A 57169-nucleotide genomic window follows, 5' to 3' on the forward strand; every position below is an offset into this window, starting at 1 on the left:
TTTTTGGCACGCTGTTGAGTTCTCAAGGAACGGACGCTTCCTTTGTACTCACCCGAGAGACTCTCTCAGGCTTTCCTCCGGGCGCTTCCCTTCGGCCTTACGTTTCCGACTCTATCAGGGTTTTCCCGGCCTCCTGCACCACCGTTCCGCACACATGCGGAAGATGATCCAGAGATAGGATCTGACAAGCTGGGTGCTGCTCGATAAGCGCGCTTGATCGCGTTGCTCACCCTTAAGCAGGAGTACGACTGTACACGGGGCCGCGGATGCGCTGCAAATCGACTACGCTAGTGGTCTAGACCACGGATCGGGTGCTCTCGTGCGGAACCGGTACTTCATATGACATACCCTGCTGCACAGTGCGCCGACCCGGACAAGCAGTGACGGCCCATATACATCTCCACCCCTGGGAGGCTTCCCATGACCACCGTGACGTCCCCTCTAGTAGGACGCGCCATCGGACTGGCTGCCGTGCCGGACCCGGTCTTCTCCGGGGCCATGGTCGGCCCGGGCACGGCGATCGACCCGGTACGTGAGCCTTCCGAGGCCGTCGCACCCGTGGACGGAGTCATCGTCTCCCTCCACCCGCACGCCTTCGTCGTGGTCGACTCCGAGGGACATGGGGTGCTCACCCATCTCGGGATCGACACCGTGCAGCTCAACGGCGAGGGCTTCGAGCTTCTGGTGAACAAGGGCGACACCGTGACGCGCGGGCAGGGCATCGTGCGCTGGAACCCGGCCGCGGTCGAGGAGGCCGGAAAGTCCCCGGTGTGCCCCGTCGTCGCGCTGGAGGCCACGGCCGACGCACTCGGCGAGCTCCGTGAAGACGGCGATGTCAAAGCCGGCGACGTTCTCTTTTCCTGGCAGTAGCGCTGACGCCGTCGTACCGACGGCACGCAGGGACAACCACCGCGGCGGCGGGACCCGCCGCACTATCGGAGACGGGTGAGATGGAGACAACGCTGCGAGGCGTCGGCGTGAGTCACGGTGTGGCGATCGGCGAGGTTCGGCACATGGGAACGGCGGTCCTCGAACCGCCCGCCAAGCAGATCCCGGCGGAGGAGGCGGAGCGCGAACAGGGGCGCGCCCGCAAGGCCGTGGAAGCTGTGGCAGCCGATCTGATGGCGCGCGGCAATCTGGCGGGGGGTGAAGCCCAGGCGGTGCTCGAGGCACAGGCCATGATGGCCCAGGACCCCGAGCTGATGGTCGACGTGGACCGGCGCATCGCCGTCGGCAGCACGGCCGAGCGTGCCGTGTACGACGCTTTCGCCGCCTACCGTGAGTTGCTCGCCGGAGCCGGCGAGTACCTCGCCGGTCGTGTGGCCGACCTCGACGATGTACGGAATCGTATCGTCGCCCGTCTGCTGGGCGTTCCGATGCCCGGTGTCCCGGACAGTGACGAGCCCTACGTGCTGGTGGCCCGGGACCTGGCGCCCGCCGACACCGCGCTGCTGGACCCGACGCTCGTGCTCGGTTTCGTGACCGAGGAGGGCGGGCCGACGAGCCACAGCGCCATCCTGGCGCGTGCGCTCGGTGTGCCGGCCGTCGTGGCCCTGCCGGGTGCCGGTGAGCTCGCCGAGGGAACGGTGATCGCCGTCGACGGCAGCACCGGCGACATCTTCGTGAACCCGAGCGAGGAGAAGAAAGCCCAGCTCGAGGCCGCGGCCGCCGAGCGCAGGGCGGCGCTGTCCGCCTCGACCGGCCCGGGTGCCACCGCCGACGGCCACAAGGTGCCGCTGCTGGCGAACATCGGAGGGCCCGCCGATGTGCCGGCAGCCGTGGAAGCCGGTGCGGAAGGCGTCGGACTCTTCCGTACCGAGTTCCTCTTCCTCGACGACAGCAAGAGCGCGCCGTCCGAGGAGAAGCAGGTCGAGGCCTATCGGAAGGTGCTCGAGGCGTTCCCCGAGGGACGAGTCGTCGTGCGCGTGCTGGACGCGGGCGCCGACAAGCCGTTGGACTTCCTCACCCCGGCCGACGAGCCCAACCCGGCTCTGGGCGTGCGTGGACTTCGCACCCTGCTGGACCACCCCGACGTCCTGCGGACCCAGCTGACGGCGCTGGCGAAGGCGGCTGAGGGGCTGCCCGTCTACCTCGAGGTCATGGCGCCGATGGTGGCGGACCGCGCCGACGCGAAGGCGTTCGCGGACGCCTGTCGCGAGGCGGGACTGCGGGCGAAGTTCGGTGCGATGGTGGAGATCCCGTCAGCCGCTCTGCGGGCTCGTTCGATCCTGCAAGAGGTGGAGTTCCTTTCGCTGGGCACGAACGACCTCGCGCAGTACACGTTCGCTGCCGACCGGCAGGTGGGTGCGGTGTCCCGGCTGCAGGATCCGTGGCAGCCCGCGCTGCTGGACCTCGTGGCCCTGTCCGCCGAGGCGGCACGGGCCGAGGGCAAGAGCTGCGGTGTGTGTGGTGAGGCCGCGTCCGATCCGCTGCTCGCGTGTGTGCTGACGGGTCTGGGAGTCACCTCTCTTTCCATGGGGGCTGCGTCGATTCCCTATGTGCGGACCGCGCTGGCGAAGTACACGATGGCGCAGTGCGAGCGTGCCGCGGCTGCCGCGCGTGCGGCGGACAGTGCCGACGAGGCGCGCACCGCGGCGCAGGCCGTGCTTTCCGGCGAGTAGCCGGTTCCGGCCGGCGACCGGTCGGTGAATCAGGGGCGCTCCGCCTTCGGGTGGAGCGCCCCTGCTGTGTCTGAGCGTCCGGGCGTTCTCTTTCGTCTCTTTCGGTCAGTGACGGTGGCCCGGCGTCTTCCCCTCCCGGCCGAGGTCCGGTGGGAAGCAGTAGTCCACGTTGGACTCGGGTGAGATGAGGTCGCCGGACTCCACGTCGGTGCAGTAGGCGTCGAAGACCTCGCCGGCTGTCAGGGGTTCGAGGCCGTCGCCGCGCAGGCGCCACCCGTAGATCCGGTCGGAGGTGTCGTGGGCCGTGGTGCGCATGACCAGGCCGCCGGGGCTCTGGGTGGCGAGGCCGAGGGCGAGGACGGTGGTGAACTCGAGTGCCTCGGCCTCGTCGAGTTGGGTGGCGCCGTCGGCCTCGTCGTCCGCGTGGAGGACGGCGACCAGTGTTTCGGGTGTGCCGGTCACGCTGCACACGAGGTGCCGGTCGCCGGGTGGCGCCGTGTCGAGGATGCGGGCGACGAGGTCCGACGCGCGGGTGAAGGCGGCGCGGCCGATGTCCTCGCCACAGGTCGCGCAGGCGCCGAGGCGGGCGAGCAGGGTCGCCGCGTACTCCCAGGTCGCCTGGCGTACGGCTTCGTCGACGAGGGCGGGGAGGAGGTCGGCGAGGGCCTGGCCCTCGTAGGGGATGGTGGGGCCCGTGGTGGCGAGTTCGGCCGTGAAGCGGGTGCGGTTGGCGGGGATGTCCGGGTCGAGTCCCCTGCCGGTGCAGTAATCGGCGTATTCCCGTGGGTCGAAGAGGGCCACGGTGGTGTGGGTGCCCTGCATGGCGCGTGTCCTCAGGAGGTCTTCGACCTGCTGGAGGTAGACGGCGTGATCGTCGAACGTGAAGGTGCGGTAGCGCCGCATGGCACGGAAGTCGTGTTCGTCGGTGAGCAGGCCGATGGTGCCGGCGATTTCACGGCGCAGGACACGTCGCATGGTCCGGTGGTCGGTGTGTGCCATGTTTCCCCCTGTGTGCGCAGTCGATCGATGCTCACTCACAGTAACCGGCGGCACTGACAACGGGTCCTGCCCGATCAGGTCGAGGGCCCGATGACGATCGCGGTGGTGACGCGAGGGGCGCGGGGGGGCGCGCGATATCGGCCGGCCTCGGACTTCGTGGTGGTACCGGGTGAGTCCGAGGCCACCTGCGGCGGCTCAGGCCCGCTTGCGGGCGAGGTCCTCGTAGAAGTGCAGGAGGTCGAGGTTGTCGATGGAGCCCGGGTTGACCGCCTTCTCCAGTGCGGTGCCCTGGAGGAGGCGTTTGACCGGGACCTCGATACGTTTGCCGGTGAGGGTGTGCGGGACTCCTGGTACCTCGATGACCTCGTCGGGGACATGGCGCGGCGAGAGCTGTTCGCGGATGGCCTGTTTGATGCGGCCGAGGAGGGCCTCGTCGAGTGCGACTCCCGGGGCGAGGTGCACGAAGAGGGGCATCCAGTAGCCGCCGTCGGGCTGCTCGATGCCGATGACCAGGGATTCCTTGATCTCGGGGAGCCGTTCGACGACCTCGTAGATGTCGGCGGAGCCCATGCGTACGCCCTGGCGGTTGAGCGTGGAGTCGGAGCGGCCGTGGATGACGACGGAACCGCGTGAGGTGACGGTGATCCAGTCGCCGTGGCGCCACACGCCTGGGTAGGTGTCGAAGTAGCTCTCGTGGTAGCGGCTGCCGTCGGGGTCGTTCCAGAACCGGACCGGCATGGACGGCATGGGGTTGGTGACGACGAGTTCGCCGACCTCGTCGGTCAACGGGTGACCGTTCGCGTCCCAGGACTGCAGGTCGGTGCCGAGGCCGGGCGCCTGGAGTTCGCCGGTATGGACCGGGAGTGTCGGGACGGCGCCTGCGAAGCAGGAGCACACGTCCGTGCCGCCGCTGACGGAGGCGATCCACAGGTTGTCGCGAACCTCGTCGTGCAGCCAGCGGAAGCCGTCGGGCGGGAGCGGGGATCCCGTGGTGGCGACGCACTGGACCTTGGAGAGGTCGAAGTCGCGGGCCGGGTGCACCTCCGCTTTGCGGCAGGCCATGACGTACGCGGCCGACGTGCCGTACAGGGTGGCGCCTGTGCGCTCGGCGATCCGCCACTGTGCGCCGGTGTCGGGATAGCCGGGGCTGCCGTCGTAGAGGACGATCGTCGTGCCGGTCAGCAGGCCGGAGACGAGGAAGTTCCACATCATCCAGCCGGTCGAGGTGTACCAGAAGAAGCGATCTTCGGGGCCCAGGTCGCAGTGCAGTCCGAGCTGCTTGAGGTGCTCGACCAGGATGCCGCCCTGAGACTGGACGATCGCCTTGGGCAGACCGGTCGTACCGGAGGAGTAGAGCACCCACAGGGGGTGGTCGAAGGGAACCTGTTCGAAGACGGGTGCCTCGTCCGCGGCCGTCAGGGCCGACCACTCCAGGGCCCCCTGGGGCGGCTCCGTGCCCAGCAGGGGGATGTGGACGACGGCGCGCAGGGTGGGCAGTTCGGCGCGGAGTTCGGCGACGACGTCACGGCGATCGTGCTCCTTGCCGCCGTAGCGGTAACCGTCGACCGTGAACAGGACGACGGGTTCGACCTGCTGGAAGCGGTCGAGGACGCTGCGGGCGCCGAAGTCGGGGGCGCAGGAGGTCCAGACGCCCCCCACGGCGGCCGTCGCGAGGAGGGCTACGACGGCCTGCGGGATGTTCGGGAGGTAGCCGCTGACCCGGTCACCCGGGCGGACGCCCAGGGCGCGCAGTTCACCGGCCAGCGAACCGACCTGGCGGCGCAGCTCGGACCAGGTCACCGGGCTCGGTTCATGGGTCTCGTCGACGTACAGCAGGGCCGGTTCGGCCGGGCGGGTGGCGGCCGCGCGCAGCGCGTGCTCGGCGTAGTTCAGCGTCGCTCCGGGGAACCACTGGGCGCCGGGCATGGAGCGGTCGCCCAGCACGCGCGCGTAGGGCGTCGAGAACCGTACGTCGAACCACTCCGTGACGGCTTTCCAGAACGTCTCCAGCTCGTCCACGGACCAGCGGTGCAGTGCCGGATATCCGCCGTCGGACGGGGCTCCGTGCTGGTCGGCGGCCCAGGCCTGGAACTTCGTGACCTGGGCCTGGGCGATGCGCTGCGGATCGGGCCGCCAGAGCGGCTCGGGGTTCACGGTCGGCATGGGGCGGCTCCCGGGCTGTACGCGTCGTGTGCGTCGCCCGCGCACGAGCTGGGGTGGTGCGCGTGACGCGGCTGACACGGACGATGCCATGTGATCGACTTCTGCACCAGGGTGGGCTCCCCACAGTCCGTCTCGTGAAGATGTGGCCTCACCACGGGTGAACGGCAGTTGAACGACCCGCGCGCGTCGCGCGGTCAGTGACAGGGTGAACAGCATGGACGGTCGTGACCTGGTGCGTTCGATGAAGGCGGTCGGTTCCGCGGGAGCTGCCCAGGGATTGCGGACGGTGCGGGCCGCTTGGCGCAGGAACCGTGCCGACGCCGCCGCCTTGCCGGTGCGGGGTCCCGAGCGCGCGCGGGTGCCTGGTCCTGTGCAGGAGGTGGAGCCGGGGCCCGGCGGTGGGACGCTCCGGTTCAGTCGCTCCGAGCTGAGGATCCGCGTCGCCGTGAACGGCGCGGTGTTCTGGGGCTGGGACGGTGCCGAGCCCGAGCCGTCGTACGCGCTGGCCGGTCGCTGTCCGGAGCCGGATCCCCGAGCGGTGCTGGAGCCCGACAAGGACGGCGGGTGGCGCGTCGTCGCCGAGCGGGTGACGGTCGTGGTGTCACGGCACGGCGCCATCAAGGTGTGCACGCCCGGGGGCGTGATGCTGCGGCGTGAGCTGCCGCCCCGGTGGTGGGAGCCGGAGGAGGGCGGCCAGGCGCGCTGGATGCAGCGTTCGGAGGTGGCGGCGGACGCGCGCTTCTTCGGCCTCGGCGGGCGGGCGTCCGGGCCGCGGCTGCGCGACGGGACGTACCGGCTGTGGAACACGGATCCCGGGCGCGCCTTCGGCCGTGGGGACGATCCGCTCCCTCTCACGATGCCGGTGCAGTTGGTCGTGGCCGACGCGGCCACTCACCTGGTGTTCCACGACACCTCCTGGGACGGCACCGTCACGCTGCGGGAGGGCGAGGAGGGGGCCGGCTCCGGGCACGACCGGTCGGGGGCGTGCGAGGTGCGGATGGACGGAGGTCCGTTGCGCTGCTGGGTGGTGGTGGGCACCCCCGCGCGCGTGCTGCTCGCCTGGGTATCGCTCACCGGGGCGCCTGCGCTGCCGCCCGCGTGGGCGCTCGGTCATCAGCTCGCGGGCCGGGGCCTCGGAAGCGAGGACGAGGTGCGCCGGACCGTGGCGGGCCATCAGGAGCACGGTCTGCCGCTCGACGCCGTTCACCTCGGCATCGACCACTGCGCCGAGCACCAGGTGTTCACCGTCGATCAGGAGCGCTTCCCGAAACCGGCGGTGCTCTCCGAGGAACTGCGGCGGGACGGGATCCGCCTGGTGTCGGCCGTGGGCCCGGCGGTCAAGGCCGTGCCGGGCAACGCCGTGTACGACGGCGGGGTGGCCGAGGACGCGTTCGTACGGGACGCGTCGGGGCGGCTCGTCAAGGGAGTCGCCAGGCCCGGGGAGGCCGTTTTCCCGGACTTCACCCACGCGCGCGTGAGGCAGTGGTGGGGAGGTCTCTACGCGGAACGGATCGCGCAGGGGTTCGCCGGCTTCTGGCACGACATGAACGAGCCGACGGTGTTCGCCGCCTTCGGGGAGCCGACGTTGCCCCGGTCGGCCCGGCACGCCCTGGAGGGACGCGGGGGTGACCATCGCGAGGCCCACAACGTGTACGGCCTGTGCATGGCCTCGGCAGCCTACGAGGGGTTGCGGGAACTGGTTCCGGACCAGCGGCCCTTCGTCGTCTCGCGGTCAGGCTGGGCCGGCGTGCAGCGCTACGGCGGCATCTGGTCGGGGGACGTCACCCCGGGCTGGCCGGGACTGCGGGCGTCGCTGTCCCTGGTGCTGGGGCTCGGGCTGTGCGGAGTGCCGTATGCGGGTTCCGACGTGGGCGGCTTCGACGGCGGCCCGTCGCCCGAGCTGTATCTGCGCCGGCTCCAGCTGGGCGCGTACCTGCCGCTGTTCCGCACGCGCGCGAGCGTGCGGGCCGGGCACCGGGAGCCGTGGGACTTCGGTGCCGAGGTGTTGGAGCACGCGCGTGTGGCGCTCGTCGAGCGTCGGCGGCTGCTGCCGTACTTCGTGACGCTGGCGCATCTGGCCCGGCGTACGGGGGCCCCTTATGTGCGTCCGGTGTGGTGGGGGGCGCACGGCAACCGGGCGTTGCGGGACTGCGAGGACGCCTTCCTGCTGGGTGACTGCCTCCTGGTGGCTCCGGTGCTCGCCCCCGGCGGCGACCGGCGAGCGGTGCAGTTGCCGCGGGGGCGCTGGTACGACACGGCGACGGGGCGGGCGTACCAGGGGCCGGGGCAGGTGCTCGTGGATGCCCCGCTGTCGCGTGTCCCGGTGCTCGCGCGCGCGGGTGCCGTCATACCGGTGCGCGGAGACGACGGGCGGCTGGAGTTGGAGGTGTGGGCGCCGGTGCGGGGGCGGACGGGTGGCGGCGTGGTGGTGCGGGACGCGGGCGACGGCTGGAAGGAGCCGGAGGTCGAGCGGTACGTCGCCCGCTGGGAGGGGCCGCGGGTCGTCGTCGAGCGGGAGGGTGAGGACGGCGTGCACGTGCCGTCCCACCGGGTGCGGGTGCGCGGGCTCGACGAGCGGTGAGCTCAGATGTAGCGGCCCTCGAAGAACGCCCGCACGGCGAGCGTGTGCAGGGGGAAGGCGAGCTCCTCCGGCCGGTGGAGAAGGTGCCAGCCCTCGGTCTCGTCCGTGGGGGCGGTCGCCGGGAGGCGGTCCGCGGGGCGCTCCGGCAGCAGCCCGAACAGCAGGAGGTGGCCGTCGGGAGAGCTCATGGCGTCGGCGAGCCGCACCTCGCGGGCCGCCGCGTCGATGCCGGTCTCTTCGCCGAGTTCACGCACGACGGCCTGGCGCCAGTCCTCGCGGTCGTCTATGTAGCCGCCGGGCAGCGCGATGCCCCCGCGCGCGGGGGCGATGGTTCGGGTGATGACGACCAGGGCGGTGCCCTTGGTGTCGTACACGGGCTGGAGCGCGACGGCGACCGGCAGCGGGTTGCGGTAGGCCACGGTGGCGCAGGCCGGACAGGTGCGGGGCCAGCCGGTGACGCCCTCCCCGTAGGGCGCTCCGCAGCTCGAACAGTGGGAGTCGCGCGCGGAGTTCGAAGTGGAGTGCAGAGTTTCGGACACGCGGCGGAGCGTATCCGATCTTGGGGAGGGCGTCGTACCGAGGCGGCTCAGTACGCCCGGGCGAGAGACCTGGCGGACACGGGGAAGTCGAAGTAGGTGTCGGGGTAGGGCTCGGGCTTGAAGGTGTAGTGCCACCATTCCTCGGCGAGGTTCACGAAGCCGAGCTCTTCCAGGCTGCTCGTCAGGAGCGTCCGGTTGGCGCGCTGCTGCCCTTGGACACGCGGGTCCAGGGTGTGGGCCAAGGTGTCGAAGCAGTCGAATCCGGTGCCCATGTCGACCGAGTTGTCGGGGAAGCGCCGCTGCTGCGGCGCGTAGCACGGCACAAGGGGTTCACCGGGCACGTAGGGCCTGGTCGGGGTGGCGGGGAGCCTCACGATGGTCACGTCCATGGTCGACCCGCGGCTGTGTCCGGACTTCTCGGCGATGTAGCCGTCCTCGAACAGACGGGTCTTGTCGACGTTCGGGTAGAACTCCCCCTTCGTCGTCTCGTCGTTCAGGTCCTCGGCCCAGCGGACGAAGTGGTTCACGGCGCGCTGGGGGCGGTAGCAGTCGTACACCTTGAGTGTGTATCCCTGGCTGAGCAGGCTCTTCTGGGCCTTGTGCAGGGCCTCGGCGGCCGGCCGGGTGAGGATGCAGATCGGCTGCCGGTAGCCGTCGATGCGTTCGCCGACGAAGTTGTGCGGGGTGAAGTAGCGCATCTCCTGGAGGATCGTCGGGTCCACGGTTCTCAGGGCCACGAAGTCCGCGGGGGCCACGGGGCCGGCGGCCGACCGCGCGGTCGTGGAGGCGGCGGTCACGGTCAGCAGGGCGACGAGCACGGCGACGACAGCGCGTACCGCGCCGGAAAGTCGTGTCATGTCTCCTGCCCTGCCCATTTCACCACGCCCGTGACACACTTCTGACGTTCCGTCAGACATGCTGTCGGGAGGGGTCTTGGCACGCACACGCACACCCGTGGTCACGGGATGGTTCGTCGGGGACGGGGAGGACTTCAGGCTGCTCGGCACGCGCTGCTCGGCTTGCGGGTCGGTCTTCTTCCCGCGTGAGGACACGCACTGCCGCAACCCGGGCTGCCGGGGCGGCCATCTGGAGGAGTTCCCGCTTTCACGGCGGGGGCGTGTGTGGTCGTACACGGACAGCCGGTACCGTCCGCCATCACCCTATGTGACCGATCCGGAACTTCCATGGGAGCCGTACGCGTTGATCGCTGTGGAGCTGGAGTCCGAGCGGATCGTGGTGCTGGGACAGGCGGTTCCCGGGGTCACCGTCGCCGATCTGACGGTGGGCATGGAGGTGGAGGTCGTCCCGGGCGTGCTCGACGAGGACGCGGATACGACGTGGACGACCTGGCGATGGCGGCCGACGGGGGTGGCGTGATGACGGCGGAGGTGGCGGTGCTCGGCGCCGGGATGCATCCGTGGGGCAAGTGGGGGCACGGCTTCGTCGAGTACGGCGTGAAGGCGGCGCGCGCGGCCCTCGCGGACGCCGGTGTGGACTGGCGGGACGTCGAATCGATCGTGGGCGCGGACACGGTGCGTGGCGGCTATCCGGGATATGTGGCCGGGGCGACGTTCGCCAAGGCCCTGGGGTGGCAGGGCGCCCGCGTCGCGAGCGTGTACGCGGCCTGCGCGTCGGGCGCTCAGGCGATCAACACGGCCCGGGCCCAGATCCTCGCGGGTCTGGCGGACGTGGTGCTCGTGGTGGGGGCCGACGCCGCCCCCAAGGGCTTCTTCCGGCCGGCGGGCGGGGATCGGCCGGACGACCCGGACTGGCTGCGGTTCCGGGTGCTCGGCGCGACCAACCCGACGTACTTCGGGCTGTACGCGCGCAGGCGCATGGCGGTGCACGGGGACACGCCGGAGGACTTCGCGCAGGTCAAGGTGAAGAACTCCGCTATGGGCGCGCTGAATCCGAACGCGCGCTACCGGAAGCGGGTCAGCGCGGAGGAGGTCGCCGCCTCCGCGGTGGTCGCCGATCCGCTGCGGTTGCTGGACATCTGCGCGACGTCGGACGGCGGGGCGGCCCTGGTGCTGTCCAGCATGGAGTTCGCCCGTCGGCACGGGGCGGCGGAGCCGGTACGGATCAGGGCGGTGTCCACCGTGACGCCCCGGTATCCCAGCACGGTGCTGGATCTGCCGGACATCGCGACCGATTCCGCGGCGGGGGCCGAGCCGGCCGGTGAACCCTTCCGGGCTTCGATCGCCCGCGCCGCCTATGAAGAGGCGGGCATCGGGCCCGAGGACCTGTCCCTGGCCGAGGTCTACGACCTGTCCACCGCACTGGAGTTGCAGTGGTACGAGGATCTGGGGCTGTGCGGCGAAGGCGAGGCCGCCAAGTTGCTGCGGGAGGGCGTGACGGCGCCGGGCGGCCGTATACCGGTGAACCCGAGCGGTGGACTCGCCTCCTTCGGCGAGGCGGTGCCCGCGCAGGCGATCGCCCAGGTCTGCGAGGTCACCTGGCAGTTGCGGGGGCAGGCGGGCGATCGTCAGATCCCGGACGCGCGCGTGGCCGTCACGGCGAACCAGGGGCTGTTCGGGCATGGTTCGGCGGTGGTCGCGGTGCGGTGAGGAGGACGGCTACGTCTCCGCCTCACCGCACCGCTCGGCCCGACTCACCCTCCGTGTTCACCCCGGAAACCTGTGTGAACGTCTCATGAACTGGGCCTGGGCGCCCGCCCGCAGCGCAATCATGCTGCCGTGCACTCCTGGACGGACACTCTCCGCTTCGCCTTCCAGCCGGTGGTCAACCTGACCACCGGAGGGGTCGCGGGGCTGGAGATACTCGCCCGCCCGGAGGCCGGAGACATCTTGGCGCAGGCTCGCCGGGATCCCGAACTCGACGGCCGACTGGCCGTGGCGGCGGTACGCGCGGCGGCCCGCAAGGAGACCTTGCTGCCCCTGCATGTGAACGTGTTCGCCGGCACTCTGGCCGATCTCGGTGGGCTCACCGCGCTGCACGACGCCGTGCGCGAGGCGGGGCGGTTGCCGTGGGAAGTCACGCTCGACGTGGTTCCGCCCTTCACGCACGTTCCTCAGCCCGCGCTCCTGGCGGCCGTGGCGGCACTCCGCGAACAGGGCTTCCGCGTCGGCGCGGACGGGGTCGGGGACGGGGACGCACCGCTGCGGCTGCTCGTCGACATCGCGCCGGACCTGGTCAAACTCGACGCCTCGCTCCTGACCCGGCCCGCGGCGGTGAGGGCGATGCGGACGCTGTGCGACGAGTTGGGGGCGCTGCTGGTCGTCGAGGGCGTCGAGACCGAACTCCAGTGTGCGGCCGCGATGTCGGCCGGGGCGCAGCTGGCCCAGGGCACGCTCTTCGCGCCGCCGAGCCGGGTGCCCGCCGCCGACGTGTACGTTCCGCCGCTCGGTCCCGGCGTCCTGCCGGCGCTCCGGTCGGGGCCGTCGGTGCGGGAGTTCGTCCGGCCGGCCGCGCTGCTGCCCGCGACCGCCTCCGCCGGGCAGGTGCGGGCGCTGCTGACGGGCGCGCCGGACGTGTCCGGGGTGCTGCTCGTGGACCGCACCGGGGTCCCCGTCCGGTCGGTGCACCGGTCGCGCTTCCTGCTGTCGATGTCAGGGCGCTACGGCCATGCCCTGTACGCGGACCGTCCCGCGGCCAAGCTCGGGTATCCGCCGCGGACGGTCGGCGTGGACGCGACGGCGTGGGAGGTTCTGGACGTGGTCGCGGTCGGCGACCCTGACCGTACCTCCGACGATGTGGCGGTCGTCGACCGCGGCGGGCGCTGCGTGGGCGTCGTCCGGCTCGCGGACCTCGTACGGGCGTTGGCCGAGAGCCGGGTCGAGGAGGCGGCCGGCCTCAACCCGCTGACACGGCTGCCCGGTTCGGACACGATCACCGGGGAGGTGGACCGGAGGATCGCCGAGGGGTGGGCGTTCGCGCTGAGCTGGCTGGACATCGACCACTTCAAACAGGTCAATGACGGGGCCGGGTTCGCTGCGGGTGACGAGCTGATCCGGTCGGTGGGCCGGGCACTCCGGATGACGGCGTCGGGGAACGCGCGCGTGGGCCACATCGGCGGGGACGACTTCCTGGTGCTGGCCGATCCGGAGAGCCTCGAGCCACTGGTCTCCACCGTGCTGGACGTTCCGTGGTCGGCGGGCGGGCACCCGGTCACGCTGTCGCTGGCCACGGTCCTGTGCCGGCCGGGCAGTGTGACTGACCACCGCCAGGCGGCGGCGTGTCTGGCGCCCCTGAAGAAGGCCGCGAAGTCATTGCGAGGGGCGAGCTGGGTCGTTGGGCACGCGGGTCTGGCCGGATACCAGATCCGGCGAGGGGCTCAGCCGATGACACCAGCGGGAACGGGGGCGGAGACGGGGATGGGCTGACCTGACGTCGGCGGCCGGACAGGCGGCCGAACCGGGGTGGTCGGTACCGGACGACATCCCGCTGTCGGGCTCGGCGATGTCCGCCGGTCCTCCCGGGGCCCGGGCCGAGGTCAGGCAGCGGGGAGGGGGCGAGCCGGGGGCGCTGGGCCGACGGTCGACGCCCCGCACGCCGGGTCGCGCGGCCGCCCCAGGCGTCCCCAACCGTTGCCGTCGGCCTCCTTGACGCTCCCTGGGCGCCGGTGAACACTTCCCGGTGTCAGCCGACATCGCCGTACATTCTCGGCGTGTCCAGGCACGCGCCATGCGTGCTCCCGAGGGAAGGCCCACTCCCCCGAGGGCGATTCGGCCAGGACGGCACGCTCGTCACGGACGCCGGGCGGGGCACGGGATCTCCCTGCCCCGGCCGCAGCAGCCACGGGAACAGCACCCTGCACGGAGCACCGGGGTCGATCCGCCCCCGGGCCGGGCCCAGGAGCCGCCATGAGCAACGGAGACATATTCGTCGGCGAGGTCATCGGTGCCGCGATCCTCATCCTGTCCGGCGCGGGAGCCCGCGCTGCTGTCACCAACCCGGCACGCGACCTCGGGCCCCGCATCGTGCGCTCCTTCCTGCCCATCCCGGACAAGGGCACCTCGGACTGGGGTGACGCCTGGATCCCGGTCGCCGGTCCGCTGGTCGGCGGGGCGCTCGCGGGCCTCCTCCACCACGCGGCCTTCTGAGCAGAGGTCCCACCGCCGCCGCAGTCATCCACGCAGCCTTCTGAACCAGCCCAAGGGGTAGCCATGACGGACAACGCCGAGAAGTACGTCGCCGCGATCGACCAGGGCACCACCTCCAGCCGCTGCATCGTCTTCGACCGGAACGGCGCGATCGTCGCCGTCGACCAGCGCGAGCACCGCCAGATCTTCCCCAAGCCCGGCTGGGTGGAGCACGATGCCACGGAGATCTGGTCCAAGGTGCAGGCGGTGGTCGCCGGGGCGATCGCCAGGGCCGGGCTGCGCGCCGACCAGATCAGCGCCCTCGGGATCACCAACCAGCGCGAGACGACCGTGCTGTGGGACCGCGCCACCGGCAAGCCGGTGCACAACGCGATCGTGTGGCAGGACACCCGCACCGCGGCACTCTGCGGCCGGCTGGGGGGATCCGACGGGCAGGACCGTTTCCGTGAGCAGACCGGGCTGCCGCTGGCCAGCTACTTCTCCGGGCCCAAGGCGGCCTGGCTGCTCGACAACGTGCCGGGCCTCAGGGCGCGCGCCGAGCGCGGTGAGATCGCCTTCGGCACGATCGACTCCTGGCTCGTCTGGAACCTCACCGGCGGCACCGACGGCGGCGTGCACGTCACCGACGTCACCAACGCCGGGCGCACCATGCTGATGAACCTGGAGACCCTGCAGTGGGACGCCTCCATCCTGTCCGCGATGGGCGTGCCCGAGGCCATGCTGCCGGAGATCAGATCCTCCGCCGAGGTGTACGGCACGGCCGTGGGCCAGCTCGGCGGCGTGCCGGTCGCCTCGGCGCTGGGCGACCAGCAGGCAGCGGTGTTCGGCCAGGCCTGCTACGAGGTGGGCACGGCGAAGAACACGTACGGGACGGGAAGCTTCCTGCTGCTCAACACGGGCAACCGGCCGGTGCCGTCGAAGAGCGGGCTGTTGACGACGATGGGCTACAAGATCGGCAGTGAGGCGCCCGTCTACTGTCTGGAGGGTTCGATCGCCATAACGGGTGCGCTCGTGCAGTGGTTCCGGGACCAGCTCGGCATCATCCGTACGGCTGACGAGATCGAGAGCCTGGCGGCGAGCGTCGACGACAACGGCGGCGCCTACATCGTCCCCGCCTTCTCGGGACTGTTCGCGCCGTACTGGCGCTCCGACGCGCGGGGTGTCGTCACCGGCCTCACGCGCTACGTCACGAAGGGGCATCTCGCGCGTGCGGTGCTCGAGGCGACGAGCTGGCAGACGCGCGAGGTCGTGGACGCCATGTTCCAGGACTCCGGGGTGCAGATCACGGCCCTGAAGGTGGACGGGGGCATGACCAAGAACAACCTGCTCATGCAGCATCAGGCGGACGTGCTCGGCGTGCCCGTGATCCGGCCCCGGGTCTCCGAGACGACCTGCCTGGGCGCGGCGTACGCCGCGGGGCTCGCCGTGGGCGTGTGGAACGACCTCGACGAGCTCAAGGCGCACTGGCGGAAGGACGCCGAGTGGACTCCGGCCATGGAGGCGTCGGTGCGTGACCGCGAGTACCACAACTGGCGCAAGGCCGTGGAGAAGAGTTTCGGTTGGCTGGAGGACGGCGAGGGCTAGTACGCGCGCGTGCGTCCCCTTGGGCCACGGCCCGTACCCCGGTCGGCGGGGGTGCGGGCCGTGCGGCCGTGCGGGTGTCTCAGGTGGTGATCGCCTGGCGGCGTTCGGCCCCGAAGTCCATCGCGTGCTGCACGACGCCGACCAGAACGTCCCTCACCGATCTTCGGTCGCGGGCGTCGCACAGCACCACGGGGATGCCGTCGTCGAGGTCCAGGGCACCGCGGACGTCCTCCTCCGGGTAACGGGCGGAGCCCTCGAAGCAGTTGACGGCGATGAGGAAGGGGATGGAGCGCCGTTCGAAGTAGTCGACGGCGGCGAAGCAGTCCTCGAGCCGGCGGGTGTCGGCGAGCACGACGGCGCCGAGCGCGCCCTCGGAGAGCTCGTCCCACATGAACCAGAACCGCTCCTGGCCGGGCGTCCCGAAGAGGTAGAGCACCAGGTCCTCGCGCAGGGTGATGCGCCCGAAGTCCATGGCGACGGTGGTGGTGTGCTTGGCCTCGACGCCGGTCGTGTCGTCGACCGGGCGGCCCGCCTCGGTGAGGTACTCCTCGGTACGAAGCGGCTTGATCTCGCTGACCGCCCCGACGAGGGTGGTCTTGCCCACGCCGAAGCCGCCGGCCACCAGGATCTTGAGCGTGACGGGCTCGACCGGGGGCTTGCCGCGCTCAGAACGCCCGAAGATCATCGATCATTTCTCCTGCTCGATGGCTTGACTCGATCCACCCGCAACCGGTCACGTCCTCTCCTCGCTTCCGCGCTGCTCACAGCGCTCGGAGGCCGTTGATCACGTCGCGCAGAATACTCTCGTCCGGCAGTTCGGCAGGAGGCACCGGCCGGTTCACGTGGACGAACTCCGCGTCCACGAGGTCGCCGACGAGGACCCGAACCACGCCGATGGGCAGATCGAGTTCGGCGGCGAGTTCGGCGACCGACTGCGGTGCTTCCCGGCACAGACCGACGATGTCCACGTGCTCCGGGGACAGCGACGGATCCGCGTCCGCGTCCTCGGCGTGGGGCTCGGCGACGACCAGCGCGATCAGATCGAGACGGTGCTGGACCGCACTGGTGGTGCGGCCCCGCGTCATGGCGTACGGACGGACGACCGGTCCGGCCTCGTCGTCGAACCAGTGACTTCTTCCCTGACCGTCTGTGCTCATGCCATCCCACTACCCGCCCGAGGGCAGATCGGTGCGCGGGGTGGTGCCCAGATGTACGCCGACCCGCTTGACGAGGAGCGTCATCTCGTACGCCACGAGCCCCACGTCCGAGTCGGCGTCCGAGAGGACGGCGAGGCAACTGCCGTCACCCGCGGCCGTGACGAACAGGAAGGCGTCGTCGAGTTCGACGACGGTCTGGCGGACGCTGCCGGCCTCGAAGTGACGGCCGACGCCCTTGGCGAGGCTGTGGAATCCGGAGGCGACGGCGGCCAGGTGCTCGCCGTCCTCCCGGGACAGGCCCTTGGACACCCCCGTCGGGAGACCGTCGCCGGAGAGGACGACCGCCTTGCGGATGCCGGCGACGCGGTCGACGAGTTCGTCGAGGAGCCAGTTCAGCTCGCCGTTGTTGGTGGTGGTGCTGTGGCCGGTCGCCTTCGGTGCGGTCATCGACCGTCCCCCTTTTTCGTTCCTTGTGGTGCTGCGCCGCTGTGGGCATCGTCGCCCGCGGCGTTCTCTACGCGGCCGCGCTGCCAGCCGCGCTGGAGCGAGGCCATACGGCTGCGTACCTCGTCGGCGTCCCGGTCCGCGGGGTCGGTTCGGTCCTCGGTGCGCGGGGCCGGGCCCTGCCGCAGTTGTGGGGCCAGGTTCGCCTGCCGTACGCGTCGGGGCAGCGCACCCGTCCCTGAGCCGCCGCCGTCCGTCCCGCCGGACGCGGTGTCCGCGCGCTCGGGCGTGCCGCCGGGGCCGCCGGGCCGGGCCGTGGCCTGCCGCGTGCGCTGTGGAAGGGCGGGAGGCCGGGTCGGCTCCTGTGCGCCGTTGCCGGTCCGTTCGGGCGTGCCAGCGCTGCGGGGGATCTGCGCCGTCATGCCGCGGCGGCGCGAGGGCAGCGGTGCCGGGCCGTCGTTCTCCACCCGGCGGGGGCCGGGCCTGGCCGGGGGCTCGGTGTCCGTCTCGGCGCGCCGGGGCCGCTGTTCCGGGACCGGGCGACCGTGCGAGCTGACCAGCTTGGGCATCCGGCGGCCGGGCGTCAGGGGTACGGGACCGGCCGGGTCGCCGACGAGGGGCTCATGGGGGTCGCCGGGGCTGTCGGGCAGCTTGTGGTGCTGGTCGACGGTGTGCGCCGCCGGTTCGTCGTCGGTGCGGGTGAGGGAGCGCCGCGGGCGGAACAGGCCACCGTGGTCGTCGTCCTCGTCCAGGGCGGCCGGGAAGTCACCGAGGGCGTCCAGGCCGACGGGGGCCTCCAGTTCGACCGGACCGTCGAGCATCGAGGCGGGCACGGGAAGCTGCATCGAGGCCGGCGAGAGGGCGGTCCTGCCGGTCTCCGCGGAGTCGGCCTCCTTCGGGGGCCGGGGGCGGTCGAGCCGGAAGCCGATGCCGTTGGTGTCGGGGACGTCGTCGGTCAGCAGCGCGTCGGGGATGAAGACGATGGCCGTCGTCCCCCCGTACGGCGAGGGCTGCAAGGAGACGCGGACGTTCTGCCGCTGGGCGAGCCGGCTGACCACGAACAGCCCGAGGCGGTCGGTGTCGGACAGCTCGAATTCCGGTGTCTCGGCGAGCCGGAGGTTGGCCTCCAGGAGCGCCTCGGGTGCCATGCCGAGGCCGCGGTCGTGGATCTCGAGGGTGAAGCCGTTGGCGACCCGGTCGCCGAACACCTGGACCGCGGTGTGCGGCGGGGAGAACACCGTGGCGTTCTCCAGGAGTTCGGCCACCAGGTGGGTGAGGTCGGCGACGGCCGGACCGGTGGCGGCGATGCGCGGCAGCCGTCGGACCTCGATGCGTTCGTAGTCCTCGACCTCGGCGACCGCGGCGCGCACGATGTCCATGAGCTGCACGGGCCTGCGCCACTGCCGGGAAGGGGCGGCGCCCGAGAGGATCACCAGGCCCTCGGCGTGCCGGCGCATGCGGGTGGTGAGGTGGTCGAGGCGGAAGAGGTCGGCGAGTTCCTCGGTGTCCTCGGTGCGGCGCTCCATCGTGTCGAGCAGGGTCAGCTGCTTGTGCAGCAGTACCTGGCTGCGGCGGGCGAGGTTGACGAAGACCTCGGAGACCCCGGACCGCAGTTCGGCCTGTTTGACGGCGGCCTCGACCGCGGCGCGCTGGAGGGTGTTGAGGGCCTGGCCGACCTCGCCCATCTCGTTCTTGTCGTACTCCAGCCGCGGGACCTCGGTCTCCACGTCGACCTGTTCGCCCGCGGACAGGCGGCGCATCACACTGGGCAGCCGCACGCCGGACGCCTCGTGCGCCTCCAGCCGGAGCTGGCCCAGGTCGCGTATGAGACCGCGGCCGATACGTACGGACAGGACGAGGGAGACCAGCAGGGCGACCAGCCCGAAGACGCCGGCGACGACCGCCTTGACGATGACCTCGATCGCGACCGGGCGGACACGGTCCTGGTAACGGTCGTTGGCCTGCTCGTCCAGGGTGCCGAGTTCGTCGAGGACGTTTCCGGCCGCGGTGTCCCAGTTCTTGGCGCTGACGCCCCGGGGCATGTCGCCGGGCGTGGTGCCGACGACGGCCTGCTCGACGGTGCGCAACGGGGCGGTGGTGGCGTTCTTCCAGAAGCTCTCGTAGCGCTCGCGCTCCGCGGTGGGCAGCTGGGCGAGGCTGACTTCGTAGATCACCTCCCGCTGGGCCTCGAGGTCGGAGACGTCACGGATCTCCTCGTGGCTGAGCCGGCCCACGACCAGGGCGGAGCCGAGCAGGGCGTCCTCCTGGGAGAGGAGTTCGCGGGCTCGGGCGACGCTGACGAGCGCTCGGTACTGCTTGTCCATCTCCACGCTGTCGACGACGTCCAGCTTGGCCAGCAGGGCGTAGCAGGGGTCGATCAGCTGGGTGTAGAGGGCGAGGGCCTGCGCCCGGGTGACGGTGCCCTCCTCGACGCTGCGGCGCAGCGAGTCGACGCCGTCGAAGGCGTCGAGCACCGCGGTCAGGCCTTCCCCGTCGTCCTGGTCCAGGACGTCGCGCACGTCGGGATCCTGGGCGTTCCTGCGGATCTCGGCGAGTGCCTCGTCGGTGGCGGTCCGGGTGCGGCGCAGCGCGGACAGCGCGTCGGAGGCACGGGGGTCGGCGAGGTAGACGAGGGTCTGACGGCGTTCCTGCTGAACGACGCGGACGGTGTCCTCGATCGGATAGCCGACCTTCTCGACGAGGGACGACACCGTGAAGAGGCGGCCCGCCTCGCGTCCCGTGAGTACCGTGGCGAAGCCCCAGACGGCGGTCAGGGACACCAGCGGCACGAGAAGCAGCGCCACGATCTTCCGGCGGATCGACTTCCCGCGAAAGCGCATGGCCTCCCCCAGCTCGAACCCCCACCGGCAGGGGGTACGCGTGTGCGTCAACAAACGGCGCGAGCCTACTACCGACGCACAGTGATCTCGAAGAGCTGTCCGGAAGCTGAACTTCCGCCCCGAGGGCGAGACATGGCGTGTTGTCCGGTAATTACGGGAGATTGTCCCCCCGGATCCGATCCTCCGGACCCGGCCGGATCCGGTCGGCTGTGCACCCGAGTTGGCCAGAATTTTTCGCAACTCGGGAATCTTCAGGGCACGTCGTTCGTCCTACTCATTGGGAATTGGGGGCGGAATCGGCCACACGAGCCGTTTGCCGCACCCGGGCGGCGTAAAACAGCGCAAGCCGGGCAGCCACTGGGGAGCCGGGTCTTCGACTCGGAGGCGAGCGGTCTGCTGGCGGTGGGGAGTGACACAGTGATGGGCACGGCGGAGCGGCGTGAGGCGCCCGAGGAGAGCGGGGCAGTGGGCAGTACGGCACTGCGGGATCCCGAGGCGCCGGATCGCGACATTCCGGCGAACGAGCAGGTGAGAGCGGAGCGGCGCGACAATCCGACGGACAGGCGTGGGTCGACCGGTCGTGGTGTCCCCGCGGCCGCAGAGGGTCGCGACACGGCGCCCGAGGTCCGGCGGACCGACAGGGGCGACACCCGCGGCGGTTCCACCACGGCACGAGCGCGAGCGGTCTACCGCCCGTTGTGGGTGGAGGTGCCCGCGCGGCGGCGTCGGATGCCCGACCCGGTGCGTACGGCGGCGGTGCGTGCGGTGCTGATCATCGCCGTGACGCTGATACAGGCGATGGTCGCCTTCCTGTGCACCCTGGCCGGATCCTGGCTGGCGTTCCCGATGGTGATCAGCAGTGTGGTCAGCACGGTGCTGGCCACCTGGGGTGCCCTGGACGTCTGGGTGACCCGGCAGGTGTGGAACCAGCGCAACGGCGTGGTGTCGACGCCGAGCAGCACCGCGCGGTCACTGCGGCGTGAGCGCCGCCGCACGCGCCGGCAGGCTCAGGCCATTGAGCGCGCGCAGGAACGGATACGCAGGCAGGGTGGCGCCGGGCAGCTGTCCCACTCCTGAGGCGGTCTGCGTGGCACTGACCAGGGGAGCCGTGACAGTTTCCCTGGTCAGGCCGCGCCCGTTCACAGAGTGAGCGCAGGTCTTCGAGGCGTGTGAACGGACTCGACCGGCGATGATCTCGCGGACGTAACGCGCTGGTGGTGTGCTGGTCTCCCACGAGCACCAGGAGTCCGCCGATGACGACAGCCGAGCATCCGCCAGGCCCTCAGCGGGACGACGCCGAGCTCGCCGAGTTCGGCTACAGGCCCGAACTCAAGCGAACCCTGGGCAACTTCCACACCTTCGCCGCGGGCATCAGCTACATCTCGATCCTGACCGGCACTTTCCAGCTGTTCTACTTCGGCTACGGCAGCGGTGGCCCCGCCTACTGGTGGTCCTGGCCGATGGTGTTCGTCGGCCAGTTCACGGTCGCGCTGTGCTTCGCGGAGCTCGCCGCCCGCTATCCGGTCGCCGGGTCCGTCTACAACTGGTCGAAGAAGATCGGCAATCCGCATCTGGGCTGGCTGGCCGGCTGGATGATGCTGACCGCCTCGATCGTGTCGATCGCGGCCGTGGCGCTGGCCTACCAGTTGACGCTGCCGCAGATCTCCTCGGCCTTCCAGTTCGTGGGTGACGGCACCGGCAAGTACGACGTGGCGACCAACGCGGTCGTCCTGGCCACCGTGTTGATCCTGTTCACCACGTTGGTCAATGCGTTCGGCGTCAAGCTGATGGCGACGATCAACACGGCCGGTGTGTTCATCGAGCTGATCGCCACCGTCGTACTGATCGTCCTGTTCGCCGTCCACATCACCCGCGGCCCCCAGGTGATCATGGAGACCAACGGCACGGGAGCGGGTTACGGGACCGGGTATCTCGGCGCGTTCCTCGTGGCCTCGCTGGCCTCGGCATATGTCATGTACGGCTTCGACACGGCCGCGTCGCTCGGAGAAGAGTCCATCGACCCGTCCCGCAACGCGCCCCGCGCGATCATCCGGGCGATCATCGCCTCCTTCGTCCTCGGCGGACTGATCCTGCTGCTCGCGCTGATGAGCGTCTCCAGACTGAAGGGCGAGAAGCTGTCCACGGACGGTCTTCAGTACGTCGTGCTCGACGTACTCGGTCCGACGGCAGGCAAGGCGATGCTGTGGTGTGTGCTGATCGCCGTCACGGTGTGCGCCCTGGCCGTGCACACGGCGGCGATCCGGCTGGCGTTCGCGATGGCCCGCGACAACAACCTGCCCTGGTCCTCGCGGCTGGCCAAGTGCCACCCGCGCTTCCGGACCCCGGTGCTGCCGACCGTGATCATCGGTGTGCTGGCGCTGTCGATCCTCGTGGTCAACATCCGCCAGCCGCAGATCTTCACCGTCGTCACCAGCATCGGCATCATCATGATCTACCTCGCCTACCTGGGCGTGACCGGCCCGATGCTGGTGGCGCGGCTGCGCGGCAAGTGGCAGCCGGCGAGCGACGGGAAGTTCTCGCTCGGCCGCTGGGGGCTGCTCGTCAACATCGTCGCGGGGGTGTGGGGCTCGGCGATGACGATCAACCTGATCTGGCCGCGCGCCTCGGTCTACAACGCGGCGGCGCCCTTCCACTGGTACCTCCAGTGGGGCGCCGCCCTGTTCGTGGCCGTGATCGCGGGCGGTGGCTTCGCCTACTACTGGTTCGTGCAGCGGCATCGGACCGGTGTGCTCGAGGACCACCGCCTGGCGGACAGCTGATCAACCGGCGTTCGGCGCAGGCCGCTTGTACATCCGGGTCGCCGTGATCTCGCTGCGCACCTGCGCCCCTTCGCCTCCTCCGGCCGGGCTCTGCTGCGGCAGACCCGGGCGGAGGTGTTCCTCGACGCTGATGTACTTCAGGCCCGCCCGCAGGTCGGCGTCGTTGCGCAGCCGGATGACCAGCGGGAACTCCGCCAGCGCCGTCGTGTCGAACAGCCCTGTGGTGTAGAGGAGCTGCACACCGAGGGCGTCCGAGACCGCGCGCTGGAGTTCCAGCAGATAGGTCGCGTTGGCGCGCCCGATGGGGTTGTCGAGGAACAGCGTGCCGGCGTACCGGTGCTTGTCCCGGCCCCGGTCGTTGCTCCTGAGCGCCGCCATCGTGCAGTACAGGGCGATGGCCGCGGTGAGCAGCTGACCGCCGGAGAACACGTCGCCCATCTGACCGACCGGGACCCGCTCGGCCCGCAGTACGGCGTCCGGCTTGAGGATCTCGACGGCTACGCCCTTGGGCTGGAGGGCCGCGCCGACCCCGCGCAGCAGCAGTGACATGCCGTCGCGCCGCAGGTCGGAGTTCTTCTTCACGGCGGCCCGGGTCGCCTCGTCGATGACCTCGCCGAGCCGCTCGGTGAGGGTGCTCTGGTCGGGCTCCTCGAAGCGGATGCGCAGGAACTCCTGGCCGGACCACTCGCCGAGCCCCTCGGGCAGCCGGGAGAGCCGCTGGGCCGAGCGCAGGGTGGCGAGCGCGGACTCGACGAGCCCGCGCAGCCGGTCCACGATCGAGTCCCTGTTGCGCTCCAGCTGCTCCAGCTCGTCCGTCAGGACCCGCAGTCGGGGCGCGAAGGCGTTCGCCCACTTCTGCGCGTGCTCGGGCAGCGCGGAGGCGGGCAGCTCGCGGATCTGCTGGCGGGCCGGGGTGCGGACCTGCTCGTAGCGCGTGGAGTTGGCGTGCCGGACGAGGATGTCGCTGGCCTCGCGGACGGCGGACTCGGCGGCGGACAGGTCGGCGGCACAGCCGCGCAGGGAGCGGCGGGTCTCGGCGGCCGACTGGCGGGCCTCCTCCGTGGTGCCCGGGTAGGGCTCCGACTCCTCCTGGTCCTCGTCCGGGGTGTGTTCACGCAGCAGATCCCGGAGCATCGCGGCGATCTCGTCGAAGCCCCCGGCCGCGTCCTCGGCGGCACGGTGGGCGGCCAGGAGTTCGGCGTGGGCCGCGCGTGCCTGGTTCAACGCCTCGGTGCGGGCGCCGAGTTCGGTCGTCGCGGTGCGCAGCAGCGCCTGGGCGTGCTCGGCGTCGCGCGGCTGGAGCTCCTCGGGCAGGTCGGTGTGGGCCTCGCCGTCCTCGGGGGCGTACCGCTCGGCCTCGCCGCGCAGCCGCCCGAGCTGCTCGCTCGCGGTGGACACACGGGTCTCCAGGAGCTGCACCAGTTCCTCCGCGCGCGCGGCGGCGGCCTGCCGGGACGGCCCGTCGGAGCCGTCGGGCGACTGGAGCAACTGCTCCGCGCGCGTGCGGACCTTGTTGCTGAGCCGGTCCAGCTCGGCGCGGGCCGCGCTCTCGTCGCTCTCCCCGCGGGCCTGCTCGGCCCGCAGGTCCGCGCCGACGCCGACCTTCTCGTACAGCTGGGACGCCGCCCGGTAGGCCTCGCGGAGCGCCGGCAGGGACGTCCTGGACGCGTCTGCCTCGGCGTCCGGTACGTCGTCGGGGGCGCCGGCGATCTCGGCGCGTTCGGCGCGCAGCGCACGCGCGGTGCGGCGGGCGTCGTCGGCGGCGCGCTGCGCGCCGCGCCGGTCCTCGTCGGCGGCTCGGGCGCGCTCCAGGCAGGTCTGGGCGCGGGCCTCCGACTCGGCTGCCTCGTCGGCGAGTTCACGCACCTTGACCTGCCAGCCGGCGCGCTCACGCAGCCGGAAGGCGAGGCCGGCCAGGGCGTCGGCGGCCCGCCTGGCCTTCTGCGCGGCCTCCTGGCGCTCGTCGCGCACCTGGGCCGCCTCGGCGGCGATCTCGTCGGCCTCCGCGCGCACGGTCCGCGCCTCGGACAGCTCGGCCTCGCACTCCTCGGCGAACGCGCGCGCCTCACCGGCGGATCCGGCCAGCTCGGTGAGCCGTCCGGCGGGACAGCCGCTACGCCAGGAGGCCAGCCGGGCGGACAACTCCCGGTCCTTGCCGAGCCGCGCCGCGAGCCGGCGGATGTCCTCGTCCCGCTCGGTCGCCCGCGCGCGCAGCGCCTGCCGTTCCTCGTCGGCGGCCTGCTCGTCGTGCATGGCCGGGTTCGGCGGGACGAGGAAGACGTCACCGCTCAGCGCGTCGGCCGCCGGGGTCGGCGCCAGCAGGGCGGCTGCCGTACCGACGGCCACGGCCGAGCGGGGCAGCAGGGCGGCGTCACCGAGCGCCTTGCGCGCGCGGGCGTGCGAGGCGGGGTCGGTGATGATCACGCCGTCGACCAGTTCGGGCCGGGCGGCGAGCACGCGCGCGTGGTCGGCGGGGTCGACGGCCTGCGCGAGGTAGCGCCAGCCGGGCAGGGCGGGGATGCCGTGCTCGCCGAGGAACTCGACCGTGGCCAGCACGTCCGGGCCGGCCGGCAGCAGTCCCCCGTCGCCGAGCGCGCCGAGGATGCGGGAGTCGTCGGCGGCCGCGGTCCGCAGCTCGAAGAGCTGCCGTTCGGCGGAGGAGACGGCGTCGTCGAGGAGGTCGCGCAGCTCGTCGGCGCAGCGGTCCAGGTCCTCGGGGGTCAGCAGGGAGTCGTCGTCGGGCTCGCCGTTCTGCCGCGGCTGCGGGATCCGCGGGCGTGCCCCGCCGCCGGTCAGCCCGAGCAGCTCCGCGAGCCGTTCCTCTCCGGCCAGGGACTCGGCGAGCCGCTGCTCGGCCTCGTACGACCGGTGCGCGGCCGTCGCCGCGTCGGCGGCCCGGGCCGCGGTGAGCTCGGCGCGGGACTCCGCGGAGGCGGCCTCGCGCGCGTGCTCGGCGGCTCTGTGTGAGGCGTCACGCGCGGTGTCCCAGGCGGCGACGGCGGTCTTCTCGGCGTCACTGGCGGCGAGGGCCGCGCGGGCGGGGTCGGCGTCGGGCGCGCTGTCGTCGAGCCAGCCCGCGCGTACGGCCTCGGCGGTCTCCTGCTCGACCTCGGAGAGGCGCTGGCGCAGGTGTCCGACCTCACTGCGGGCGCGCTGGGCGTCGGTGGCGGCGGACGTCGAGTCCCGGTGCGCGGACTCGCCGACCTCCTGGAGTGCCGCCGAGCGTTCCTCCTCCTCGTTGGCGAGGGCCTCGGCCTTCCCGGCGGCCGCGTGCAGGGCCCGCACGAGGTCGACGGCGGCCTTGGCGCGGGCGGCGAGCGCGGGGGCGGCGTCGCGTTCGGCCTCCTGGATCGCGACGGAGACGCGCGCGACCCGGTCGGCGGCGGCACGGTGGCGCAGCACGGCCTCGGCGGCCTGCCAGGCGGAGTGCAGGGTGCGGGCGTCGGCGAGTTCGCGCTTCTGCGCGGCGGCCAACTTCTCGGCGCCGGCGAGCGCCAACGAGGCGTGACGGAAGGCGATTTCGGCGGCGATCAGCGCGCTGCGTTCCCGTGCGCTCTCGGAGTGCGTGACGGAGTAGGCGGCGGCCGTGACGCGCTGGGCGAGATCACCGGCCCGCGTCTTCTCCCGCACGCCCCGCGCGGACAGCCGTCGGGCCAGCGCGCGGGTGCGGCGCTCGGCGCCGGCGTGGATGTCACGCGCGCGTGCCCGCGCCTCGGCGGCCTCGACGATCCGCCCGAGCAGGTCCACCGAACCGGCGGTGAAGTCCCGTTCGGCGATCAGCTCGGCGCGGCGGCCCAGCTTGTTGCCGAAGCCGCTGACCAGGTCGGCGAGCCCGTCGGTGTCCCGTGTGTCGGTCACCGCGCGCAGCAGCAGGTCGGTGAAGTCGGAGTCCTTCTTGACCGCGAAGAGGCCGGCGGCCTCACCCTCGTCGGCGTTCATCTCCCGCTGGTAGCGGAAGAGTTCGGGGTCCAGGCCCAGCTCGCCGAGGTGCTCGATCCACCGGTCGTGGATCTCCTCCCAGTGCACCTCCAGGTGCGGATACGCCTTCCCCGCCTCGGTGAGGGCGTCCCGGAAGCCCTTCATGGTGCGCCGCCGCCCCTGCGCGCCGGAGGCTCCCTCGACGGGCGGGCGGACGCCGGTGGACTCGGCGACGGGCAGGTTGTCCAGGCTCAGCCCGGGCCCCGGCCGGAACGAGTACCAGGCCTCCGCGAACTTCCGCGGGTCGTTGGACACCTGCCGCCCGCGCCACTCGCTCACCTTGCCGACGACGACGCACTCGCCGGTGAGCACGTGCTGCCATTCCAGCGCCACGTGTCCGCAGTCGTCGGCGAGCAGGAACTTCCGCAGCACGCCGGAGCTGGCGCCGCCGAGGGTGTTGCGGTGGCCCGGCAGCATCACCGAGAAGATCAGCTTGAGCAGGACGGACTTGCCGCCGCCGTTCTCCAGGAAGAGCACGCCCGCGGGCGCGGGCCTGCGCGGCGGGCCGACGGGCTCCTCCTCGAAGAACTCCGCCTGCGTGGGGGCGGGGTCGGGCACGACGGCGCCCACGCCCCGCAGGTCAAGCACGGTGTCGGCGTAGCGCGCACCGGCAGGGCCGATGGAGTAGAGGCGGACCCGGGACAGCTCGTACATGGCGGACTCTCGTAAGTCTTCGGCAGATCGGGAGGTGGCGCTTCAGGAGCTCAGGGACCCGAAGGCCCGTGAGCTCCGGAAGCTCGGAAACTCGGAAGCCGGTCGGCTCGCAAGCCGGTCGACTCGCAAGCTTCAGGAGTGGAACGGCAGCCCGGCGTCGGCCACCAGGTCCAGGTCGTCGGTCTCCTCGGCGGGCAGCAGCGTCGGAGAGCCGTCGGTGACCGGGACGACGCCCAGCTCCAGCAACTCGGCCATGGCGGCACCACCCGCCATGTCACGCACCTGGAGCTGATAACGGGCGGTCGTCCGGTAGGTACCGCCGCCGTCGTCACCGGTCCGCTGGAGGAACCCGGAGTCGGTGAGGAAGGCGACGGCCTTGCCGACGATGCCGGTCGTGGAACCGGCGAGTCTGCGCGCGTCCTTGGTGGCGCCGGTGGAGCTGCGTCTGGCCCAGATCCGCCAGGCGGCCTCCAGTCCGGGCGCGTCGGTGGCGGGGTCGGTGTTCTCGCCCTGCTCCTCCGCCCGCTCCTCCAGCCGGTGGCAGGCCTGGCGCACGAAGGCGTCCACTCCGTTGACGCTGACCCGGCCGATGTAGCCGTCGTCGGCCAGGTCCTCGGGTCGCGGGAACGCCATCGCGGCGACGGAGAGGTGCGCGAGCCCGTGCAGGAACCGGTCGCCGCCGTCGGCGGACGTACGACGCGCGTAGTCCCCCATCCGCACGGCGAACACCGAGTCCTCGGCGGCGGTCACCGCCATCCCCGCGCGCGGGGAGACCTCCAGCACGATCAGCCCGAGTCCGGCGGCCACGGCGTCGGCGAGCCGCGCGAACGGCGGATCCTCCCGGTACCGCCGCAGCAGCTCCGCGTACTCCTGGTCCCGCGCGGGCTGCAACTTGGGCTGCAGCCCGAAGGCGACGAGCCGCGCCGCGTCGGCGGCGTCGGCGGGGGTGACGGCGGTGCTCACCGCCGGGGCGGGGGCCTCCGTATCGCTCCACTCGACGTGCTCGGTCACAGCTTCGGCTCCTTGGTGTTCTCGTGCTCGGCCACTCGGTTCCCGGCCCGGCTCATGCCGCCTCCGTCCGGTCCGCCGCCATTCCCGCGGCGTCCAACAGGGCGGTGCCGACGATGAGATCGGCCCCGCCGAACCCCGGGTCGTCCAGTTCCTGCCCGTCGTCCACGGCGAACAGCAGCTTCTCCTCGCCCTGGCGGTAGGCGGTGCCCACGGCCGGACTCGCGGCGTGCACGGCCAGCAGTGCCACCAGGTAGGCCAGCTCTTCGCCCTCCTTGGCGCGCGCCTCCTCGAGCAGTCCCGACAGCCGTCGTGGCGCGTCGGCCGGAAGATCGAGCAGCCGCTTGGCCATCGCCAGCTGTTCCTCGCTGAACCGGCTGTCGTCCGGTGTCGCGATGAGGTCCGGCTCCGGCATCTCCGCCCCCAGGTGCTCCCGCTCCACCGGCGGCGTCAGCAGCAGGTCGACGAGATCACCCACCCGCACCGACACCGGTGTGCGCAGCCCGGTCCCCCGCGCGAAGAACGCGTCGGTGACCCGGACCGCCTGCTCCAGCGGCAACGGCAGCACGGGGGTGACGAGTTGCCCGTAGAGGTCTATGCCCGACGAGGTCATGGGCGTGGCGAAGGCCTGTCGGTCCTGCTCGGCGCGGAACAGCGGGCCGGCCTCCAGCAGCCGGGACTGCAACTGGGTGTGCCGGCGGATGCAGTCCTTGACGATGTCGACGAGCTCGGCGGCCCGCCGCTTGTTCTCCGCGTCCTCGATCTCGTCGCGTGCCTTGCGGATGTTGGTGAGGATCGCGTTCTCGTGGCGGTAGCGGTCGGCGACGTGGTCGAGGGCTTCGGCGATCATGTCGGGCACGGCGTTGAGCCAGTCCACCGCGCGCACGTTGCGCCGGGTCGCCTCCAGGGCGCGGCGCAACGTCTCCGAGTACTGCACGGTGCGGTAGCGGGCCTGCTCGGCGGCCAGCTGGGCGTCGGCGAGACGGCCGCGCCGGATGAGCACCTCGAGCTTGACCTCGGCGGCGATCTGCGCGCTGGTGACGTCCGTGTCGAGGGCGCCGACGAGGACGTTGACCGCCTCGTCGGTGGTGCGGAGGTAGACCACGCCGCCATGGCCTGGGACCTCTTCGATCAGCTTGAAGTCGTAGTCGCGGCGCACATACGTGCCGTCCGGCGCGAAGGTGCCGTACGCGGCGCGGAAGCCGCGGTCGACGCTGCCGACGTTGATCAGGTTCTCCAGGACCCAGCGGGCCACCCGCTCGTGCTCGGCGACGGGCCGCCGCGGGGCCTGCGCGGCGATGCGCGGCATGAGGCGGGCCACTATCTGGTCGTGGTCGGCGCCGGTGTCGAAGTCCATGTTGAGCGTGACGAGGTCGATGGCGGCGAGGGCGATCTCCGCCATGCCGTAGACCGAGTACTCACCGGCGAGGTTCGCCTTGCGGGCGTCGAGGTCGTGGATCGGCGCGGTGCAGGCGAGCGCGCGCAGCCGCCGCGCCAGCCCCTCGTCGGCGGCCGGGCCCGGAGCGGGGCGCGGCCCCGCGCTGAGCTGGGGCGGAACACGGTCCGTCGACGCAGGCGAAGTCACGGTGCACAGACTAGGTCCTCGGTCTGACATCGACCCAAACGGCGCCTATCGCCTCCGACGGGACGGCCGGACGACTACGGGTCGTTCTCCGGCTGCGGACCGGTGGGGGCCGGTCGTGCGGTTCCCCGCGCCCCCATTGGGCACTGTCGCCCTCGACCCTCTATTGGGCACGGTCGCCCTCGACCCTTCGCCGGTAGGCCTCGACCACGCGTTCCGACGAGTCGGCCAGGTAGACGGCCAGCAGCCGCTCGGCCTCCTCCGCGTCCCGCGCCTCCAGGGCCTGGAGGATCTGGCGGTTGCGCTGGAGGTACGGCTCGTGCAGCCGGCGGGGCTCGTCGACGAGGTGGAAGGCGAGGCGCAGCTCGGCGAAGACGCTGCGCATCAGCTCGTCGGTGCGAACGCTTCCGGCCAGGGCCACCAGCTCGCGGTGGAAATGGAAGTTGGCGGTACCCAGTCCTTTCCAGTCATTCTCGACGGCCGCGACCTGTCCCTCGGTGACGCTCGCGCGAAGGTCGTCCAGCGTGTACGGCGGCTCGCCCAGTCCGCGCACGACGGCGCATTCGACGAGCGCGCGCGTGCGGTAGATGTCCTCCACGTCCTCGACGGTCAGGACCCGGACGAACACGCCGCGGTTCAGCTCGTGGACGAGCAGGCGCTCGTGGGTGAGCAGCCGGAACGCCTCGCGCAGCGTGTTGCGGGAGACGCCGAGCGCCCCGCCGATGCTGTCCTCCGACAGCCGGGTCCCGGGCGGGAAATAGCCCTCGGCGATGCGGCTCCTGAGGATGTCCGAAACGCGTTCGGCCGTGCTCGTGCGCCCCAGGAGGGCACGGTCGTCGGCCAGTCCCGCCAGCTGCTCTGCCATGCCCGGAATTCAACCGCAGGCACGAGAACGAAACAACATGGGTATTGAAGGATCGTTCAACGATCCCCTACCTTCGTTTCCATGGCACCGCCCGTCCCCCGCCGCGGCGACCCGCCTCCGCACGGCACGGCTCACTCCCCGCACCCTCCGTCCTCCCTCAGCGAGGTGCCCCATGAGCACGCCCCTCCCACCCCGGACCCCGGCCACCGACACCCGCCCCGACACCGCCACCGCCGCACACGCTCCCGACGACGGCGCCCTGGCCTGGCTGCGCGCCCTCGGCCCGCGCGGCCGCCGCGCCTTCGCCGGCGCGTTCGGCGGCTACGCCCTCGACTCCTACGACTACTTCACGCTGCCGCTGAGCATGGTCGCGCTGGCGGCGTACTTCGGTCTGGACAGCGGCCAGACCGGCCTGTTCACCACCGTGACCCTGGTCGCCTCCGCGATCGGCGGGGCCGTGGCGGGGGTGCTGGCCGACCGGATCGGCCGGGTGAGGGCCCTGATGATCACGGTGATCACGTACGCGGTCTTCACCGTCGCCTGCGGCTTCGCACCCACCTACGGGACGCTGCTGGTCTTCCGGTCCCTCCAGGGCCTCGGCTTCGGCGGCGAGTGGGCGGTCGGCGCGATCCTGGTCGCCGAGTACGCGAGCGCGAAGCACCGGGGCCGCACCCTGGGCGCGATCCAGAGCTCGTGGGCCGTCGGCTGGGGTATGGCGGTACTCGCGTACACACTGGTCTTCTCGTTCTTCGGCGACGACATCGCCTGGCGCGTGATGTTCTGGACGGGCGCGCTGCCCGCCCTGCTCGTCGTGTGGATGCGGCGCCGGGTGCAGGACGCGCCAAAGGCCACCGCCGCACGTGAACAGAGCGCCGAGAAGGGCTCGTTCCCGGCGATCTTCAAGGGACCGCTGCTGCGGACGACACTCTTCGCGGGCCTGCTCTCCACCGGTGTGCAGGGCGGCTACTACACCCTGGCGACCTGGGTGCCGACCTATCTGAAATCCGAGCGCGGCCTGTCGGTGGTCGGCACCGGCGGCTATCTGACCTTCCTGATCTCGGGGGCCTTCCTCGGCTACCTCACCGGCGGCTACCTCACCGACCGGCTGGGCCGGCGCCGCAACATCTGGCTGTTCGCCCTGCTGTCGGCGGTGTGCATCCTGGCGTACGCGAACATCCCGAGCGGCGCGGACACCGTGCTCCTCGTGCTCGGTTTCCCGCTCGGGTTCTGCATGTCGGCGATCTTCAGCGGCTTCGGGTCCTATCTGAGCGAGCTGTACCCGACGGCCCTGCGCGGCACGGGGCAGGGCTTCACCTACAACACCGGCCGCGCCGTGGGCGCCGTCTTCCCCACCACGGTCGGCTTCCTCGCCGACAGCTGGGGCGTGGGCGGCGCGCTGGTGTTCGGCGCGATCGGCTACGCAATCGCCGCCCTGGCGCTGCTGGGGCTGCCGGAGACCCGCGGGAAGGAACTGGAGTGAACCGTCCGATCCTTACGCAGGACCGCCGTCCGCCCCTCACCGAGGACCGTCCCGTGACCCTCCTCGACGAGCACGCGCACGCGTGGAGCCCCGCCACCGCCCGGGCCCGCTTCCGGGCGGGCCTGACGGGCCCCACCGCCGGGGTCGCGGGCGGCCACACCCAGGTCAACCTGATCTCGGTGCCGGCCGACTGGGCGTACGACATGCTCCTGTTCTGCCAGCGCAACCCGAAGCCCTGTCCCGTCCTCGACGTGACGGACGCCGGCTCCTGGACGACCGTCCTGGCCGAGGGCGCCGACCTGCGCACCGATCTGCCGCGCTACCGGGTCTGGGCGGACGGGGAGCTCGTGGAGGAGCCGACCGACGTGCGCGGGTACTGGCGTGACGACCTGGTGTCGTTCCTGATCGGGTGCAGTTTCACCTTCGAGTGGGCGCTGTCCGCGGCGGGCGTACCGATCCGGCACGTCGAGCAGGGGCGCAACGTCCCGATGTACGTGACGAGCCGCCCGTGCCGGCCCGCGGGGCGGCTGCACGGCCCCATGGTGGTGTCCATGCGTCCGGTGCCGCCGCAGCACCTCGCGGCGGCCATCCGGGAGAGCAGCCTGCTCCCGGCGGTGCACGGCAGCCCCGTACACTGCGGCGATCCGTCGGGACTGGGCATCGACGACCTCGGCCGGCCCGACTTCGGCGACCCGGTGGAAGCCGCGCCGGACGACATCCCGGTGTTCTGGGCCTGCGGTGTGACCCCGCAGGCCGCGGTGATGGCCTCGCGCCCGCCCTTCGCCCTCACCCACGCCCCAGGACAGATGTTCCTCACCGACGCCCGCGACGAGCAGTACCGCGTGGCTTGAGAAGGAGATACGAAGGAACCATGAGCGCGACGACCGCGATCGATCTGAACGCCGACCTCGGCGAGGGCTTCGGCCGCTGGCAGCTGACCGACGACGAGCAGCTGCTGTCCGTCGTCAGCAGCGCCAACGTGGCCTGTGGCTTCCACGCCGGGGACGCGGTCACCATGCGCCGGGTGTGCGAGCTGGCGGTCGAGCGGGGAGTGACGATCGGCGCGCAGGTCTCCTACCGGGACCTGGCGGGGTTCGGGCGGCGCGCCATGGACGTGCCGTCCGCCGAACTGGCCGCCGAGGTGGCGTACCAGATCGGCGCCCTGGAGGTGTTCGCCCGGGCGGCGGGCGCGCGCGTGGCGTACGTGAAGCCGCACGGCGCGCTCTACAACCGGGTCGTGCACGACGAGGAGCAGGCCGGCGCGGTGGTCGACGGGGTCCGCCTCGCCGGCGCCGCGCTGCCCGTGCTCGGGCTGCCCGGCTCGCGCCTGCTGGAGCTGGCCCGGGGAGCGGGGCTCCCGGCCGTCCCGGAGGCCTTCGCGGACCGCGCGTACACCGAGGAGGGCACGCTCGTGCCCCGTGGGCGGGCCGGGGCCGTGGTCACCGACCCGGACGCCGTCGTGGAACGGTCGGTGCGCCTGGCCCGCCTCGGGCAGGTCACCTCCCACGCGGGATCGTCCATCGAGGTACGCGCGCGTTCGCTGTGCCTGCACGGCGACACGCCCGGCGCGGTGGAGCTGGCCCGCCGGGTCCGGCGCGGGCTGGAGGAGTCGGGCGTACGGGTGGAGGCCTTCGTATGAGCGTGCGCGTCCTGCCCGTCGGCGACGACGCCCTGCTCGTCGAGCTGGCGTCGGGCGCGGAGGCCGAGGCGCTGCACGCGGAGCTGCTGCGTCGCCGCGCGGCGGGCCTCCTCAGGGCCCGCGAGATCGTCCCGGCGGCCCGCACCGTCCTCCTGGACGGTCTGACCGACCCCGGCCGGCTGGCGTCCGAGCTGGCCGCGTCCGACGTACCGCCCGCTCCCCCGCGTGAGCGGGCGGCCGTGGAGATCCCGATCCGTTACGACGGCCCGGACCTGGCCGAGGTCGCCGCGCACTGGGGGGTCCCGGAGGAGGAGGTGGCCCGCATCCACGCTGCCACCGAGTTCCGGGTCGCCTTCTGCGGGTTCGCGCCCGGCTTCGGCTATCTCACCGGCCTGCCTCCGCGCTACGACGTACCGCGCCGGGCCACTCCGCGCACCGCCGTGCCGGCCGGTTCGGTGGCGCTGGCGGGGCCGTACACGGGGGTGTACCCGCGTTCGTCGCCGGGCGGCTGGCAGTTGATCGGCAGCACGGAGGCGGTGCTGTGGGACCACGCGCGCGTGCCGGCCGCGCTGCTGTCACCGGGCACGCGCGTGCGCTTCGTCCCGGTGGGACCGGTGGGACCCGTGGGACCTGCGAGGCCGGTGGAGCCTGCGGGTCCTGCGGGTCCTGCGGGTCCTGCGGACACGGTGGGCGGCTCATGAGCGACCGAGCAGTCTCCGTCGTCCGCGCCGGGGCGCTCACCACGGTGCAGGACCGGGGCCGCCCGGGACACGCGCACCTCGGCGTGCCCCGTTCCGGCGCTCTCGACGCGCCCGCGGCGGCCCTCGTCAACCGGCTGGTGGGCAATCCGCCCGATGCGGCCGTCCTGGAGACGACGCTCAACGGCTGCGCCCTCAGGCCGCGCTCCGACATGACCGTCGCGGTCGGCGGCGCGCCCTGCCGGGTCACGGTGGACGGCCGGCCGGTCGCCTGGGGCGCGCCCGTACGGGTGCGCGCCGGGACACTCCTGGAGATCGGACCGGCCGTCTCCGGGGTACGCACCTACGTGGCCCTGGCCGGCGGCATCATCGTCGAGCCGGTCCTCGGCAGCCGGTCCACGGATCTGCTCTCGGGCCTCGGCCCCGCGCCGCTCACCGACGGCACCGTCCTGCCGCTGGGGCGCGAACTCGTCCCGCACGCGCGCGTGGACGTCGCCCCGCAGCCGGCGCCACCGGCCGAGCTCGTCCTCCGGGTGACGCTCGGCCCACGGGACGACTGGTTCACCCCGGGCGCGCTCCGCGCCTTCACGTCGCGGACGTTCCTCGTGTCGTCGGCGAGCAATCGCATCGGGCTGCGTACCGAGGGGCCCGCCCTGGAGCGCGCCCGCAGCGGTGAGCTGGCGAGCGAGGGCATGGTCCTGGGGGCCGTACAGGTTCCGCCCGCCGGCCGGCCGGTGGTCTTCCTGGCCGATCACCCGACCACCGGCGGCTACCCGGTGATCGGGGTCGTCCGCGCGGGCGACCTCGCGGCCGCGGCCCAGGCCGTGCCCGGAACGCCGGTCCGCTTCGTGGCCGTACGCCGAAGGTGACGCAGGCGGCGCCCGCCGGGCTTCAGGCGGCGTCCGGCTGCCGCTCCGCCACGGAGAGTGCGGCGAGCGCCGCGGACACCGCCGCGGAGGCCCGCAGATCGAGGCGGGCGCTCGTCCCCCGGGCGCGGTGCCGCAGTTCGTCTGCGGCCAGCCTGAGCAGCTGCGGAAGCAGGTCGGTGCACCGCCGGGCCACCCAGCCGGTGCCGGCGGTGGCCAGCCACCACAGGCTCGCCGAGGTCGTCGGCGCCGGGAACTCGGGCTCGGGCGAGGGCGCGGAACCGGTCGCGAGGCCCGCCCCGGCCAGCACCGCGTGGAAGCGCACGGCCAGTTGCCGGTGCCCCCGTTCTCCGGGGTGGAGCCGGTCCGCGCTCCACATGGCCCGGTCCGTCAGCCAGGCGCCCTCCGCGGCGTGCAGGTGGACGGCGCCGTACCGCTCGGAGAGCGCGTGGACGACGGCGTTGACCGCGCGCTGCCGCCGGGCCAGTGGCCGGGCGAGAGCCCCGGGCAGCCCGAGGGCGCCGCCCGGATCGGGCAGACACGCGGTGAGCAGGACCGCGCCCTGCTCGGCGAAGGAGCCGTAGACCGTGTCGAGCCGGGCGGCCACGGCATGGATGTCGAAGGTGCAGCGCAGGGTGTCGTTGACGCCGACGACCACGGAGACGACGTCCGGCCGCAGCTCCAGTCCGGCGGGGAGCTGCCGTTCCAGCACGTCCCGTGTCTGCGCGCCGCTGACCGCGAGATTGATGAACTCCACGGGCTCCCCGCGCTCCACGGGCTCCGTGGGTCCTCCGCGCTCCCCGGGTTCCCCGAGTTCTCCGCGCTCCACGGGCTCTCCGGGCTCTCCGGGCTCCGAAGCGTCCACGCCCCCCTCAATCCCCCCAAGCCCCTCGGTCCCGGCGAAGACCGCCGCGGCCCCCGTAGCCCCAGTCGCCCCCGCGGCCCCCGTAGCCCACGTAGTCCCCGCGCCCCCCGCAGCCCCCTCGGCCTCGCCGACGAGCCCCCGGGCGAGCAGCGCGGCCCAGCCGCGCCACCCCTCGCCCACGGGGTCCCCCACGCCCTCGGTGAGCGAGTCCCCGAGGGCGACGAAGCGGACGCGTCTCATCCGAGGCCTCCGGGCACGAAAGGACGAACAGGTGCGGTCACCGGTGCCGTGACCGACACCGCGGCGTCGTGCGCCGCGAGGAAGGCGTCGACCGCCGTACCCCAGCCGAAGCACTCCGCACGCGCGCGTGCGGCCTCCCGGCGGGCCGCGAGGGGACGTTCCAGGAGGTCCTCCACGGCGTCCGCGAACGCCTCTCCCCGGTCGGCCGCCGTGGCCCCGGCGGCGCCGATCACCTCGGGGAGCGCCGAGGAGGCGCTCGCGACGACGGGGGTCCCGCACGCCATGGCCTCCAGGGCGGCGAGCCCGAACGTCTCCGCCGGCCCCGGGGCCAGGCACACGTCGGCCGAGGCCTGCAGGGCCCCGAGCGCGCCCCGGTCGGAGACATGCCCCAGGAACGTCACGGGCAGCCCGCGTTCACGGGCGCGCTGCTCCAGCCGCGGCCGCAGCGGCCCGTCGCCCGCGACGACCAGCACCGCCCGCGCACCGCGCCGCAGCAACGCCTCCAGGGCGTCCAGTGCCGTACCGGGCCGCTTCTCCACGGACAGGCGGGTGCACATCACCAGCAGGGTCTCGTCCTCGCGCGCGTGCCGGGACCGCAGTCCGGCGTCCCGCAGGGCGGGGTGCCGTTCGACGAGGTCGACGCCCAGCGGTGCCCGCACGACGTTCCGCGCCCCGATCCGCACGAACTCCCGCTCGGCGAACTCGGTGGTGCACACCACGCGCGCGTACGTGTGCGCCGTACGGAGGTTGAGCGCGTCGGCGGCCCGCCGGGCCGCCCCTTCCGGCACGCCCCAGGTGCGCAGGACTCCGTCGGCGGTCTCGTGGGAGACCATCACGGCGGGAACACGGGCCCGCCGCGCCCACCTGCCGGTCCAGCGCAGCGTCGTGCGGTCGCAGACCTCCAGGCGGTCGGGGGCGAGTTCCGCCAGCAGACGGGCGACCCTGCGTCTGTCGGTGAGTACGCGGTAGCCACCGGTGCCGGGCAGCAGCGGCCCCGGCAGGGTGATCACCCGCCCCTGCTCCGTCCGACGGTCGCTCTCCCGCTCGCCGGGCACGATCAGGACCGGCTCGTGGCCGGCCGCGCGATAGCCCTTGCCGAGTTCGCGCAGGGCCGTGCGCAGCCCGCCCGAGGCGGGGGCCACGAAGTTGGCGAGCCGCACGATCCGCAGCGGCCCGGCGTTCGTGGGGGTGGGGGCGGGGCGGGCGGAACCGTTTCCGCCGTCGGTGCCGCTCCTGTCGTTCGGGCCGCTCATGCCGCCACCACCAGTCGACGCGCGGCGAGCACGTCCTCGTAGTGATTGATGAGCCGGTCACCGATGGCGGCCCAGGTGCGTCCCTCGACCGTGGCCCGCCCGGCGGCGCCGTAGGCGGCCCGCCGCGCGGGGTCGGCCACCAGCGCCGCCACCGCGTCCCGCACGAGGGTGGCGTCCCGGGGCGGGACGAGCAGGCCGGTGCGCCCGTGGGCGACCAGGTCCAGGGGGCCGCCCGCGGCGGGCGCGACCACCGGCACACCACTGGCCATGGCCTCCTGCACGGTCTGGCAGAAGGTCTCGAAGGGGCCGGTGTGCACGAACACGTCCAGCGAGGCGAAGATCCGGGCGAGTTCGTCGCCGGTGCGGTTGCCCAGGAAGACCGCGCCCGGCAGGGTCTCCTCCAGGCCGGGCCGGCTCGGGCCGTCGCCCACCACCACGACCCGGACCGCCGGCAGCCCGCATACGCCGGAAAGCAGTTCGACGTGCTTCTCGGGGGCGAGCCGTCCGACGTAGCCGACGATCAGCTCGCCGTTCGGGGCGAGTGCGCGGCGCAGTGCCTCGTCGCGTCGGTCGGGGCAGAAGCGCACCGTGTCCACCCCCCGCGGCCACAGCTTCACCCGGGGCACACCGTGCGTGTCCAGGTCGTGCAGGGCGGCGCTGGAGGGGGCGAGGGTGAGGTCGGCGGCCGCGTGGACGGACCGTATCCGGCGCCAGGCGGCTGCCTCGCCGGCGCCCATGTAGGTGCGGGCGTAGCCGCCCAGGTCGGTCTGGTAGACCGCGACGGCGGGGATACCGAGCCGGGCGGCGGCCGCCATGCCCCGGACGCCGAGGATGAACGGGCTGGCCAGGTGGACCAGGTCGGCACGGTGTTCGGCGATGGCGGCGGCGACGCGTCGGCTGGGGAGGGCGACGCGGACCTGGGGGTAGCCGGGGAGCGGAAGGGAGGGGACCCGGACGACGGGGCAGGGCGCTTCGGCGTCCGGCCCGGTCCCGACGGCGGTGGCCGGGGCGACGACGACGGGGGTGTGACCGCGATCGACGAGGTGTCGGGCGGTCTGGAAGGCGCAATGGGCCACGCCGTTCACGTCGGGGGGAAAGGATTCGGTCACGATGACGACACGCATACCCGTGTTGTCGCCGCCCCGGACGTGGACGCGTCAAAGTGGATCTTTCCGAACGACTAACGTCCCGTGAGCGTTGCGCTGCGCACCCGGTGCGTACCGCGCAGGTCGGACGGTGTCCATGCCGGTCCGCCCGGCAGGCCATCGGGTGTTCATCCGCGCAGGACCGGCCGCCGCCAGGCTCCCCTCGGGCGGCGGCCGGTCCCGGCGTTCACATCGCGGACGCGGCGTCCGGTCCGATCCGGCTCCGCACGGCCGTCTGGACCTCCGCCTCCTCGGCCGGGTCGGCGGCGAGCCTGCGCAGGCGCTCCACGACCCGGGCGTCGCCGGTCTCGGCGTGCCGGGCGGCGATCTCGCGGGTGCCCTCCTCGCAGTCCCAGAGGCACTCGACGGCGAAGCCGGCGGCGTAGGAGGGATCGGTGGCGGCGAGTGCGCGGGCGCAGCGCCCGCGCAGGTGGGACGAGGCCGTCTCGCGGTAGATATGACGCAGCACGGGTGCCGCGCAGACGATGCCGAGCCGTCCTGCGCCGTCGACGAGGGTCCACAGGCTCGGCGCGTCGCAGCCCTCGCCGCGTACGGCCTCGCGCAGGGCGCCGAGGACGAGGTCGCTGTCCTGGGTGCCGCCCCGGCAGGCGAGCATGCGGCCGGCCGCGGCGCCCAGGGGGTCGGGCCGGTGGGCCCAGCCGCGGGCCCGGTCCACGGCGGCGAGGCTGCGCATGCGCTCGAAGGCGTCGACGGCGGCCTCGACGACGGGCGTCGAGCCGGTGGCCACGGCCTGTTCGATCAGGACGAGGGCGTCGGGGTCGTTGAAGTCGGCGAGGTAGCGCAGGGCGGTGCAGCGGGCGCCCTCGGTGCCGTCCTTGGCGGCCTGCACGATCTCGGGGCGGTCCTCTGGCCCGGCCACGGCGGAGAGACAGCGGGCGGCGGGGACATGGAGCGCGGCTCCGCGTTCGACGCCCTGCTGGGCCCATTCGAAGACGGCCTGGACGCTCCAGCCGGGGCGGGGTCCGCTCGGGGTCAGCTGCCGTTGCCAGAGGTCGAAGCAGCCGGCCTCCTGAGCGGCACGCACGCGCGTGGAGACGTACTCACGGGGATCCTCGGCCCACAGCCGCCAGGGCCGTGGCTCGAAGGCGTCCCGTACGGCGGCGGCGAGTTCGGTCTCGCCCTCGGTATCGGTGGCGAACCGTGCGAGCACGGGTGCAGCGAGGGCCCGCAGACCGGCGTCGTCGTCCCGCAGGGCGAGTTCGTCCAGGGCCCAGGCCCAGTTGGCTCCCGAGGCCGCGTACCGGCGCAGCAGGGCCAGGGCGTCCCGCCTGCCGTAGGAGGCGAGGTGGCCGAGGACGGCCAGGGCCAGTCCCGTGCGGGACTCCTCGGTGTCGAAGGAGTCCTCGACGTCGAAGAGGTGGGCCTCGATCTCGTCCAGCTCGCCGTTCAGGTCGAGGTAGAGACGGGCGTAGTAGAGGGAGCGGTTCTCCACCTGCCAGTCGTGGCGGGGGTCCCGCAGCACACAGTGGTTCAGCGCCGCGAGCGCCTCGGTTCGCGGAGCGGTGAGCGCGTGCAACGTTCCGTCGCCGCGGCCCCTCTGGAGCAGGCCGAGCAGCGTGCCGCTGGGCGCTATGACCGGATCGAACATGGGAAACAGCCTCACATCAAGCGTCGACGCAACCGGGGACGTGCATTACCTGGCCGCGTGACAACACGTCGGGGCGCCCGCCGTTTCCTGCTTGCTGTAGACCATTTTCCTCTGCCTCTCGTCGGTGGCCCATGCGGACCGCGTCACGGCCCGCGCGGTGCGGCAACACCTGCCCAGCCATCGCGTCCGTGAATCACGACGTCATGATGACCCGGCTGTTCTACCTGCCGCGACCGAAATTTCCGGCGGCCTTGTACCGCCTCCCCCGTGGTCGTCGATTTACCTGGTCAGGAATTCCCTTTGACCTGCTCAGGACCGTCGGCTCAGTGCACGCCGAACAGCTCCAGCAGCTCCGCCCTGTCGAACATACGAGCGGTGTCCACGGCCGACGGGGTCCCCTGGGAGGGGTCGGCGCCGGCCTCCAGCAGGACCTTGATGACGTCCGCCTCGCCCTTGAAGGCCGCCCCGGCGAGCGGAGTCTGGCCTCGGTCGTTGATCCGGTCGGCCTCGGCGCCGCGGGCCAGCAGGGCCCCGACCGCGTCGGCGTGACCGTGGTACGCGGCGAGCATCACCAGGGAGTCGCCGCGGTCGTTCGTGAGGTTGGCCGGGACGCCCGCGTCGACGTACGCCACGAGCTCCTCGGTCCGGCCCCCACGGGCCAGATCGAAGATCTTGGTCGCCAGCTCCACGACCTCGGGGTCGGGGGCTTCGCTCATCGGCCGGTCCGCCTCTCCACTCAACCGTTCAGGTGAAACGCCAGGGTACTGGCTCGTCGGACACCTGGCCGGTCCCGTCGGCGGCGACGATCACGGGCGGACCCGTTCGACGCGATTCTCCTGTTCAGGCAACCCACCAGACCTTCCGCCAGTGGGGGGAAATCATCCGTATTTCACCCAGTTGCACCTTTTGTAGTATGGATACATCCTGTGATCCTGGAAGTACTCATGGTGACTGTCCCCCGCGAACCAGGAGAACCCAAATGATCCTGTCCATGTCAGGCGTAGTCCTGCTCGGCATCATCGTCTTCCTCTTCTTCCGCAAGGACGGGCTCAAGGCGTCGCACGCCGTGGTCTCGGCCCTGTTCGGGTTCTACATGGCCAGTACGGCCATCGCCCCGAGCATCAAGGCAGGCGGCGAGAGCCTGGCAAGCCTCCTCGGCGGCATCAAGTTCTGACGCCGCCCGTCCCGTCCGTACGCACCTCACAGGAGACAGCAGTGGCCCGGCGCCCCCTTCCCAGCATCCTGAGCACAGGCAGCGCACAGATCGCCCGGAGCCGGGAGCTGGCCCGGACGGCGGCCGACAGCGCCACCGATGTACTCCATCCGCTGATCACGATCACCCGCGGACTGCGCCGGCTGGCCTCGGCCGGGCGGCGCAGGTGGGCCGAGACCCCCAAGGACCGGCGCGGACCGCTGCTGTTCCTGGTGGCCTCGTTGATCCTGGTCGTGGCGCTGGTGCCGTACGGCCCGCTGCTCGCCGTCATCACCCTGATGGCGGCAGCGGCCTGGCAGGGCAGGGACCGCACCCCACCGGCTCCCGACGGCCCCGACGAGTCGCAGATCCAGCGACTCCAGGTGCTGCACGAGGCCCTGGTCCCGTACTTCTCGACGGCCGACGACCCCGCTCCCCTGTACGCCCACGGCGGCGACTGGGAGACCGTCTTCCCGACGCAGGAGTTCGACGACTCGGGCCGCGTCTCCCGCCTAGTGATCCGCTACCCAGCGTTCTTCCCGGACGGAGAGGCCGCCCCACGCGCGCGGATCGAGCAGCTGCTCGCCGCGAAGTCCGGCCGTGGCCGCGAGTACCTCTTCGTCTGGGACGAGGAGGGCAACGAACTCACCCTCAGCGTCCTCGCCCCCCTCCCCACCGACATCGCGGCCCAGCGTTTCGTCACCGCCCCCGGCGAGACGGTCCTGGGCTTCACCGACCCCTCCCGGGTCCTGCGCACGCTCCCCCTCACCCACGGCGAGGACCGGCGCGACGTCCCGCCGGTCGTCTGGCGCACCGGCATCCGCTCCACCGAGCCGCACCTGCTGGCGGTCGGCCAGCCCGGCAGCGGCACCTCGACCCTGCTGCGCTCCATCGCCCTCCAGGCCCTCCAGCACGGCGAGGTGCTGGTGATCGAGGGCGGCGGCACCGGCGAGTACGCCTGTCTCACCGGCCGGGACGGCGTCCTGGGCGTCGAGGTCGGGCTGGCCGGGGCGCTGGCCGCCCTGGAGTGGGCGGTGCACGAGACGGAGCGCCGGCTCATCGCCGCAAACCGCGCCCGGCAGGCGGGCGACCCGCCGCCGCAGGACACCAAACAGCCGTTGTGGATCCTTGTGGACCGCCCCACCGCCTTCACCCACCTGGCCGACACGGACGGCCGCAAGGACCCGCAGTCCCTCCTCCAGGTCCCCCTCCGGCACGGCCGCGCGGTCGGGGTCACGGTGGTGGTGGCGGAGCAGTTCGACGCCCTGGACTCCCTGAGCGACGCCGTACGGCAGCACACCCGCGCGCGGGTCGCGCTCGGGCCGGCGTCCAAGCAGCAGCTGGAGGCGGTCCTCGGCGCACCCCCGCACACCACGCCCGTCGACCACACGCCGCCGGGACGCGGCTACGCCCGGCTCGGATCGGGGCCGGTGCACCGGCTCCAGGTGCCGGCGACCCCGGACCCGTACGACGACGCGACGAGCGACGCCCAACGGCAGGCGGTGCTGGACCTCCTGCCGCCGCGCTCCAAGCCGCCGGCCGACACGGAGTCGCCGCCGCCGGTACCGGTCGAGGTCGTGCTCACCAAGCCCGTCGAAACGGACGCCACGGACGCCGAGGTCACGAAGGCCACGGCCGCCGACGCCGTGGCAGCCGACTCCGTGGGCGCGGAGCAGGTGTCGAGCGCGGGCGGGTGACCGCCGCCCCGCCCACGCGCCCTTCTAGGCGACGAACGTGCGCGGCCCCTCCACGCCGACCGTCCCCCCGCTCTCCACGATCCGGGCCGCGGCCGCCAGCCTGGCGGCCGCCTCCTCCGCCACCGCGCCGCCCACGGTGAACGGCAGTCGCACATACCCCTCGAAGGCGCCGTCGACGCCGAACCGCGGCCCGGACGGCACCCGCAGGCCCACCCGCTCACCCGCCTCGGCGAGCCGTGACCCGGAGAGCCCCCCGGTCCGCACCCACAGCGTCAGCCCGCCCTGGGGCACGGAGAACTCCCACTCCGGAAGCTCCCGGCGCACCGCCGCGACCAGGTCGTCGCGGTTCTCCCGGGCCTGGTGGCGGCGCAGCTCGACGGCCTGCTCCCAGCCGCCGGTGCTGAACAGCCAGTTCACCGCCAACTGCTCCAGCACCGGCGTGCCCAGGTCGGCGTAGGCGCGCGCGGCGACGAGGCTGCGGATGACGTCCGGGGCCGCCCGCACCCAGCCGATGCGCATCCCGGCCCAGAAGGCCTTGCTCGCCGACCCCACCGTGATCACCGTCGAACCCGCGGGGTCGAAGCCGCAGACGGGCCGCGGCATCACGACATCGTCGTCGAGCCACAGTTCGCTCATGGTCTCGTCGGCGACCAGCACGGTCCCGGCGGAACGGGCCGCCTCCACGAGCCGGCGCCGCTGGTCCTCGTCGGCGAGCGCCCCGGTCGGGTTGTGGAAGTCGGCGACGACATACGCGATGCGCGGCGCGGCCTCGCGCAGGACCTGGCGCCAGCGGTCCATGTCCCAGCCGGCGAGCCCCTCGGCCATCGCGACGGGCACCAGGCGGGCACCCGCCTCCCGCATCAGCTGGAGGATGTTGGCGTAGGAGGGCGACTCGACGGCGATGCGCTCTCCGCGCCCGCCGAACAGATGGCAGATGGCGTCGATGGCCCCCATCGCGCCGGTGGTGACCATGATCTGCTCGGGCATCGTCGGGATCCCGCGCGCGGTGTACCGCTCGGCGATCATCGACCGCAGTGCGGGCAGGCCCGCCGGATAGTCGCCGTGCGTGTGGGCGTACGGGGGCAGCTCCTCCAGCGCGCCCCGCACGGCGCGGGTGAGCCAGGGTTCGGGCGCGGGCAGGGCCGCGCAGCCCAGGTCGATGATCGAGCCGAGGGCCTCGGGCGGCAGCGGCTCCAGGCCGCGTGCCGGAACCGGGTTGCCCGCCGGGACGGCCGTCCAGCTGCCCGCGCCGCGCCGGGACTCCAGGAACCCCTCGGCGCGCAGCGCCTCGTAGGCGGCGGCGACGGTCGTCCGGCTCACGGACAGGGACAGGGCCAGTTCCCGTTCCGCGGGCAGGCGCGCGGCGACGGGGACGCGGCCTTCCAGCACCAGCAGCCGGATGCCGTCGGCGAGCGCCCGGTAGGCCGGCGGGCGGCGCGACCCGGGGCCCGCCGGGCGGTCCTGCTGGGACTTGAGCAGCCGCGCGAGCTGTGCGGCCCCCACCGCAGAGGTCCACTGCGCCATGATTACCAGTCCACCTTCCCCGAATTGGCCATGGATGCCATGCTCTTCCGAGCCACAGAGTGTCACGAGTCAGGCCACTACGACCACCAGGGGGACCCCTTGTCCGAGCCGCCACCGCAGGAGACACCCCCGCGGGATCCGAACGGCCACCTCGCCCGCCGGCTGATCCAGCTGTACGTCGGGCTCGTGCTCTACGGCGCCAGCTCCGCCCTGCTCGTGCGGGCGGGCCTCGGCCTCGAGCCCTGGAACGTGCTGCACCAGGGTCTCGCCGAGCTCACCGGCCTGACGATCGGCGTCGTGTCGATCATCGTGGGCGCGGCGGTACTGCTGCTGTGGATCCCGCTGCGCCAGCGCCCGGGCCTCGGCACGGTCTCCAATGTCTTCGTCGTCGGCCTCGCGATGGACGGCACGCTCGCGTACGTCCCCGAAGCGCACGGCCTCGCCGTCCAGGTGCCGCTGCTGCTGGCCGGGATCGTCCTCAACGGGGCTGCCACCGGCCTGTACATCGCGGCCAGCTTCGGGCCGGGGCCGCGCGACGGGCTGATGACGGGGCTGCACCGGCGTACCGGGCGTTCGATCCGGCTGATGCGGACGGCGGTGGAGGTGGCGGTCGTGGTGACCGGTTTCGCCCTAGGCGGCACCATCGGCGTCGGCACCCTGCTCTACGCGGTGACGATCGGTCCGCTCGCCCAGCTCTTCCTGCGGATGTTCGCCGTTCCCGCTGCATCGGGCGGCAGCACGGTCGTTGCCACCGGGACACCACAGGGAGCCATACTGCGTCCGTGACCAGCCTCCTGACCCACCCGTATCTCGACCATCCGGGACCCATCCCGTTCGCGCACCGCGGTGGGGCCGCGGACGGTCTGGAGAACACCGCGGCGCAGTTCGGGCGCGCGGTCGAGGCGGGTTACCGCTATATCGAGACCGATGTGCACGCCACGCGGGACGGGAAGCTCGTCGCCTTCCACGACGCGACGCTGGACCGGGTGACCGACGGCACGGGCCGCATAGGCGACCTCCTCTGGTCCGACGTACGGCACGCGCGCGTGGCGGGCAAGGAGCCGGTGCCGCTCTTCGAGGAGCTTCTGGAGACCTTCCCCGAGGTGCGGTGGAACATCGATCTCAAGGCGGAGCCCGCACTGCACCCGCTGCTCAACCTGATCGCACGCACGGGCGCGTGGGACCGGGTCTGCGTGGGCTCGTTCTCGGAGGCGCGGGTGGTGCGGGCCCAGCGGCTGGCCGGACCGCGCCTGGCGACCTCGTACGGCACCCGGGGCGTGCTCGGCCTGCGGCTGCGGTCCTGGGGCCTGCCCGCGGCGCCGCTTCGCTCGGCGGTCGCCGCGCAGGTGCCGGAGAGCCAGTCGGGCATCCGGGTCGTGGACCGTCGCTTCGTCCGGGCCGCCCACGCGCGCGGGCTCCAGGTGCATGTGTGGACGATCAACGATCCCGATCGGATGCACCACCTCCTGGACCTCGGAGTCGATGGCATCATGACCGATCACATCGACACGTTGCGCGAGGTCATGGAGGACCGCGGCGTCTGGGTCTGACCTCGGTCCCGTCGCCCGCGCGCGGCTGCGGCAGCGGGAGGCGAGGGCACGGGTGGACATCGACACCGTGCGGACGACGGCGTCCGACGAGGCCGCCGAACGGCGGCGCGAGCAGCGCGGCTGGTACTTCTACGACTGGGCGTGCTCCGTCTACTCGACGAGCGTGCTCACGGTGTTTCTCGGCCCGTACCTGACATCGGTCGCCAAACGGGCGGCGGACGCCGACGGGTACGTGCATCCGCTGGGCATCCCGGTGCGGGCGGGTTCCTTCTTCGCGTACTCGGTGTCCCTCTCGGTGATCGTGGCCGTGCTGGTGATGCCCCTGGTGGGTGCGGCCGCCGACCGCAGCGGCCGGAAGAAGCCCCTGCTGGGCGTCGCAGCCTATGTGGGCGCCGCGGCCACGACCGGCATGTTCTTCCTGGGCGGCGACCGCTATCTGCTGGGCGGCGCCCTGCTGATCGTGGCGAACGCGGCCCAGTCCGTGGCGATGATGCTCTGCAACTCCTATCTGCCGCAGATCGCCCCGCCCGAGGAACGCGACGCGGTCTCCTCCCGGGGGTGGGCCTTCGGCTACGCGGCCGGCTCGCTGGTCCTGGTCGTCGACCTGGTGCTCTACCTCGCCCACGACTCCTTCGGCGTCTCCGAGTCGATGGCGGTGCGGATCTGCCTGGCCTCGGCGGGCCTGTGGTGGGGCGGCTTCACGCTGATCCCACTGCTGCGGCTGCGCGACCGGCCGGCCGAGACCCGGAAGGCGACCGCCCGGACGGACGGGACGGCTCGCACGGCTCCCGGGTTCCGTCAGCTCGCGGCGACGGTCCGCGACATGCGCCGCCACCCGCTGACCCTCGCCTTCCTCCTCGCGTATCTGATCTACAACGACGGCATCCAGACCGTGATCTCCCAGGCCTCGGTCTACGGCTCCGAGGAGCTCGGCCTCAGCCAGTCCACGCTGATCGGCGCCGTCCTGCTGGTGCAGGTGCTGGCCGTGGCGGGCGCGCTGGGCATGGGGCGTCTGGCCCGGACGTACGGCGCGAAGCGCACCATCCTCGGCTCGCTGGCGGCCTGGACGCTCACCCTGGGAGCCGGATACTTCCTGCCGGCCGGGGCACCGGTCGGCTTCTTCCTGCTCGCGGCCGCGATCGGCCTGGTCCTCGGCGGCAGCCAGGCGCTGTCCCGCTCCCTCTTCTCCCACCTGGTCCCGCCCGGCAAGGAGGCCGAGTACTTCTCGGCGTACGAGATGAGCGACCGTGGCATGAGCTGGCTCGGCCCGCTCCTCTTCGGGGTCACCTACCAGCTGACCGGGAGCTATCGGGACGCGATCATCTCGCTGGTGGTCTTCTTCGTCGTCGGGTTTCTCCTGCTCGTACGGGTACCCGTACGGCAGGCGATCCGCGACGCGGGGAACCCGGTCCCCGAGAGGATTTAGCACTCAAGGCGAAAGGGCGGTAGTGTACGCGTTTGGCCTGCCAGGCGTACCGTTACTGCGCGTCAAAGATGCCGAAACGCTGGGTGACATCTCCTTTCAGATGTGACAAACCGGGCGCCGGTGGGTACTGCACTGATGGACAAGACTGCGGCTACGACGGCGACGCATGACCCGGAACGGAACTCCGAACGGGAATCTTTACCGCCGACCGGACGTTGACCGGATGACGACGACAGCGACACCTGTCCTGTGGGCGACAAGCCCGGGAGGCACGATTCATGAGTGAGCGAGCTCTTCGCGGCACGCGCCTCGTGGTGACCAGCTACGAGACCGACCGCGGTATCGACCTGGCCCCGCGCCAGGCCGTGGAGTACGCATGCGAGAAGGGGCACCGGTTTGAAATGCCCTTCTCGGTCGAGGCGGAGATTCCGCCGGAGTGGGAGTGCAAGGTCTGTGGAGCCCCTGCACTCCTCGTCGACGGCGACGGCCCTGAGGAAAAGAAGGCCAAGCCCGCGCGTACACATTGGGACATGCTGATGGAGCGGCGGACCCGCGAGGAACTCGAAGAGGTCCTCGAGGAGCGGCTCGCCGTTCTGCGGTCCGGGGCGATGAACCTTGCGGTACATCCCCGAGACAGCCGCAAAAGCGCATAGCGCTGCGGGGCTGTGACCCGCTTCACAACGCACGACAACGACCGCGGGCACCGTACGTGACAAACGTACGGCGCCCGCGGTCGTCGTGCTGTCCCCTGCGAGTGGGACGCAGCCCCCTGGAGGATCAGGCTCCCGGAATCACTGCTCGTCCCTGATGACCTCGCCCTGCACCACCTTGCCGTCCGGGCGGTGGATGCGGGCCTGCTGGAACGCGTCGCCCAGGGTGCCGGGCGTGGCCGCGGCCGCCCTCAGCTTGCGCTCCCCATAGCCGCTCACCGCCTTCTGGACCGGCGGGAGCAGCAGGAGCAGGCCGACGACGTCGGAGGCCAGGCCCGGGATCATCAGGAGCAGGCCGCCGAGCATCATGAGGCCGTTGCCGCCGCCCCGGCTGGAGGCCGCCGTGCCGCGCTGGAGCGCCTCGTTCAGGTTCCGGAAGGCCCGGCGACCCGCCCGCTTGATGACCACGGCGCCCAGGACGAACCCGGCGGCCAGGAGCAGAAGGACCACCAGCCCGCTCGTCGCGCCCGCGACCACGGTCAGCAGCCAGATCTCCAGCACCAGCCACGCGGCGAGCGCCAGCGGCAGGAACGTCCGCAGACGCGAGCGGCGGGGCTGGGCGGCGGGCTGGGCGGATGTCGGGTACGCGGGGGTCGGAGAGCCAGTTGTCATACTCCCAGTGTGCCCGCACCAGGCTCAGAGCGGCATAAGGGGACGATCAGCCGTCGCTGTGAGACTTGGCGGGCGCCTGTGAGCGCTCCGGCTGGCCGCCGCTCCGGCCCGTGATCTTGCCGACCCGCTCCCCCACGCCCCAGGCCGTGACCCGCCACAGCGCCTCGACGAGGATGTCACGGCTCATCTTGGAGTCGCCGTGCTCGCGCTCGACGAAGGTGATGGGGACCTCGATGACGTGGAAGCCGGCCTTGACTGCACGCCGGGCGAGGTCGACCTGGAAGCAGTAGCCCTGGGAGGCGACCTCCTCCAGGCCGAGGCCCTCCAGGGTCTCGCGGCGGAAGGCGCGGTAGCCGCCGGTGATGTCGCGCAGCGGGAGGTCGAGGGCGAGGCGGGAGTAGAGGCTGCCGCCGCGGGAGATGACCTCACGGGACTTGGGCCAGTTCACCACCCGGCCGCCCGGCACCCAGCGGGAGCCCAGGACCAGATCGGCGCCCTTGAGCGCGGTGAGCAGGCGGGGCAGTTCCTCGGGCTGGTGGGAGCCGTCGGCGTCCATCTCGATCAGCACGCCGTAGCCGTTCTCCAGGCCCCAGCGGAAGCCCGCGAGATAGGCGGCGCCGAGGCCCTCCTTGCCCTTGCGGTGCAGGACCTGGACCTGGTCGTCACCGACGGCCAGTTCGTCGGCGAGCTTGCCGGTGCCGTCGGGGCTGTTGTCGTCGGCCACGAGGACGTGAGCCTCGGGGACGGCCTTGCGCACCCGGCCGACGATGGTCTTGATGTTCTCCGCCTCGTTGTAGGTCGGGATGATCACCAAGGCCGTGCCGAGCGGACCGAACTGCCTCCCCCGGTCCTGTGCCGCGAGGGTCCCGTCGCCGTCGTTCACTACTGCCCCTTCAAGTCCGTACGCAGGGGACCACCATAGTGGCCGCCGCCTGCGATGACGTGCCGGGACGTACGTACGGTGGTGTCGAACCCGCGAAAGCGGGGTAAGAACGTACCTTTGGGCTTGTATGTACGTACCTACCCCGTAGGGGTGAGCACAAGCCGGGCGGGTGCGGGCCTGCTACGGATGGGGGCCCGGCGCTCTTCGGGCCGGCATGGGACCCGCTGGCTGCGGGTCGACCGAAGCCGTTGTCTACTGAGCGCCCGGGCCCCATCCGGGTCACACCTCCCCGACCGGCCGGAACGTTCCCTCGCTGCGGGGCGGGCGCTGAGCCTGGCTGCCAGTGGCGGTGCGCCGGTACGGCTCACCGTCCCTGACCCAGCGGCGCCGCGGCGAGTGCGCGGGCGTTCCCCGGGCGGGGCGTCCGATGGTGGACTCCGCCGAACCTACCGGCCCCCCGCCATCGGCTGTCAATAGCGGCTTGACCTGCGGATCTACGGTCAATGCCCAGGTCAGCGCGGAGAAGACACCGGGCGTATGTCGGCGGGCGGACGGGTGATCTTCCCCGGGCCGGCCCGGCAGGTCACTCGCTCGGCCGCAGGAACACGGTCCGGCCGCCCACCACCGTGCGCAGGCACACCGGGAGATCGCCGCCGGGGGTCAGGTCCGGCAGTCCCGGGGTGCCGGAGCGGGGGTCGGTGGACCAGCGGGCGACCCGGTCGTCGGGGGCCTGGACGACCAGTTCGTCCGTACGCCAGACCGCGTAGTCGGCGGGTGCGCCGGGAACCAGGACGCCCGCGTCGTCACGGCCGATCGCGCGCCAGCCGCCGCGCGTGTGGGCCGTGAACGCGGCGCGGGCGGACACCCGGTGTTCGGGGGTGCGGTGGAAGGCGGCGGCGCGGACCGTGCCCCAGGGGTCGAGGGGGGTGACGGGGCTGTCGGAGCCGAAGGCGAGCGGGACACCCGCGCGCAGCAGGGCCGCGAAGGGGTTCAGGGTGCGGGCCCGCTCGACGCCCAGCCGCTGGGCGTACATGCCCTCGTCGCCGCCCCACAGGGCGTCGAAGGCGGGCTGGACGGACGCGGTGAGGCCGAGCTCGGCGAAGGCGGCGATCGTCTCGGGCGTGACCATCTCGGCGTGTTCGACGCGGTGGCGGGCGGCACGGATCCGGGCGAGGCCGACCTTCTCCGCGGCGGCGCGCACACCCTCCACGACGGCCATCACGGCGGCGTCGCCGATGGCGTGGAAGCCCGCCTGGAGGCCGGCCTCGGTGCAGGCCGTCACGTGGGCGGCGACCTCGGCGGCGTCCAGGTAGGCGGTGCCGGTGTGGTCGGCGTCGGTGTAGGAGGCGTGCAGACAGGCCGTGTGGGAGCCGAGGGCGCCGTCGACGAACAGATCCCCGGCGGCGCCGAGCGCGCCCAGCTGCCGGGCCTTCTCGACATCCCGCTCGGCCCAGTAGCCGACGACCCGGGGGCCGGGCTCCTCGGCGGCGAGTCGCAGGAGGTCGGTGAAGTCGTCCTCGGAGGAGATCTCGGGTCCCGCGCACTCGTGGACCGAGCCGATGCCGAGGGAGGCGGCGTGCGCGAGGGCGGTCCGCTGGGCCTCGGCGCGCTGGGCGGGCGTCACTGCTGCGAACGCCGCGGCACGGACGGCGTGGTGGGCGTCGCGGGTGAGCGGTTCGCCGTCCGCGAAGCCCGGCTCGGCGCGGGCCCTCGGCGCCCGTTCCAGCAGGGCGGTGGTGACCACGGCGGAGTGCACGTCGATCCGGCTGAGGTAGAGCGGCCGGCCGCCGGTCGCCTCGTCCAGTTCGTCCCGTCGGGGCGGGCGGCCCTCCGGCCAGCGGGAGGCGTCCCAACCGTGCCCGAGCAGCACCTTGTCCCGTGGACGGGCCACCGCGAAGGCCCGTAGGAGGGCGAGGGCGGCCGCCAGGGAGGGGGCAAAGGAGAGGTCGAGGCCGGTGAGCGCGAGGCCGGTGGACGTGGTGTGCACATGGGCGTCGGTGAACGCCGGGGTGACCAGGGCGCCGTCCAGGTCGACCACTTCGTCGACGCCGTCCGCGAAGGCGTCGGCGGCGCCTTCCGAGCCGACCCAGGCGACCTGACCGCGTTCGACGACCATCGCGGTCGCGAACGGGTCGGCGGGGCTGTGTACCTCTCCTCGGCGGAGCAGGACGGTCTTCGGATCGGCGGTGCGCTCACTCATGGGAGACAGTCTCGCGCCTCGCCTCGGCCGCCCGGCACGCGGACCCCTCGGATCCTCGGCGGATCCGCTCAGATACGGGGTGGCCGGGCCTCGTACGGGGTGGACAGCACGACCGTCGTGCGCGTCGACACGCCGGCGAGCGCCCGGAGCCGCCCGAGCATCTCCTCCAGCTCGTGCGGGGTGGCCACACGCACCTTGAGGATGTAGTTCTCGTCACCGGCCACGCTGTGACAGGCCTCGATCTCCGGTACCCCGGCCAGCCGCTCCGCGATGTCGTCGGGGGCGCTGGGGTCGAACGGTGTCACCGAGATGAAGGCGGTCAGGGGCAGCCCGACGGCCTCGGAGTCGACGACGGCCGCGTATCCGCGGATGACGCCGCGCTGTTCCAGTCGGCGCACCCTCTGGTGCACGGCCGAGGTGGACAGGCCCGTGGCCTTGCCCAGATCGGTGTAACTCATCCGCCCGTCCTTGACGAGCAGCTGCACGATTTGTCGGTCCAGCTCCTCCATGACGCAAGAACCTACCGTGCGCGCGATCTCCGCGTATACCTATGCGGCCCAGGTCATAGCCGGTTTGTGACGTGGCCGGAAGTCGACGACGGCCGGGCGCCGGGCGTTCGGGGGCTCGACCGGCGTACGAGGCACCTGCAAGTGGCATGTGACGAATGCCACAGCACTCCCCAACTCTTCGTGATGTCCTCGTGATTACCGCCGAGACAGGGCGGGAAGTGCTTGCTGTGGTCGAGGCCGCAGTGCCTTCACGGCCCAGCCCGAGGGGGAGAATCCCATGCAGAGTCTTAAGCGCCCTGGTCGCACCGCGCCCAAGCGGCTCCAGTCCGTCGTCGAGCCCGAGCCGGAGGGCGTCGAACCCGTCGACGCGGACTACTCCGACAGCTTCGACGTCGACGACGCCGACAGCTTCGACGCGTACGACACCTTCGAGATGTACCGGGTGATCTGCCCGGACTGTGCGCAGCCGATCGCGCTGCTGGCGGACGAGGAGGTCCTGCCGGAGCACGCGCTGTGCGCCTCGCCGTGGAACCCCTTCGGGCTCACGGTCTGCACCGGGACGGGACGGGGGGCCGCCGAGGCCCGGCCCGCGGACGAGTCCGTGGAGCCCCAGGAACAGGACACCGCGCTCCTGTTGACGCTCCCTCAGGGGCTGGACTGGCGCACCCAGCCCTTCTCGCACGTAGGTGGCCCGGGCTCGCGCCCGATGCGCGTGCCGACGATGGGCCGCCTGGCCGCCTGAGCGCCGTGTCCGCGCTCGTCCCACCGGCCCGACTCCCGTAGCTGCCCTGCACCACGGCCGGCAGGTAGCCGTGGTGCAGGATCAGTGCGTCCGGAGCGGCACGGGAGGCCGGCGCGGGCGAGGGACGCCTGCCGGTGGGCAATGCGTGACGGCGAGCGGCAACCTGGGTGTCCTGTAAGGGGTTTGGCATCTCACCAGGTATCGCCGGGCCGACCGCACACAGGTCGAGCCCGAACCGGGGGCACTCCCCGAACTCACGCTCGACCTTCGCTGCCGGTGACCTGTCCCCGGGCCCGGCGTTGCCCTGGTATGACCCCCACCCAGTCGGTCGCGCCCGGGCGTCACCGCCAGCTCTTCGTCCCCGTGCGTCCGGAGCCTGTTCGGGAAAAATCGGTTCCGCTGGCTCCGCCGCCCCCGCAGGACCCGCCCATCTACCGCGACCTCCTGCGCACCTGGGCCGACCGGGGCCGCACCCTGCCGGGGCGCCACGACCCGGAGTGGGTGCGGCTGGCGGCCCCGCAGGTGCGGCCGGGGCAGTTCAGCGGGTTTCCGGACCCAGCAGGTGACGGGCGATGACCATCCGCTGGATCTGGTTCGTGCCCTCCACGATCTGCAGGACCTTGGCCTCGCGCAGGTAGCGCTCGACGGGGAAATCGGCGGTGTAGCCGTACCCGCCCAGGACCTGGACGGCGTCGGTGGTGACCTGCATGGCCGCGTCGGTGCAGTGGAGTTTGGCCATGGCCGCCTGCCGTCCGAACGGCCGTCCGGCGTCCCGGCGCCGCGCGGCCGCCAGGTACAGCGCCCGCCCCGACTCGATCCGGGTCGCCATGTCGGCGAGCAGGAAGCGCAACCCCTGGAAGTCGGCGATCGGCCGCCCGAACTGCCGTCGCCCCTTCGCCCAGGCGACGGCCTCGTCGAGGGCCGCCTGGGCGAGGCCGACCGCGCAGGCCGCGATGCCGAGCCGCCCCGAGTCCAGCGCGGCCAGGGCGATCGCGAAGCCCTGGCCCTCGTCGCCGATGCGCCGGGCGTCGGGGAGCCGTACCCCGTCGAAGTGCACCTGGGCGGTGGGCGAGCCCTTCAGCCCCATCTTGCGCTCGGGGGCCGCGACGCTCAGTCCCGCGGCGTCGCCGGGCACCAGGAACGCGGTGATCCCCGACGCGCCCGCGCCGCCGGTGCGGGCGAGGACGGTGTAGAAGTCGGCGAGTCCGGCATGGGTGATCCAGGCCTTTGTGCCGGTGATCACCCAGTCCCCGCCGCCCTCCCGCACCGCTCCGGTCCGCAGCGAGGCCGCGTCCGAGCCGGAGGACGGCTCGGAGAGGCAGTACGCGCCGAGCTGCCCGCCGCCGAGCATGGCGGGCAGGTGCGCGGCCCGCTGCGTGTCCGTGCCGTGGGCGGCGAGCGGGTAGGAGGCCAGCGTGTGGACGCTGACGCCCAACCCCACGGTGAGGCGGACCGCGGCGAGCTCTTCGAGGACCTGGAGGTACACCTCGTAGGGCTGGTCGCCGCCGCCGTACGCGGAGTCGTACGGCAGACCGAGCAGCCCCGATACGGACAGCAGGGTGAACAGATCGCGCGGGAAACGCCCGGCGTCCTCCTCCTCGGCGGCGGCCGGTGCGATCTCGCGTCGGGCGAGATCACGGACCAGCGCCATGAGGTCCCGGGCCTCGGCCGTGGGCATGCAACGGTCCACCGGGGACGGCGCGCGGTCGGGCATGGCGGCTTCCTCCTCCCGGACTGACCAGCGGCTTCGCGCTGTGAGTATGCCCGCGGGGCACCGCCGCCGCACCGGAGGGACGCCGGAAACGCCGGACCGACAGTCAGAGGGACGGCGGACCGACCGCCGGAGGGACGACGGGACGGGCGTGCGGCCGATTGGTCCGAACCATTGACTGAGTGGTCTAGTCCTCCTACCGTTTCGCTCCAACGCTTTCCCGCGTTCATGCCGATCGGCGTGCGATCCCCTCTCTGCCCCTGCGAGGAGACACCCGATGCACACCCCGCTCCGCCCCCGCCCCCGCGCCCGGTTCCGGACGCTGGTGTCCGCCGCCTGTTGTGCCGCGCTCGGCGCCGCCCTGCTCGCCGGCGCGGGCACCGCCACCGCCGGCGAACCCCACCCCGCCGAGACCCGCCCGGCCGGCTCCAAGGTCGTGGGCTACTTCACCGACTGGGGCATCTACGACCGCCAGTACTACGTCAAGAACATCGAGACGTCCGGCTCCGCGGACCGGCTCACCCACATCAACTACGCCTTCGGCAACGTCACCGACGGCAAGTGCGCCCTCGGCGACTCCTGGGCGGACACCGACCGGCCGTTCACCGCCGGGGAGTCCGTGGACGGCGTCGCCGACACGGCGGACCAGCCGCTCAGCGGCAACTTCAACCAGCTGCGCAAGCTGAAGAAGCTGCACCCGAAACTCGAGGTCAGCTGGTCGTTCGGCGGTTGGAGCTGGTCGGGCGGCTTCGGCGAGGCGGCCAAGGACCCGGCGGCCTTCGCCAGGTCCTGCCACGACCTGGTCGAGAACTCCGAGTGGGCGGACGTCTTCGACGGCATCGACATCGACTGGGAGTACCCGAACGCCTGTGGCCTCACCTGCGACACCAGCGGCCGGGAGGCCTTCCGGGACGTCATGAAGGCGCTGCGGGCCGAGTTCGGCAAGCGCGAGCTGATCACGGCGGCGATCACGGCGGACGCGACCGCCGGCGGCAGGATCGAGGCGGCCGACTACGGGGGCGCGGCGCGGTACGTCGACTGGTACAACCCGATGACGTACGACTACTTCGGCACGTGGGCGGCCACCGGCCCGACGGCACCCCACTCGCCGCTGACCTCGTACCCGGGCATCCCGCAGCAGGGCTACGACACCGCCGCCACGATCGCCAAGCTCAAGCGCCTGGGCATCCCGTCACGCAAGCTGCTGCTCGGCATAGGCTTCTACGGGCGTGGCTGGACCGGCGTCACCCAGGCGAAGCCGGGCGGCACGGCCACCGGTCCCGCGGTGGGAACGTACGAGGCCGGCAACGAGGACTACAAGGTCCTCAAGGCCAAGTGCCCGGCGACCGGCACGGTCGGCGGCACCGCCTACGCCAAGTGCGGCAACGACTGGTGGAGTTATGACACCCCCGCGACCATCGCGACGAAGATGAGGTACAAGTCCAGGCAGGGGCTGGGCGGGACGTTCTTCTGGGAGCTGAGCGGGGACACGGCCGACGGTGAGCTGATCCACGCGATCAAGTAAGCCCGGTTCATGGGGCACTTGGGGCGGAGGGCCACGAGCCTCCGCCCTCGGTGCGTCCGCCTCGCGCGTCCGCCTCGCGCGTCCGCCTCGCCCGTCCGCTTCGGGCGTCAGACCTCGCCCGTCAGTCCTGCCCGTCAGTCCTGGCGGCGGGCCGGCTTCGGCGCGGCGAAGGCGGGCTCGAGTTCCTCGATGGCGCGCAGGGAGCCGCCCAGGGACTTCACCAGCAGATCGCCCA

The 57169-nt window shown here is 72.4% G+C and carries 47 protein-coding genes (1 of these 47 cut by a window edge); 23 read left to right on the plus strand and 24 right to left on the minus strand.

The features are described 5' to 3' along the window. The first annotated feature begins 420 nt into the window (after positions 1-420). Together ACFWBD_RS26850 and ptsP are read left to right on the plus strand one after the other, a co-directional pair. Positions 421-870, plus strand: a complete 450-nt coding sequence (locus ACFWBD_RS26850; protein ID WP_385671748.1) for a PTS glucose transporter subunit IIA — start codon at positions 421-423, stop codon at positions 868-870. Between the two features lie 80 nt (positions 871-950). Then, positions 951-2621 (plus strand): phosphoenolpyruvate--protein phosphotransferase, encoded by a 1671-nt coding sequence (gene ptsP / locus ACFWBD_RS26855; RefSeq protein WP_385671751.1) that lies wholly within the window; start codon positions 951-953, stop codon positions 2619-2621. Between the two features lie 105 nt (positions 2622-2726). Here the strand turns inward: ptsP and ACFWBD_RS26860 are convergent, their stop codons facing one another. After that, entirely contained in the window at positions 2727-3620 is an 894-nt protein-coding gene (locus tag ACFWBD_RS26860) for a hypothetical protein (protein ID WP_385671754.1), read from the minus strand. A 195-nt stretch (positions 3621-3815) separates the two neighbouring features. Further along, positions 3816-5783 (minus strand): acetoacetate--CoA ligase, encoded by a 1968-nt coding sequence (locus tag ACFWBD_RS26865; protein ID WP_385671757.1) that lies wholly within the window; start codon positions 5781-5783, stop codon positions 3816-3818. A 214-nt stretch (positions 5784-5997) separates the two neighbouring features. Between ACFWBD_RS26865 and ACFWBD_RS26870 the strand changes: the two genes are divergently transcribed. Continuing rightward, on the plus strand, positions 5998-8364 hold the full coding sequence (locus tag ACFWBD_RS26870) for a TIM-barrel domain-containing protein (RefSeq protein WP_385671760.1): 2367 nt from the start codon (positions 5998-6000) through the stop codon (positions 8362-8364). A 2-nt stretch (positions 8365-8366) separates the two neighbouring features. Here the strand turns inward: ACFWBD_RS26870 and ACFWBD_RS26875 are convergent, their stop codons facing one another. Both ACFWBD_RS26875 and ACFWBD_RS26880 read right to left on the minus strand, forming a co-directional pair. Next, positions 8367-8903 carry an NUDIX domain-containing protein gene (locus tag ACFWBD_RS26875; protein ID WP_385671763.1) on the minus strand — a complete coding sequence of 179 codons (537 nt, stop codon included), beginning with the start codon at positions 8901-8903 and terminating at the stop codon, positions 8367-8369. A gap of 47 nt (positions 8904-8950) precedes the next feature. Beyond that, a complete protein-coding gene (locus tag ACFWBD_RS26880) occupies positions 8951-9760 on the minus strand; it encodes a M15 family metallopeptidase (protein WP_385671765.1) in 810 nt (269 codons plus the stop codon). A gap of 97 nt (positions 9761-9857) precedes the next feature. Here ACFWBD_RS26880 and ACFWBD_RS26885 point away from each other — a divergent pair, with 97 nt between their 5' ends. From ACFWBD_RS26885 to glpK, 5 genes are all read left to right on the plus strand, one after another. Continuing rightward, entirely contained in the window at positions 9858-10280 is a 423-nt protein-coding gene (locus ACFWBD_RS26885; RefSeq protein WP_385671943.1) for a Zn-ribbon domain-containing OB-fold protein, read from the plus strand. After that, a complete protein-coding gene (locus ACFWBD_RS26890; RefSeq protein ID WP_385671946.1) occupies positions 10280-11470 on the plus strand; it encodes a lipid-transfer protein in 1191 nt (396 codons plus the stop codon). Before ACFWBD_RS26885 ends, ACFWBD_RS26890 begins: the two co-directional genes overlap by 1 nt. A 129-nt stretch (positions 11471-11599) precedes the next feature. Next, entirely contained in the window at positions 11600-13246 is a 1647-nt protein-coding gene (locus ACFWBD_RS26895; RefSeq protein WP_385671768.1) for a GGDEF domain-containing protein, read from the plus strand. 480 nt (positions 13247-13726) lie between these two features. After that, the gene (locus ACFWBD_RS26900; RefSeq protein ID WP_385671771.1) at positions 13727-13966 is read left to right on the plus strand and encodes an aquaporin; all 240 of its coding nucleotides are present in this window, start codon (positions 13727-13729) and stop codon (positions 13964-13966) included. A 63-nt stretch (positions 13967-14029) separates the two neighbouring features. Further along, positions 14030-15550 (plus strand): glycerol kinase GlpK, encoded by a 1521-nt coding sequence (gene glpK, locus ACFWBD_RS26905; protein WP_385671774.1) that lies wholly within the window; start codon positions 14030-14032, stop codon positions 15548-15550. A gap of 79 nt (positions 15551-15629) precedes the next feature. Here glpK and ACFWBD_RS26910 read toward each other — a convergent pair whose 3' ends face one another. The 4 genes from ACFWBD_RS26910 to ACFWBD_RS26925 all read right to left on the minus strand — a co-directional run bounded on the left by ACFWBD_RS26910 (position 15630) and on the right by ACFWBD_RS26925 (position 19991). Continuing rightward, positions 15630-16235 carry an ATP/GTP-binding protein gene (locus tag ACFWBD_RS26910; RefSeq protein WP_362529753.1) on the minus strand — a complete coding sequence of 202 codons (606 nt, stop codon included), beginning with the start codon at positions 16233-16235 and terminating at the stop codon, positions 15630-15632. Positions 16236-16311: 76 nt separating this feature from the next. Then, entirely contained in the window at positions 16312-16707 is a 396-nt protein-coding gene (locus tag ACFWBD_RS26915; protein ID WP_385671777.1) for a DUF742 domain-containing protein, read from the minus strand. A gap of 9 nt (positions 16708-16716) precedes the next feature. After that, positions 16717-17154 carry a roadblock/LC7 domain-containing protein gene (locus ACFWBD_RS26920; protein WP_385671780.1) on the minus strand — a complete coding sequence of 146 codons (438 nt, stop codon included), beginning with the start codon at positions 17152-17154 and terminating at the stop codon, positions 16717-16719. After that, positions 17151-19991 (minus strand): nitrate- and nitrite sensing domain-containing protein, encoded by a 2841-nt coding sequence (locus ACFWBD_RS26925; RefSeq protein ID WP_385671783.1) that lies wholly within the window; start codon positions 19989-19991, stop codon positions 17151-17153. The genes ACFWBD_RS26920 and ACFWBD_RS26925 overlap by 4 nt, the downstream gene beginning before the upstream one ends. 420 nt (positions 19992-20411) lie before the next feature. Between ACFWBD_RS26925 and ACFWBD_RS26930 the strand changes: the two genes are divergently transcribed. Both ACFWBD_RS26930 and ACFWBD_RS26935 read left to right on the plus strand, forming a co-directional pair. Continuing rightward, positions 20412-21068 (plus strand): hypothetical protein, encoded by a 657-nt coding sequence (locus tag ACFWBD_RS26930; RefSeq protein WP_385671786.1) that lies wholly within the window; start codon positions 20412-20414, stop codon positions 21066-21068. 176 nt (positions 21069-21244) lie between these two features. Continuing rightward, positions 21245-22771 (plus strand): APC family permease, encoded by a 1527-nt coding sequence (locus ACFWBD_RS26935; protein WP_385671789.1) that lies wholly within the window; start codon positions 21245-21247, stop codon positions 22769-22771. On the opposite strand, the gene ACFWBD_RS26940 is transcribed toward ACFWBD_RS26935, so the two are convergent. The 4 genes from ACFWBD_RS26940 to ACFWBD_RS26955 form a co-directional block, all read right to left on the minus strand. Next, positions 22772-27403 (minus strand): hypothetical protein, encoded by a 4632-nt coding sequence (locus tag ACFWBD_RS26940; protein ID WP_385671792.1) that lies wholly within the window; start codon positions 27401-27403, stop codon positions 22772-22774. Positions 27404-27535: 132 nt separating this feature from the next. Beyond that, complete coding sequence (locus ACFWBD_RS26945) at positions 27536-28414, minus strand: hypothetical protein (protein ID WP_385671795.1); 879 nt, start codon at positions 28412-28414, stop codon at positions 27536-27538. Positions 28415-28466: 52 nt separating this feature from the next. Further along, positions 28467-29996 (minus strand): hypothetical protein, encoded by a 1530-nt coding sequence (locus ACFWBD_RS26950; RefSeq protein WP_385671798.1) that lies wholly within the window; start codon positions 29994-29996, stop codon positions 28467-28469. Positions 29997-30156: 160 nt separating this feature from the next. Further along, on the minus strand, positions 30157-30858 hold the full coding sequence (locus tag ACFWBD_RS26955; RefSeq protein ID WP_385671801.1) for a GntR family transcriptional regulator: 702 nt from the start codon (positions 30856-30858) through the stop codon (positions 30157-30159). Positions 30859-31030: 172 nt separating this feature from the next. On the opposite strand from ACFWBD_RS26955, the gene ACFWBD_RS26960 reads away from it, so the two are divergent. From ACFWBD_RS26960 to ACFWBD_RS26980, 5 genes are read left to right on the plus strand one after another with little or no spacing between them, the layout of a single operon-like run. Beyond that, positions 31031-32338 carry an MFS transporter gene (locus ACFWBD_RS26960; RefSeq protein ID WP_385671804.1) on the plus strand — a complete coding sequence of 436 codons (1308 nt, stop codon included), beginning with the start codon at positions 31031-31033 and terminating at the stop codon, positions 32336-32338. Then, positions 32335-33189, plus strand: a complete 855-nt coding sequence (locus ACFWBD_RS26965; protein ID WP_385671807.1) for a putative hydro-lyase — start codon at positions 32335-32337, stop codon at positions 33187-33189. Before ACFWBD_RS26960 ends, ACFWBD_RS26965 begins: the two co-directional genes overlap by 4 nt. Before the next feature lie 20 nt (positions 33190-33209). Continuing rightward, entirely contained in the window at positions 33210-33977 is a 768-nt protein-coding gene (locus ACFWBD_RS26970) for a LamB/YcsF family protein (RefSeq protein WP_385671810.1), read from the plus strand. Between the two features lie 2 nt (positions 33978-33979). After that, the gene (locus ACFWBD_RS26975) at positions 33980-34678 is read left to right on the plus strand and encodes an allophanate hydrolase subunit 1 (protein ID WP_385671949.1); all 699 of its coding nucleotides are present in this window, start codon (positions 33980-33982) and stop codon (positions 34676-34678) included. Then, positions 34675-35544, plus strand: a complete 870-nt coding sequence (locus ACFWBD_RS26980; RefSeq protein ID WP_385671813.1) for a biotin-dependent carboxyltransferase family protein — start codon at positions 34675-34677, stop codon at positions 35542-35544. Before ACFWBD_RS26975 ends, ACFWBD_RS26980 begins: the two co-directional genes overlap by 4 nt. A 22-nt stretch (positions 35545-35566) precedes the next feature. On the opposite strand, the gene ACFWBD_RS26985 is transcribed toward ACFWBD_RS26980, so the two are convergent. The 5 genes from ACFWBD_RS26985 to ACFWBD_RS27005 all read right to left on the minus strand — a co-directional run bounded on the left by ACFWBD_RS26985 (position 35567) and on the right by ACFWBD_RS27005 (position 41369). Continuing rightward, entirely contained in the window at positions 35567-36646 is a 1080-nt protein-coding gene (locus ACFWBD_RS26985) for an SGNH/GDSL hydrolase family protein (RefSeq protein WP_385671816.1), read from the minus strand. Beyond that, positions 36643-37899, minus strand: a complete 1257-nt coding sequence (locus ACFWBD_RS26990) for a glycosyltransferase (protein WP_385671819.1) — start codon at positions 37897-37899, stop codon at positions 36643-36645. Before ACFWBD_RS26990 ends, ACFWBD_RS26985 begins: the two co-directional genes overlap by 4 nt. Continuing rightward, positions 37896-39023 carry a glycosyltransferase family 4 protein gene (locus ACFWBD_RS26995; protein ID WP_385671822.1) on the minus strand — a complete coding sequence of 376 codons (1128 nt, stop codon included), beginning with the start codon at positions 39021-39023 and terminating at the stop codon, positions 37896-37898. The genes ACFWBD_RS26990 and ACFWBD_RS26995 overlap by 4 nt, the downstream gene beginning before the upstream one ends. Before the next feature lie 208 nt (positions 39024-39231). Next, on the minus strand, positions 39232-40653 hold the full coding sequence (locus ACFWBD_RS27000) for a HEAT repeat domain-containing protein (RefSeq protein WP_385671825.1): 1422 nt from the start codon (positions 40651-40653) through the stop codon (positions 39232-39234). A 323-nt stretch (positions 40654-40976) separates the two neighbouring features. Then, positions 40977-41369 carry an ankyrin repeat domain-containing protein gene (locus ACFWBD_RS27005; protein WP_385671828.1) on the minus strand — a complete coding sequence of 131 codons (393 nt, stop codon included), beginning with the start codon at positions 41367-41369 and terminating at the stop codon, positions 40977-40979. A 263-nt stretch (positions 41370-41632) separates the two neighbouring features. Here ACFWBD_RS27005 and ACFWBD_RS27010 point away from each other — a divergent pair, with 263 nt between their 5' ends. After that, positions 41633-41827, plus strand: coding sequence for a hypothetical protein (locus ACFWBD_RS27010; protein WP_020128927.1), 195 nt, complete (start codon positions 41633-41635; stop codon positions 41825-41827). Between the two features lie 41 nt (positions 41828-41868). After that, a complete protein-coding gene (locus tag ACFWBD_RS27015) occupies positions 41869-43542 on the plus strand; it encodes a hypothetical protein (protein ID WP_385671831.1) in 1674 nt (557 codons plus the stop codon). 24 nt (positions 43543-43566) lie between these two features. Here ACFWBD_RS27015 and ACFWBD_RS27020 read toward each other — a convergent pair whose 3' ends face one another. Beyond that, entirely contained in the window at positions 43567-45066 is a 1500-nt protein-coding gene (locus ACFWBD_RS27020; RefSeq protein WP_385671834.1) for a PLP-dependent aminotransferase family protein, read from the minus strand. Between the two features lie 99 nt (positions 45067-45165). Between ACFWBD_RS27020 and ACFWBD_RS27025 the strand changes: the two genes are divergently transcribed. The 4 genes from ACFWBD_RS27025 (at position 45166) to ACFWBD_RS27040 (ending at position 48695) form a co-directional block, all read left to right on the plus strand. Further along, on the plus strand, positions 45166-45852 hold the full coding sequence (locus ACFWBD_RS27025; RefSeq protein ID WP_385671837.1) for a YitT family protein: 687 nt from the start codon (positions 45166-45168) through the stop codon (positions 45850-45852). Beyond that, positions 45849-46616: a glycerophosphodiester phosphodiesterase gene (locus tag ACFWBD_RS27030; RefSeq protein WP_385671840.1), complete on the plus strand. Its 768-nt coding sequence runs from the start codon at positions 45849-45851 to the stop codon at positions 46614-46616. The genes ACFWBD_RS27025 and ACFWBD_RS27030 overlap by 4 nt, the downstream gene beginning before the upstream one ends. A 52-nt stretch (positions 46617-46668) precedes the next feature. Further along, positions 46669-48042: an MFS transporter gene (locus tag ACFWBD_RS27035; RefSeq protein WP_385671843.1), complete on the plus strand. Its 1374-nt coding sequence runs from the start codon at positions 46669-46671 to the stop codon at positions 48040-48042. A 278-nt stretch (positions 48043-48320) separates the two neighbouring features. Further along, positions 48321-48695 (plus strand): RNA polymerase-binding protein RbpA, encoded by a 375-nt coding sequence (locus ACFWBD_RS27040; RefSeq protein WP_020128921.1) that lies wholly within the window; start codon positions 48321-48323, stop codon positions 48693-48695. Positions 48696-48833: 138 nt separating this feature from the next. Here the strand turns inward: ACFWBD_RS27040 and fxsA are convergent, their stop codons facing one another. From fxsA to ACFWBD_RS27060, 4 genes are all read right to left on the minus strand, one after another. After that, a complete protein-coding gene (fxsA, locus tag ACFWBD_RS27045) occupies positions 48834-49364 on the minus strand; it encodes an FxsA family membrane protein (protein ID WP_385671846.1) in 531 nt (176 codons plus the stop codon). A gap of 46 nt (positions 49365-49410) precedes the next feature. After that, entirely contained in the window at positions 49411-50247 is an 837-nt protein-coding gene (locus tag ACFWBD_RS27050; RefSeq protein ID WP_385671849.1) for a polyprenol monophosphomannose synthase, read from the minus strand. Between the two features lie 583 nt (positions 50248-50830). Next, entirely contained in the window at positions 50831-52447 is a 1617-nt protein-coding gene (locus tag ACFWBD_RS27055; protein WP_385671852.1) for an amidohydrolase, read from the minus strand. Positions 52448-52515: 68 nt separating this feature from the next. Further along, positions 52516-52956: an Lrp/AsnC family transcriptional regulator gene (locus ACFWBD_RS27060; protein WP_385671855.1), complete on the minus strand. Its 441-nt coding sequence runs from the start codon at positions 52954-52956 to the stop codon at positions 52516-52518. 277 nt (positions 52957-53233) lie between these two features. Between ACFWBD_RS27060 and ACFWBD_RS27065 the strand changes: the two genes are divergently transcribed. Beyond that, positions 53234-53698, plus strand: a complete 465-nt coding sequence (locus ACFWBD_RS27065; protein WP_385671858.1) for a hypothetical protein — start codon at positions 53234-53236, stop codon at positions 53696-53698. A gap of 538 nt (positions 53699-54236) precedes the next feature. Here the strand turns inward: ACFWBD_RS27065 and ACFWBD_RS27070 are convergent. Beyond that, positions 54237-55412: an acyl-CoA dehydrogenase family protein gene (locus tag ACFWBD_RS27070; protein ID WP_385671861.1), complete on the minus strand. Its 1176-nt coding sequence runs from the start codon at positions 55410-55412 to the stop codon at positions 54237-54239. Positions 55413-55686: 274 nt separating this feature from the next. Between ACFWBD_RS27070 and ACFWBD_RS27075 the strand changes: the two genes are divergently transcribed. Next, complete coding sequence (locus ACFWBD_RS27075; RefSeq protein ID WP_385671864.1) at positions 55687-56934, plus strand: glycoside hydrolase family 18 protein; 1248 nt, start codon at positions 55687-55689, stop codon at positions 56932-56934. Between the two features lie 134 nt (positions 56935-57068). Here ACFWBD_RS27075 and ACFWBD_RS27080 read toward each other — a convergent pair whose 3' ends face one another. Further along, a protein-coding gene (locus ACFWBD_RS27080) for a TetR/AcrR family transcriptional regulator (RefSeq protein WP_385671866.1) crosses the window boundary here: on the minus strand, positions 57069-57169 show its final stretch. 559 nt of this gene lie beyond the right edge of the window; only the last 101 of its 660 coding nucleotides appear in the window; its start codon lies off the right edge, out of view; the stop codon is at positions 57069-57071.

It is taken from the genome of Streptomyces sp. NPDC060002 (assembly GCF_042737245.1).
Lineage (GTDB): Bacteria > Actinomycetota > Actinomycetes > Streptomycetales > Streptomycetaceae > Streptomyces.

Bases quoted from the DNA above. Each gene is read 5' to 3' on its own strand.
- ACFWBD_RS26850 (WP_385671748.1), top strand. From the start codon at position 421: ATGACCACCGTGACGTCCCCTCTAGTAGGACGCGCCATCGGACTGGCT.
- ptsP (WP_385671751.1), top strand. From the start codon at position 951: ATGGAGACAACGCTGCGAGGCGTCGGCGTGAGTCACGGTGTGGCGATC.
- ACFWBD_RS26860 (WP_385671754.1), bottom strand. From the start codon at position 3,620: ATGGCACACACCGACCACCGGACCATGCGACGTGTCCTGCGCCGTGAA.
- ACFWBD_RS26865 (WP_385671757.1), bottom strand. From the start codon at position 5,783: ATGCCGACCGTGAACCCCGAGCCGCTCTGGCGGCCCGATCCGCAGCGC.
- ACFWBD_RS26870 (WP_385671760.1), top strand. From the start codon at position 5,998: ATGGACGGTCGTGACCTGGTGCGTTCGATGAAGGCGGTCGGTTCCGCG.
- ACFWBD_RS26880 (WP_385671765.1), bottom strand. From the start codon at position 9,760: ATGACACGACTTTCCGGCGCGGTACGCGCTGTCGTCGCCGTGCTCGTC.
- ACFWBD_RS26890 (WP_385671946.1), top strand. From the start codon at position 10,280: ATGACGGCGGAGGTGGCGGTGCTCGGCGCCGGGATGCATCCGTGGGGC.
- ACFWBD_RS26900 (WP_385671771.1), top strand. From the start codon at position 13,727: ATGAGCAACGGAGACATATTCGTCGGCGAGGTCATCGGTGCCGCGATC.
- glpK (WP_385671774.1), top strand. From the start codon at position 14,030: ATGACGGACAACGCCGAGAAGTACGTCGCCGCGATCGACCAGGGCACC.
- ACFWBD_RS26910 (WP_362529753.1), bottom strand. From the start codon at position 16,235: ATGATCTTCGGGCGTTCTGAGCGCGGCAAGCCCCCGGTCGAGCCCGTC.
- ACFWBD_RS26915 (WP_385671777.1), bottom strand. From the start codon at position 16,707: ATGAGCACAGACGGTCAGGGAAGAAGTCACTGGTTCGACGACGAGGCC.
- ACFWBD_RS26920 (WP_385671780.1), bottom strand. From the start codon at position 17,154: ATGACCGCACCGAAGGCGACCGGCCACAGCACCACCACCAACAACGGC.
- ACFWBD_RS26925 (WP_385671783.1), bottom strand. From the start codon at position 19,991: ATGCGCTTTCGCGGGAAGTCGATCCGCCGGAAGATCGTGGCGCTGCTT.
- ACFWBD_RS26930 (WP_385671786.1), top strand. From the start codon at position 20,412: ATGGGCACGGCGGAGCGGCGTGAGGCGCCCGAGGAGAGCGGGGCAGTG.
- ACFWBD_RS26935 (WP_385671789.1), top strand. From the start codon at position 21,245: ATGACGACAGCCGAGCATCCGCCAGGCCCTCAGCGGGACGACGCCGAG.
- ACFWBD_RS26940 (WP_385671792.1), bottom strand. From the start codon at position 27,403: ATGTACGAGCTGTCCCGGGTCCGCCTCTACTCCATCGGCCCTGCCGGT.
- ACFWBD_RS26955 (WP_385671801.1), bottom strand. From the start codon at position 30,858: ATGGCAGAGCAGCTGGCGGGACTGGCCGACGACCGTGCCCTCCTGGGG.
- ACFWBD_RS26960 (WP_385671804.1), top strand. From the start codon at position 31,031: ATGAGCACGCCCCTCCCACCCCGGACCCCGGCCACCGACACCCGCCCC.
- ACFWBD_RS26970 (WP_385671810.1), top strand. From the start codon at position 33,210: ATGAGCGCGACGACCGCGATCGATCTGAACGCCGACCTCGGCGAGGGC.
- ACFWBD_RS26980 (WP_385671813.1), top strand. From the start codon at position 34,675: ATGAGCGACCGAGCAGTCTCCGTCGTCCGCGCCGGGGCGCTCACCACG.
- ACFWBD_RS26985 (WP_385671816.1), bottom strand. From the start codon at position 36,646: ATGAGACGCGTCCGCTTCGTCGCCCTCGGGGACTCGCTCACCGAGGGC.
- ACFWBD_RS26990 (WP_385671819.1), bottom strand. From the start codon at position 37,899: ATGAGCGGCCCGAACGACAGGAGCGGCACCGACGGCGGAAACGGTTCC.
- ACFWBD_RS26995 (WP_385671822.1), bottom strand. From the start codon at position 39,023: ATGCGTGTCGTCATCGTGACCGAATCCTTTCCCCCCGACGTGAACGGC.
- ACFWBD_RS27000 (WP_385671825.1), bottom strand. From the start codon at position 40,653: ATGTTCGATCCGGTCATAGCGCCCAGCGGCACGCTGCTCGGCCTGCTC.
- ACFWBD_RS27005 (WP_385671828.1), bottom strand. From the start codon at position 41,369: ATGAGCGAAGCCCCCGACCCCGAGGTCGTGGAGCTGGCGACCAAGATC.
- ACFWBD_RS27010 (WP_020128927.1), top strand. From the start codon at position 41,633: ATGATCCTGTCCATGTCAGGCGTAGTCCTGCTCGGCATCATCGTCTTC.
- ACFWBD_RS27020 (WP_385671834.1), bottom strand. From the start codon at position 45,066: ATGGCGCAGTGGACCTCTGCGGTGGGGGCCGCACAGCTCGCGCGGCTG.
- ACFWBD_RS27040 (WP_020128921.1), top strand. From the start codon at position 48,321: ATGAGTGAGCGAGCTCTTCGCGGCACGCGCCTCGTGGTGACCAGCTAC.
- fxsA (WP_385671846.1), bottom strand. From the start codon at position 49,364: ATGACAACTGGCTCTCCGACCCCCGCGTACCCGACATCCGCCCAGCCC.
- ACFWBD_RS27055 (WP_385671852.1), bottom strand. From the start codon at position 52,447: ATGAGTGAGCGCACCGCCGATCCGAAGACCGTCCTGCTCCGCCGAGGA.
- ACFWBD_RS27060 (WP_385671855.1), bottom strand. From the start codon at position 52,956: ATGGAGGAGCTGGACCGACAAATCGTGCAGCTGCTCGTCAAGGACGGG.
- ACFWBD_RS27065 (WP_385671858.1), top strand. From the start codon at position 53,234: ATGCAGAGTCTTAAGCGCCCTGGTCGCACCGCGCCCAAGCGGCTCCAG.
- ACFWBD_RS27070 (WP_385671861.1), bottom strand. From the start codon at position 55,412: ATGCCCGACCGCGCGCCGTCCCCGGTGGACCGTTGCATGCCCACGGCC.
- ACFWBD_RS27075 (WP_385671864.1), top strand. From the start codon at position 55,687: ATGCACACCCCGCTCCGCCCCCGCCCCCGCGCCCGGTTCCGGACGCTG.